We start from the raw sequence: 56944 nt of genomic DNA, 5'->3' as shown, positions 1-56944 counted from the left end.
GCGTTCAAGGAGCTACAGGCGGACAATGTGGTGTTCTCGAATGCCCAGCAACTCAAGAACATGCTGGGGCAGGCTGGCCTCGCGCTGGGCGTGGGCATGACCAATATCGGGCTGCAGGAGCGCACGGCGCTGCATGCGTCGCGCCTGGCCGAGAAATCATCAATGCTGGCCGACGGCGGCGCCGAACTGGCACGGCAAGCCGGCCTGCTGGCAGGCCAGGACCTGTTCTGGATTGTGATGTGGGTGGGACTGGGTGGCGCGGCGCTGCTGGTGTTGCAGCGCCGCTTCGACTAGGGACGCAGGACGTGCACTGCGCCCAGGGGGATCAGCGGCGACGCGAAGGACCGGTGAAACGATCGGCCAGGACGGCGGTGACAACCGCTTGCAGCACGTGGATCGCCCAGCGCTCGCCGGCCTTGCGCGGGCCGGCCGCGACTTCGCCTTCGGTGATGCCCAGGACCGGCGCGATGGCGCCGATATTCACGGCGTACAGCGCCGTGCCATACAGCGTGCCGATGGCGGCCGGCGACAGGCTTGGGGCCAGTTCGCGCAGCTTGGGGACGGCGGCGGCAAATGCGGCCGAGGCGCCCAGGTGATTGACGAATTCCACGGCGCTGGTGCCAGCGTCGCCGATGACGGCGCGCGAGCCCGTCACGTCGTCGATCCAGTCGACCGCATCGCGGTCGAGCGTTTTGGTGAGCACACCCGACTTGCGGCCTGCGACCATGACGGCCGTCGTGACCACGCCTGCGATCAAGCCACCCACGATGGCTGCTGTGTATTTTTGCATGAACGTCTCGCTTGAAAAGTGAATCCGCAGCCAGGCGCCCGTGCGCCCGCTGCAGATGGAGTCAATACGATACGTGGCGAGCTCCCCGTGCTCGGTGCGGTGCTGCACCGATAACTCAGTCGCCCTTGGCCATTTGCCCGAACACCTCGTCACGCCGGACCCACGCGTGGTACAGCGCTGCGCCCAGGTGCGCCAGGATGGTGAAGAACAGCACATACGCGAGCACGCCATGCAGCGGACGCAGGAAGCCGTACATCGCGGGGCTGTGCGGCAGGATCGCCGGCAGGTTCACGCCGTCGAACAGCACGATCGGATAGCCGCCGGCCGACAGCATGGCCCAGCCGATCAGCGGCATGGCCAGCATCAGCGCGTACAGCGCCCAGTGCGACGCGGTGGCCGCCCACACCTGGATGCGCGGCAGATCCGCCGGCAGCGGCGGTGGTGCGTTCAGCAGGCGATTCCCGAGGCGCACGATCGCCAGCAGCAGGATCGCCAGGCCCAGCGGGCGGTGCAGGTCGAGCAGGAATTCGCGGTGGCGCAGCGACACCACCATGGCGGCGCCGACGAACAGCATCGCCAGGATCGCGACGGCCATCGACCAGTGCAGTACTCGGGCGAGCAGATTGAAGTGGCGTGGGCGGTTCATCGCACGCTCCCGGTGTGGAGGTTGCCCGTACTGATTTCACGCTCGCGGCGGTTGAACGAGACCGAGTAGATGGACGAACGGGCGTGCAGCACGGGATCGTCGGTGCCTGCAATCCCCTTTGGCAGGATCAGCGGATCGAAGTTCAGATCGAGGCATGGACCGGCGACTTGCGGCTCGGCGCGCACCAGCGTCAGCGTGCCGGCGAGCGTCTCGGGCCGCGTATCGGGCCAGGCTTTGGATGGGTCTTCGATCGGGTCGCCCGGTTCGGCGAACTGCATGACCATGTCCCATTTCAGCGGGCCGGCCGCCAGACGGCGATCGAGATCGGCGGCCAGGAAATCGCGGTCGGCGGTTTTCAGCTGCTCGGGATCGGCCGCCACGAACGGCGTGTGCGGGCGCATCGACCAGCGCACGGCGCGCGTCGCGCCGGCAGCATTTGTCAGGCGAAACGCATTGACGCCGTTAAAGCGCGTGTTGGCCAGGCTGTCAGGCGTCGGCGCACTCTTGGACCACGCCATGAACTTCTTGATTTCCGGATGGGCGGCCAGCACGGCGTCCATTTTGGCCGGATCCGGCTTGCCGGTGGCCGGGTCGGGCAGGCGGGCAGCGTTCAGCGCCTGGAAGGCTTCGGGGGTGGATGCAGCGAAGAACGGGAAGCTGTTCATCGCCATGCGCCATTCCTGGCCGTCATCCGTTTTCAGCTGCAGCGCCATGCCGCGCACGGCCGCTTTGTTGTCGGGCGAATGCGGGTCGTTGCCAGGGCTGGAAAAGCGACCGAGGACGGGCGTCGACGGCTGCGAAAACACGCGCGCCGTGGACAGTTGCGCGGCGGCGGGCGTTGGTGCAAACGTGCCGATGATGCAGATGCCCTTGGCATGCGCACGGCGCACGCCCGGTTGCTGCGTGCCGGAGGCTTCGGCGGTATTGACCATCGTCTGCGGCGTGACGTTCTTGTTGCCGAACCAGCCGCCAATCCAGGCGAAGAGGACGGCCAGCGCGATGATGATCAGCGCGATCGGGAGCAATAACAGCGGGGAGCCGTGGCGGGGCTTGGGCGGTGACATGGGCGGCACTCTCTTGAAAGGGTCTTGGTACATACAGCCGGAAATTCGGTGGCGAATTGTCGCATGATTAACAATTTGATGCGTGCCGTCCCCTGGAGCGCCGTTGCGCGGGCGGTACTGCTGAGCGTGACGGCCCAACGCGAACCGCCAAATTGTGCAAAAATTCCGGAGGTCATTGATGTCGCCTCACACTACATATTTACATGCGCCAACGTAATTACATGCTCGTCAACCGTCGCCCGGTGCCCGTCACCCTGTCACTCGTCACTGAGGAAGGGGCGTGAGCGCGGCGCACGCCGACTTCGCAGCATTCGACTGGAGCGGGACCCCACTGGGTGCACGCGCAGCCTGGCCTGCGGCACTCGAAGCCGTCTTCGGCATGATGCTGGCAACGCCGGTGGCGATGTGCGCCACCTGGGGGCCAGAGCAGACATTGCTCTACAACGCGGCGTACGTGCCGTTTCTCGGCAAACGCCATCCAGGCGCGCTGGGGCGACCATTGCCCGAGGTCTGGTGGGACGTATGGGCCGATATCGGTCCGCTGGTGGTGCGCGTGATGGCTGGCGAAGCGGTGAGTTTCACCGATCTGCCGCTGGTCATGACGCGCAGTGGCTACGAAGAAGAAACCTGGTGGTCGTTTGCGTACAGCCCGCTGCGTGACAACGGCCACATTGCTGGCTTGCTCAATATCGCCACTGAGACAACGGCTGGTGTCATCGCCGCCAGAGAGCGCGATGCGGCGCAGACCCAGCTCATCAAGCGCAATATCGCGCTGGAGCAGGAGATTGTGGCGCGCCGGGAGGCGGCCAGCCGGCTCGCTGCCGTCATCGAGCACCTGCCAGTCGGTATCTGCCTGTTTGACATGGCTGGGCAAGCCATCCTGAACAACCCCGTATTCCGGACCTTTGTCCCCGATTTCTCGCCCGCGCATGGCCTGCAGCGCGCCTGGGAACACTGGCGCGGGTTCGATGCGCAGGGCCGCCTGCTGGCGCCCGACGACTACCCGAGTGCGCGCGCATTGCGGGGCGAGCTCGTCACGCCAGGCGACGAATTTCTGCGACGCGCGGCGGACGGCGCGGAAACCTGGGTCGCTGTCAGCGCCGTGCCGCTGATCGACAGTGCCGGCGCGCAGGCCGGCATCATCCTGGTGTTCGACGACATCGACCAGCGCAAGCGGATATTGCTCGATCTCGAGCGCCAGGTGGCCGAGCGGGCGCAGGATCGCAATGCGCTGTGGACGCTGTCGTCGGACATCATGCTGCGCTGTACGTTCGACGGCGTGATCACGGCGTCCAATCCGGCCTGGTCGTCCGTGCTGGGCTGGCGCGAGCACGAGTTGGTCGGATCGAATCTGTTCGACCTGATTCATCCGGACGATATCGCGCATACGATTGCCGGTGCGCGCGAGTTGGCGGAGGGGCTTGGCCATCAACGGTTCGACAACCGCTACCGCCATCGGGATGGCAGTTATCGCTGGATCTCGTGGTCCACGCGTGCGCACGACGCGATGATCAATGCGGTGGGCCGCGACATCACGCGCGACCAGGAGCAACTGGCCGAACTCGAGGCGATGCAGAATGCCCTGCGCCAGAGCCAGAAGATGGAAGCGGTGGGCCAACTGACCGGCGGCCTGGCGCACGATTTCAACAACCTGCTGGCTGGTATTTCCGGCGCCCTGCAGCTGATGCAGATGCGCATGCAGCAGGGGCGCTTCAATGAGTTCGACCGCTATATTGCGACGGCGCTGGGCGCGTCCAAGCGGGCCGCGGCCCTGACCCACCGCCTGCTCGCGTTCTCGCGCCAGCAAACCTTGATGCCCAAGCCGACGAACGTGAACCGGCTCGTCACCGACATGCAGGAGCTGGTCCAGCGCACGGTGGGGCCGGCTGTGCGGATCGAGGTGGTGTGCGTTGCCGATGCGTGGCCGGCGCTGGTCGATGCGTCTCAGCTCGAAAATGCGCTGCTGAACCTGTGCATCAATGCGCGCGACGCCATGCCCGACGGTGGCGCCATCACGGTCGAAACGGCCAACAAGTGGATCGACGAACGCGTCGCGCGCCAGCAGAATATGGCGCAGGGCCAGTACCTGGCCTTGTCCGTCAGCGATACCGGTGTGGGCATGGCGCCGGACGTCGTGGCGCGCGCGTTCGAGCCGTTCTTTACGACCAAGCCGATTGGCCAGGGGACGGGCCTCGGGCTGTCGATGATTTATGGGTTTGCCCAGCAATCGGGCGGCCAGGTGCGGATCTATTCCGAAGTGGGGCAGGGAACGACCGTGAGCATCTATCTGCCGCGGCATTACGGCGCTGGCGCTGCTGACCTGGAACCCGACGTCGCGGCGCCGACCGCGCTGACGCAGTCGGGGCAGGTGGCCACGGTGCTGGTCGTCGACGATGAGCCGACCGTGCGCATGCTGGTTATCGACATCTTGCAGGATCTCGGCTTCGGCTGGATCGAGGCCGCCGACAGCGCGACGGGTCTCAAGATGCTGCAATCGGATGCGCGGATCGACCTGCTGGTCACGGACGTGGGGCTGCCCGGCGGCATGAACGGACGCCAGATGGCCGACGCCGGGCGCGCAGTGCGGCCCGGGCTGCAGGTCTTGTTCATCACCGGCTACGCGGAGAATGCGGTGCTCAATAATGGCTACCTCGACCCGGGAATGGCGGTGCTCACCAAGCCGTTTTCGATGGACGCGATGGCCGCGCGCATCCGTTCGATGGCCGAAGCTGGCGCCGTCGAAGCGGTGGGGTCCGCTGCAGGGAGTCGCCATCCACGGTAAGATTGTCGTCCTTACCACAGGACCACTTACCATGACGACTTCCAGCTACCCCGATACCCGTCTCCTCATCGCCAACGAATGGCACGACGCCAGCGGCGGCAAGACCATCCCGGTAATCAATCCGGCCACCGGCCAGCCGATCGGCAAGGTTGCCCACGCCAGTATCGCCGACCTCGATCGCGCGCTGGCCGCTGCCCAGAAGGGCTTCGAGACCTGGCGCGCCGTGCCCGCCGCCGAACGCGCCGCGATCATGCGCCGCGCCGCGACGCTGCTGCGCGAGCGCGCCGGCGACATCGCGCGCCTGCTGACGCAGGAACAGGGCAAACCGCTGGCCGAAGCCAAGGGCGAGGCACTGGCCGGCGCCGAGATCATCGACTGGTTCGCGGCCGAGGGCATGCGCGTATATGGCCGCATCGTCCCGTCGCGCAATCCGGCCGCGCAGCAGCTCGTGCTGAAGGAGCCGGTCGGGCCGGTCGCCGCGTTCACGCCGTGGAACTTCCCGATCAACCAGATCGTGCGCAAACTCGCGGCAGCGCTCACCACCGGCTGCTCGTTCCTGTGCAAGGCACCGGAAGAAACGCCAGCTTCGCCAGCAGCGCTGCTGCAGTGCTTCGTCGATGCCGGCCTGCCGCCGGGCGTCGTCGGCCTGGTGTTTGGCGACCCGGCCGAGATTTCGGGCTACCTGATTCCGAGCCCGATCATCCGCAAGGTGACGTTCACCGGCTCGACGCCGGTGGGCAAGCAACTGGCCTCACTGGCCGGCGCGCACATGAAACGCGCGACGATGGAGCTGGGTGGCCATGCGCCGGTCATCATCGCCGAGGATGCCGACGTGGCGCTGGCCGTCAAGGCGGCCGGTGCGGCCAAGTTCCGCAATGCCGGCCAGGTGTGCATTTCGCCGACCCGCTTCCTCGTGCATAACGCCGTCAAGGCCGAGTTCACGCGCGCACTCGTGCAACACGCCGAAAGCCTCAAGCTGGGCGACGGCATGGCCGATGGCACGACGCTCGGGCCGCTGGCCAACGCGCGCCGTCTGGATGCGATGGCCAAGGTGGTCGACGATGCGCGCACTCGCGGCGCCACAGTGGCAACGGGCGGTGAACGCGTGGGCACCAGCGGCAACTTCTTCGCGCCGACCATCCTGGCCGACGTGCCACTGGACGCCAGCATGTTCAACGACGAGCCGTTCGGCCCGATCGCCGGCATCCGCGGCTTCGACAGCCTGGAAGACATGATCGCCGAAGCCAATCGCCTGCCGTATGGCCTGGCCGGCTATGCATTCACGCGCTCGATCAAGAACGCGCAGTTGCTGATGAATCGCGTCGAAGTGGGCATGTTGTGGATTAACCAGCCAGCTACGCCAAGCGCCGAGCTGCCATTTGGCGGCATCAAGGATTCGGGCTACGGCTCGGAAGGCGGCCCGGAGGCGCTGGAATCGTATCTCAATACGAAGGCCGTCTCGATGGTGGGCGTGTAATTGGCAGTGTCGCGTTGGCGCGAGATCGCGTGTAACAATTTGTAGGACAATGCGCCATGGTGGCGGGGTATAATTCGGCCCGCCACCGGCCTCTGCACTCTTCAGATGCCACTTATCTCTGTAGAGTGACACCATGATCTTTCCCCAGCGCGCATGACGCAGGCCATCCTGACGCTCAATGTCGATACCGAATTCGATGTGATCGCCGCGCGCCAGCGTGCGCGCCAGATTGCGGGCGCCTGCGGGTTCGGCTCGGTCGACCAGGCGCGTATCGGCACGACCGTGTCCGAACTGGCGCGCAATATCATCAACTATGCCGGCGCCGGTTCGGTCTCGTTCGTGGCGGAAGGCGCGGTGGCGCCACAGCATCTGTGCATCACGTTTGCCGACCGTGGACCCGGCATCGCCGATGTCGGGCACGTCCTGTCGGGCGCTTACCGGTCGACATCGGGCATGGGCGTTGGCATCCTGTCAGCGCGCCGGCTGATGGACCAGTTCGACATCGCCAGCGGGCCATCCGGTACCCGGATTACGGTCGGCAAACGCTTTCCTGCCAATACGGGTTTCATCAGCGCCGACGGCTTCAGCCCGCTCGTCGCGCAATTTGAAACGCTGCCCAATCACGCGGCCTTGTCGGAAGCGCGGCACCAGAACCGCGAACTGGCCGACGCGCTCGGCGCGCTACAGGCGCGGCAGGAAGAACTGCAACTCGTCTCGACCCGCCTGGAAGAGCGCAACCGCAATATCGAAGCCCTGAATGACCTGCTGGACGACAAGGCTGCCGCGCTGCAGAAAGCCGATCGCAGCAAGGACGAATTTCTCGCCACGCTGAGCCACGAACTGCGCGGGCCGCTGTCGGCGGCCGCCATGGCGGCAAGCATGCTGCTGCCCGAGGGTGTCACGTCGCAGCGCGCCAACCAGATGGGGGAACTGATCCGGCGCCAGGTCACGCACATGAGCCGGCTGGTCGAGGATCTGCTGGACGTCTCGCGCGTGAGCCGCGGCCTGGTACAACTGGAAAAAGCGCCGGTCGAACTAGCCGACGTCATCGCCGCCGCGCTCGAGCAGGTGCAGTCGGCCGCAAGCCAGAAGCGGCACCGCATCGAGCAGGCAACGGGCGTGCCCAGCCTGCTGGTGCTGGGCGACCGCACGCGCCTGATCCAGGTCGTGAGCAATCTCCTGACCAACGCGATTCGCTACACGGACAGCGGCGGCATCATCCACGTCTTTCTTGAAAAACGGGGCACGATGGCAGCGCTGCGGGTCACCGACAACGGCATGGGCATCGCGCCCGACCTGATGCCGCGTCTGTTCGACCTCTACGTTCAGGCCGAACGTTCAACCGACCGCACCGGCGGCGGCCTCGGCCTGGGCCTGGCCCTCGTCAAGAACCTGGTCGAAGCCCACGACGGCACCGTCACCGCCCACAGCCCCGGCAACGGCCACGGCAGCACCTTCACCGTCCTCCTCCCCCTGCATACCGAACGCCGCGAGTAACCGCCTGGCCCAGCCCGATCCGACCCTCCAATTAGGGTCAGAGTCGAATTATTGACCAATAAATCTCCATCCATGGCCTGTTTGCAATGCCCTCAGGCAGCATGCCGCGCGGCCATTGCTTTCCAATTGGGGTCGGAGTCAGATTGTTTGACAACATTGAGGAATTGCCCAATAAGTCGACTCTGACCCTAATTGTTCAGTATCTGGTGGCTGGCGTGGGGGCGCTTTCTCAGGCGTAAACGGCGACCGCCCGGGCCGGCTTGGGGCCGGCGCCGGGCGGCGCGGGTGGTGCGAGTTGACGCTGGCTTGGGCCTTAGTCTTCCTGGAAGGCTTCTTCGCGTTTCTTGCGCAGCGATGGCAGCAGCACGACGATCATCGCGGCAGCGGCCAGGCCCAGCATGACGCCCGAGATCGGGCGCTCGATGAATACCATTGGATCGGCGCGCGAGAGCAGCAGGGCGCGGCGCAGGTACTCTTCCATCATCGGACCGATGATAAAGCCGAGCAGCATCGGCGCGGGCTCCAGTTCGAGCTTGGCGCACAGGTAGCCCAGCAGACCGAACAGCGCCATCAGGTACACGTCGAAGGTGCTGTTGTTCAGGCTGAACACGCCGATCGCGCAGAACATCAGGATGGCCGGATACAGCATCTGGTACGGCACCATGATCATGCGCACCCAGATACCGATCATCGGCAGGTTCAGCACGACGAGGAACAGGTTACCCACCCACATCGAGACGATCAGGCCCCAGAACAGGCCAGGCTGTTCGGTCATCACGGCTGGACCAGGCTGGATGCCCTGGATGATCATTGCGCCGATCATCAGCGCCATCACCGGATTCGACGGAATGCCCAGCGTCAGCATCGGGATGAACGAGGTCTGCGCGCCGGCGTTGTTCGCCGCTTCCGGCGCCGCAACACCTTCGATGGCGCCCTTGCCGAAGTTGGCCGAGTTCTTCGACACTTTCTTCTCGAGCGAGTACGACGCGAACGAGGCCAGCATGGCGCCACCGCCCGGCAGGATGCCCAGCAGCGAGCCCAGGCCCGTGCCGCGGATGACCGGCCACATGATGCGCTTGAAGTCTTCCTTGTTGAGCATCAGCCCGGTGACTTTCTTCATCACCAGATTGCGGTCTTCGTTGTGCTCGAGATTGCGGATGATTTCGCCAATACCGAACATGCCCATCGCGACGATGACGAAGTTGATGCCGTCAGCCAGTTCCGGCATGTCGAAGGTGTAGCGCGCCGAACCCGAGTTGACGTCGGTACCGACCACGCCCAGCAACAGGCCGAGCAGCACCATGCCGATGGCCTTGAGCAGCGAACCACTGGCCAGCACGACCGAGGCCACCAGGCCCAGCACCATCAGCGAGAAGTATTCGGCCGGGCCGAATTCAAGCGCCAGGTCGGCCAGCGGTGGCGCGGCCACTGCCAGCAGGATCGTGGCGACGGTACCGGCGAAGAACGACGAGATTGCCGCGGTGGCCAGCGCCTTGCCGGCCTGGCCGTTGCGGGCCATCTGGTAGCCGTCCAGTGCCGTCACCACCGACGATGATTCGCCCGGCAGATTGACCAGGATGGCGGTGGTCGAGCCACCGTATTGCGCGCCGTAATAGATGCCGGCCAGCATGATCAGCGCCGACTCCGGCGGCAGGCCGAACGTGGCCGGCAGCAGCATCGCGATGGTGGCGATCGGGCCCAGGCCCGGCAGGACGCCCACTGCAGTGCCGACGAACACGCCGACCAGGCAGTAGAACAGGTTTTGCATGGACAGGGCCGTCTCGAGGCCCAGTGCGAGGTTACTGAAAAGTTCCATATGATTTAATTCCCACCGAGCCAAGGGCCAATGATCGGCATCGGCAAGCCAAGCAGCTTGACGAACAGTCCAACTGCGAACAACGTCATGCCCACGGCCAGCGCGAGTGACTTCTTCAATTCGAATTTATCGCTGGCGTACGAGCTGATCAGGATCAGCAGGAAGCCTGCAGGCACCAGGCCGGCATTGCGCACGAGGAAGCCGAACAGCAGCACGGCGACCAGTACGATGGTCAGCTCGCGATAATAGATGCGGCCGATTGCCTCACCCGGACGGAAGAACGAGCGCACGAACGACGCCAGGCCGACGAGCGACAGCAGGATGCCCAGCGCGATCGGGAAGTAGGCCGGACCCATGCGGCCGGCACTACCCAGCTCATACTCCTGGCCGATGATCACGGCGCTCAGACCGAAGATGAGAAAGACAATGCCGCTCCAAAAGTCTTTCGGATGGCGGATAAATGCTGGCACGGTGGTGGTCCCCTTTATTGTGGTGCAGATGCGGTGATGCAGATGCAGTGGTTCGAAAAGCGTGAATGCGGATCACTGATGCAGCCCCGCGCAACGACGATGACAACGACGATGACAACGACGGCGGCCGGGCTCCGGATGCGACAACGCCGCACCGCAGCCGGACAGGCCGGCGCGGCGCGAAGTCGTCAACAGGGAATCAGTCGGCGAAGGCGCCGGCTTTCTTGATGATCGGACCCCACAGGTCGATCTGCTGCTTCAGGTGCGTGCGCAGCGCTTCCGGCGTGGCTTGATTGGCCGGGACCGGCTCGGTGCCCAGGTCGGCGAAGCGCTTGACCACGTTCGGATCGCGCAGTGCAGTGCGCAGGGCGCCCGACAACGCGTCGACGGTTGGCTTCGGCGTGCCTTTTGGCGCGTACAGGCCGTGCCAGACACCGACTTCAAAGCCTGGCAGACCAGCCTTGTCCAGCGTCGGCAGGTTCGGCAGCGAGGCGACCGGGGTCTTGGTTGTCACGCCGTAGGCCTTGATCTTGCCGCCCTTGATCTGGCTGGTGGTGTTGGTGGTCTGGTCGCACATGAAGTCGACCTGACCGCCCAGCAAGTCATTCATCGCCGGACCGGTGCCCTTGTACGGCACGGTGGTCAGCTCGACGCCCATCGCGGTCTGCAGCAGCATGCCGCACAGGTGCGAAGCCGAACCCAGGCCGGCGTGTGCGTAGGTGACCTTGTCCTTGTTGGCTTTCACATACGTGATCAGCTCTTTCATGTCCTTTGCCGGGAAGTTCGCCTTGGCGACGACGGTCATCGGCACATCGGTGATCAGGCCGATCGGTTCGAAGCTGGTGATCGCGTCGTACGGCAGCTTGCGGTACAGGGCTGGCGCGGTCGACTGGCCGATGTGGTGCAGGAACAGCGTATAGCCGTCGGGTGCGGCCTTGGCAGCGCGCGCGGCGCCGATGGTGCCGCCGGCGCCGCCGACGTTTTCAACGATGATCTGCTGCTTGAGCGTGTTGCCCATCGACTGCGCGACAAGGCGCGCGACGGTGTCGGTCGGGCCGCCGGCCGCGAACGGCACGATCATGGTGATGGGCTTGGTCGGGTAGGCTTGGGCCTGGGCCAGGCCCGTGCCGAAAGCGGTCAGGCAGGCGGCTGCGCACAGCATCTTGAGCTTCATGGTGTCGTCCTCGTATCTCGTTCTTGGTTTGGTTTGGCAACCGGCACTATGACTGTGCCGTGCTCCCTTGTGGCGTTGTCTTACGCACCATATGTTTTACCAGCAAACATATTGTTGTGCAACTACGTGGAAATACGTATGTGGTTTGCATGACGCTATTTTCGGCAAGAACGAATGGGCCAAAAACACCCATCCGAAAACAAAAAACGCCATCCGAAGATGGCGTTTCTGGTCGCTGCAGCGCCGTACTATCAGACCGGCGGCTGCACCGGGAGTTCCCGATCCCCAAGCAGCAACTTCGCCGGCGTCATCGGTGTCGTGCGCAGGCGCGTACCGGTGGCATGGAAGATGGCGTTCGAAACCGCCGCCGCCACGCCCACGATGCCGATCTCGCCCACACCCTTGGCGCCCAGTTGCTTGCTGACGATGCGGTCGTCTTCTTCCACAAAGATCACGTCGATGTCGTGGATGTCGGCATTGGCCGCCACGTGGTACTCGGCGAAATTGTGGTTCATGAATCGCCCGTACTTGTGATCGGTATGGGTTTCTTCATGCAGTGCCTGGCTGATGCCCCAGACGACCGCGCCGCTGATCTGGCTGGCTGCCGTCTTGGCGCTGATGATGCGGCCGGCGGCAATCGCGCTAACCACGCGCGTGACGCGCACCATGCCCAGCTTTTCGTTCACGCGCACTTCGCAGAACACGGCCGAGTGCACGGCGCGCGCGTACTTGCGCTGCTTGAGCATCTGCGGCGTCATGAAGTATTTCTCTTCGACCTGATCGACGCCCGCATTGGCCAGCACCTGTGTGAGTTCCACGCGGCGCGACGGGTCCGTTTTCAGGAAGATCGCGCCGTCGCCAAATTCGACGTCGCGCAGGCGCGCCTTGGCCAGCGGTGAATCGGCCATTTTCGTTGCCATCTTGAGCACCGACTTCTTGAGCTTTTCGCAGGCGCCGAACACGCCCGAGCCCACGGTGGTCACGTGCGACGAGCCGCCCTCGATCGGCGCCATCGGCAGCGTCGAGTCACCCAGCTGGAACGTCACCAGTTCCATCGGCAAGCCCATGGCCTCGGCCGCAATCATCGACATCACGGTATAGGTACCGGTGCCGATATCCGTGGCCGCACTGCTTACGACCAGGCGGCCGTTGCTGTGCAAGACGGCGCTGACGCGCGCGACCATCACCATCGCATCCCAGATGCCGGTTGCCATGCCCCAGCCCACCAGCTCGTCGCCGTCCTGCATCGAGCGCGGCTCGATCGGGCGCTTTTCCCAGCCGAAGCGCTCGGCGCCCTGGCGGTAGCACTCGCGCAGTTCCTTGCTCGAGAACGGCTTGTCCTCGATCGGCGAGATCTCGGTGTAGTTTTTCAGGCGCAGCGCCAGCGGATCCATTTTCAATTCATAGGCCAGCTCGTCCATCGCCACTTCCATGGCGTGCACGCCGTGGGCAGCGCCCGGGGCGCGCATGTCCAGCGGCGTGAAGCGGTCGTTCGCAACCACCTGGTAGCCAAGCTTGATGTCAGTGCACGCATACAGCTGACCCGACCAGTTCACGATCACTTCGACGTAATCCTCAAGGCGCGAGGTTTCCTGGATCGCTTCGTGCCAGATCGCCTTGAGAGTGCCGTCCGGCGCGGCGCCCAGACGAATGCGGTGCCAGGTTTCCGGACGGTGGCCGAAGCTGAACATCTGCTGGCGCGTCAGCACGACACGCACCGAACGCTCCAGCTGCAGCGCGCCCATCACGGCCAGCGGCAGCTGGTATTGCGGGCGCAGGCCGGAACCGAAGGCGCCGCCCACGTACGGGTTGCGCACGGTGACTTCGTCGCTCGACAGGCCGAAGCCGTGCGAGACATACCAGCGGCTGTTCTGCGAGCTTTGCGTCTTGTCGTAGATGGTCAGGTGGCCGTTTTCAGCGCGAATCACGGTCGAGGCGAACATCTCCATCGGATTGTGGTGCTCGACGCCGTTGTAGTACTGCGAGTCGACCCGTACCTCGGCCGCCTCGAATGCCTTTTCACCGTCGCCGATCGAGCTTGGCGGCACGAAACCGGCCTTCATCTTGCGCGGTTCGTACGCCTGGTCGAGGCTTTCCAGCAGATTGGTTTCGTGCGCATCGACATCGTAATGCACGCGCACCAGCGATGCGGCGTAGCGCGCCGCTTCAAAGGTTTCGGCCAGCACCAGCGCCACCGGCTGGCCACTGTAGAAAATCTCGTCCGAGAACAGGGGACGGAACGGCGAGCCGGCCGGGGCCGTCATGTCTTTCCAGGCCAGGTCGAACGAGCGCATCTTGGGACGGTTCTCGTGCGTCATCACGGAAAGCACGCCCGCAACGGCCAGCGCCTCGGCCGTATCGATGCTGGTGATGCGGCCCTTGGCCACGGTGCCGCTCACGACCACGCCGTACGCCAGGTCGGGGGCAAAGTATTCGGCCGCGTACTGCGCTTCGCCGGTGACCTTGGCGCGGCCATCGATGCGCGAGACCGCCATGCCGCTTTTCACGCGGCCGGTGCCGGCCGGCGCGCTTGGCGCGCGCAGTTCAGGAATCAGGTCGGTCATGCTTGTTCTCCTTGTGCATCGAGTCCGCGCGCGTGGTCGGTGCCACGCGCGGCGGTGGTCAAGGCTTGCACGATGGCGTTGCGCGCCAGCGGCAGCTTGAAGTCGTTTTGGCCAAAGCCCTGGGCGCCTTGCAGGATGGTCTCGGCGGCCTGCAGGAAGGCCGCTTCGCCAACCGCCTGGCCGACGAGCGCTTCTTCAGCCGCTTCGACACGCCATGGCTTGTGGGCCACGCCGCCGAGCGCGATGCGCGCAGCGCGTATCGTGCCGTCGGCATCGAGGTCCAGCGCAGCAGCCACCGACACCAGCGCAAACGCGTACGACAGGCGGTCACGCACCTTGATGTAGGCGCTGTGGTCGATGAAGCGGTCAGCCTCGGGCACGGTGATGTGGGTGATCATCTCGCCTGGCTGCAGCGTGTTGTCGATCTGGGGCGTATCGCCCGGCAGGCGGTGGAAGTCGGCGAACGGGATCTCGCGCGCGCCGCTCATCGAGCGCACGTGCACCGTCGCGTCGAGTGCGCGCAAGGCGACGCACATGTCCGACGGGTGGGTAGCGATGCAGCTTTCACTGGTGCCCAGGATTGCCAGCTGGCGGTTCAGGCCTTCGCGCGCAGGACAGCCGGTGCCGGGTTCGCGCTTGTTGCAGGCGGTGCCGACGTCATAGAAGTAGACGCAGCGGGTGCGCTGCATCAGGTTGCCGCCGTTGGACGCCATATTGCGCAGTTGCGGCGAGGCGCCGGCCAGGATTGCCGTGGACAGCAGCGGGTAGCGCTCGCGCACGACCGGGTGGTAGGCGGTATCAGCGTTGCGGGCGAGGGCGCCAAGCAGCAGGCCGCCGTCTTTTTCTTCGACCTGGTCCAGGCCGAGGTTGTTGATATCGACCAGGCGTGACGGCTTCATCACGCTTTCCTTCATCAGGTCGAGCAGATTGGTGCCGCCGGCGATCGGGCGGGTGTCAGGGTCGAGCAGGGCGGCCAGCGCCGCATCGACGTCCGTGGCTTGGGTAAAGGCGAACGGGTTCATGACAGCACCGCCCCGGTCGTGAAGCCTTCGGTGGTTTTTTTGGTGTCGCGCATGTCGAGAACTTTAATGACCGCATCGGCGATCTGCGGGTACGCCCCGCAGCGGCACAGGTTGCCGCTCATGAGTTCACGCACGTCGTCGCGCGAGGTGGCCTGGCCTTCGTTGATCAGGCCCACGGCCGAACACAGCTGGCCCGGCGTACAGTAGCCGCACTGGAACGCGTCGCAGTCGATGAATGCCTGCTGCAGCGGGTGCAGGTCTTCGCCGGTGGCCAGGCCTTCGACGGTAGTGATCTCGCGGCCGTCCTGCATGACGGCCAGCGTCAGGCACGAGTTGATCCGTTTGCCGTCCACGAGCACGGTGCAGGCGCCGCACTGGCCCTGGTCGCAACCCTTCTTGGTGCCGGTCATGCCTGCGCGCTCGCGCAGCAGGTCAAGCAGCGTTACCCACGATTCGACGTTGAATTCCCGGTCCTGGCCGTTGATGCGCAGGCGCACCGGATGCTGCTGTTGATGTTCCATGTTCTTCCCCTCTGTGAGAAGGTATGAACATAACGTCCTGTTACATTTGCGACGGTTAGATAGCGCACCTACATTAAGTATAAGTCAACATTGTTATCACTGTCATTACGGTCCGCGGAACACGACGGTCTTGTTGCCGTCCACGAACACACGGCGCTCGATGTGGAACTTGACCGCCGTGGCCAGCGCCAGGCATTCATTGTCGCGCCCTACGCGGGTGAGCTGATCGACCCGGTAGTTGTGGTCCACGCGCGTGAGCACCTGTTCGATGATCGGGCCTTCGTCCAGATCCGGCGTGGCATAGTGGGCCGTTGCGCCGATCAGCTTGACGCCCCGGTCGAACGCCTGCTGATAGGGCTTGGCGCCCTTGAACCCAGGCAAAAACGAGTGGTGGATATTGATGCACTTGCCGGCCAGGCGGCGCGCCAGCCCATCCGACAGGATCTGCATATAGCGCGCCAGGACCACGAGTTCGGAGTCGGTCTCGTCGACGATTTCCAGCAGGCGCGCCTCTTGCTGCGCCTTGTTGTCCTTGGTGACCGGCAGGAAGATGAAGCGGATGCCTTCGCGCTCGACCATCGGACGCAGGTCGAGGTGGTTCGAGACCACGGCCGTGATCGACAGATTGAGTTCGCCCGTGCGGCGACGGTACAGCAGGTCGTCCAGGCAGTGATCGGTCTTCGAGACCATGATCACGGTGCGCACCGGGTCGAGCGGGTCGTAGATTTTCCAGCCCATGTCCAGGCGCGTGGCGACCATGCTGTCGAATTCGGTGCGGATGGCGTCGATGGCCGGCGACTTGTCCTGCTGGCGGAATACGGCGCGCATGAAGAAGCGTGCAGTTGAATCGTCGTCGAACTGTTCCAGCGCGCAGATATAGCAATCGCGTTCGGCCAGGAAGGTCGCAACGGCCGCGACAATGCCGATGCCGGCCGGGCAGCTGGCGTGGAGAATGTATTCGGGGCGGGTTGACGGCGTGGCTTCGCTGGTGCTGCGCATGCTGGTTCCTGTCGGTGATGAGTCGATGTTGTCAAGACAGCTAGAATGCGCGATGCCAGGACGGGCGTCAAGCGCATGCTACGATGCGCGTTTTTTCGCCCGACCATCTCTCATGTCGATCTCCCTGCGCCCGATGCTGTCCACCGATCTCGATGCCGTGTTGCGCATCCAGGCCGCCTGCTATCCGGTCGCGATGCAGGAGCCGGCAGCGGTCGTGGCAAGCCGGATAGCGGCGGCGCACGGCACCTGTCTGGTTGGCATCCATGAGGGCGTTGTGCGCGGCTACCTGTTTACTTATCCCTCGCGTCTGGGGCTGGTGACGAACCTGAACGCCCCGTTTGCCGTATCGGAGCAGCCGGACACGCTGTACCTGCACGACCTGGCAATCGAGGCGTGCGCACTGGGATGTGGGATGGGGCGCGCGCTGGTGGACGACGCATTGCGCCGCGCGCGCACGCTTGGACTGGCACATGCGGCCCTGGTGTCGGTGCAGGACAGCGAGCGCTTCTGGCATGCGCTGGGCTGGCGCGCCGCCTCGACGCAGTGCGCCGGCCTGCACACCTATCCGCCCGGCGCGCTGTACATGGTGCGTACGCCCGCCTAGCGTTTATTGCACCCGGCGCACCTTGGCCGAGCTGTTGCCGCCATCGACTTTCAGGAACAGCGTGCCGAACACATTGCGCTCGATGGTCACCGCCGCGTCCTTCGTGCGCGGCAGGACGGCGTCGCTGCCGTCGATGACGCGCCAGACCTGGCCATTGGCCAGGCGGATCTGCGAGCCGGGGCCCCAGCCATCGAAATCACCCACGACGGTGCTGCGGATCGACGCCGGCTGCGCTTCGCGCTGCTTGACCGCTTCCAGGCCAAAGTACTGTTCCGGCGTACGGGCCGGCGCAGCAGCAGCAGCAGCGGCAACGGCCGGGCCGGCGACGCCGACGGGAATCGCGTCGTAGCAGGCCACGCGCGTGGCGGTGTCGCTCAGGGTGCGGCATTTGAGCAGCGCGGCATCGTCGGCCAGTGCAGTGCTGCTGGCAGTCAGCAGGGTGAACATGAGGACGGGCAGGGGCAGGGCTTTCATCGGGGTCCTTCGTATCAGTGGAATCGCGCCCCGGTATGAGGGCGCTCACGATTATAGGTGAAGTGCTGGCTCCGGGGCTGGCATGCCGGCGCCCACATCGCCAGCATCACTCGTTGTGAATGTGACATGTCTTGTCGGAGAACTTGACACATCGTCTGTAAAAACTACGCATCCTACATAAATCTTATTTGGAATCAATGGGATGCAGCTCCCAGATTCACAGGCGCGAATCTTGCTGAAGTATTGTTGAAACTTTCCGAGGAGATCATTAATGACGCACATTGCCCCCGTCGCCTTATTGCTGGCCGCCACCCTGGCGCTGCCGGCGCAGGCCGCAGTGACCTACAGCTGGCAGCAAGTGAGCGCATCCAGTTCGATGCCGACCGGCCTCAACCTGGAACTGGCGTTCTCCGAGGAAGCCGTTGCCAACGGCGCGCTGTACTTGAATATCCGCAACGAATGCGATATCGGTCCGCCATGCATCGATCCGCAGTCGAGCCTGCTGTCCCTGCGCTACTGGTTCGACGACCCGTATGTCGGTGGCCAGCACAACCTGATCGACTATGGCTACCGCACGCCGCCGCGCAATTACTACGACCGCATCGTGATGGACCTGACATTTCTGGCGGGTGGCCTCGTTGGCGGCAGTATTTTCGCCTCGGACGGCAACTCGGATTTCCGGATGGTGAGCCAGGGCGCGCTGTTCAGCGTGACCGATGCCAACAGCGATGAGCCGTTCGGCTGCGGTGTCGAGTATCCCGACTGCAGCGGCGCGAGCGGCATGCTGGTGGCTGCCGCGCGGGAAGTGACCGAGGTGCCGGAACCGGCTACCGGCGCCATCGTCGGCCTCGGCCTGGTGGCAGCCTGGTTCGTGCGTCGCCGTCAGTTCGCCGGCGCCAGCAAGGCTGCAGTGTCGGCGGCGCCCATCTTGATCGCCGCATCGTAGGCGGTCGTGCCGGCCCCATCGCGCGCTGCCGGGTCGGCGCCGCGTTCCATCAACAGCTTGGCGATGGCGACCCGGTTGAACATCGCGGCGAACATCAGCGCCGTGCGGCCAGACGGGCCGGCAAAGTCCGGCAAAGCGCCCTTGTCGAGCAACAGTGTCGTGACCGCCAGGTCGCCCTTGAACGCGGCGCCGTGCAATGGCGTTTGCCCCGCATCGTTGATCAGGTGCGGATCGGCGCCGTGCTCGAGCAAGACCCGCGTCGCATCCAGGTGGCAGTGGTAGCTGGCCAGCATCAAGAGGCTGTCGCCTTTTTCGTTGCGCAGGTTCGGCGGCAGGCCGCGCGACAGGAAGGCGGCGAGATGGTCGGCGTCGCCTGAGCGCGCATACTGGAACATATTGCGCGCCATGTTCAGCGCGGCTTCGTCCAGTTCGGCTTTGGTCGGCGTCGCGCCTTGGTCGTTCGTGTGCATTGCGTGCTCCGGATCAGGATAAAGGTTGATTAAAACACATCTTAATCCGGCGCGTGGTCTATGCGCTCTGGCGTGCGGCCGGATGCCTGATGGCTTCGTGGACCCAGACCGGCAGCGCCAGCGCTGGCAGCAGCATGCCGACCAGCAGCGCCGCATGCCAGCCATGCGCCGCATATACCCAGCCGCCCAGCGCGGAGCCGACCGCGCCGCCCGCAAAGAACAGCGCAAAGTACAGGCCGTTCAGCCGGCTGCGCATGTCGGCGCCCAGCGCGAACAGCGCGCGCTGGCCCAGAACCAGGTTGGCGGCCACCGCAGCATCCAGCGCGATGGCGGCCACGGCCAGCAAGCCAAGCGCGACCGGTTTTGACGCCGGTGCAAACAACGGCAGCAGGAAGCTCAGCGCGCCGACGACCAGGGCGACGGCAGTGGCTTTCAGCGTGTGACCGGCATCGGCCAGGCGCCCGGCGACAGGCGAGGCCACGGCGCCGGCCATGCCGACCAGGGCAAACAGCGCGATCCCATTCTGTGTGAGGCCGAAGGCCGGGCCGGCCAGCGCTTGCGGGGCCACGGTCCAGAACAGGCTGAAGGCGCCGAACAGGCCAGCGTGATACAGCGCGCGCTGGCGCAGCACCACGGTTGTCGCCAGCAACGGCCACAGCGAGCCGATCAGGCGCCGGTACGGTTGTGTCGCCGTTGGCTGGCGCAGCGGCAGCTTCAGTTGCAGGACCACGGCCAGCACGGCAACCAGCGCAGCGGCGATCCCGAACACGGTGTGCCAGCCCCCCAGGCCAGCCAGCACGCTCGCGACAGGCCGCGCCACCATGATCCCCAGCAGCAGGCCACTGACCACCTTGCCGACGATCTGGCCGCGCGTGGCTTCTGGCGCCAGGTGCGCGGCAAACGGCACCAGCACCTGAGCCACCACGGCACCCAGGCCGATGGTCAGCGCGGCCAGCAGGAACGCCCACGCGGTGGTGGCGGTGGCTGCGACCAGCAAGGCAGCGCTCGTGACAAGCAGGCCGGTGACGATCAGACGCCGGTTTTCCACCAGGTCGCCGAGCGGCACGATGAACAGCAGGCCCAGCGTGTAGCCGATCTGGGTCAGCGTGACAATCAGGCCCGCCGCTGCCGGCGGCAAGCCCAGCGCGGCGCCGATCGGGCCGACAAGCGGCTGCGCATAATAAAGATTGGCGACGATGATGCCGGCCGCAGCGGCCAGCAGCATGACCATGCCGGACGAGATGGATGATGACCTGGGGGTGTGCATGGCGAACTCCATGGGATTGAATGAGGGAATGACGCCATGTTAGCCAGTTCGCCGGCGAAGATAATCAGGGCATAATGCGCTTATACCATTCACTTTATATGAACAATCATGGACAAGGTGAAAGCGATGCAGACGTTCGTGCGCATCGTCGAGGCGAACAGTTTTACACGCGCAGCCGAGTCGCTGGACTTGCCACGCGCCTCGCTGACGGCGACGCTTCAGAATCTTGAACGTTATCTGGGTGCGCAACTGCTGCAGCGCACGACGCGCCGGTTGTCACTGACGCCCGAAGGTGAGCGCTATTACGCCCACTGCAACGCCATCCTGGCCGCCATCGACGACGCCGAAGCCGACTTTCTGGGCGAGCACGCCGGGCGCATGCAGGGCCGGCTGCGCATCGACCTGCCGGGTGCGCTTGGACGCGCCATCGTGGTGCCGCGCATCGGTGAGTTCCGTCAGGCATTTCCGGCGCTTGACCTGACGATCATTCTCGGCGACCGCCTGGTCGACCTGACCGCCGAAGGCATCGATTGCGCGTTGCGCGTGGGCGACTTGCCCGATTCCAGCCTGGTTGCGCGCCGGATCGGCCTGATGCGCTTTGTGATCGCCGCCACGCCCGGCTATCTGGCGAGGCGGGGCACGCCTGCAACCGTCGATGCATTGGCCGAGCACAATGCGATCGTGCATTTCTCGGGGCGCACCGGCCGCGCGTTCGAGTGGACGCTCGCGGGTGAAGAGAAGGGGGAGGGCGCGGGGAGCGTGGTCCGGGTGGCCATCGATGGCGGCATTGCCGTGAACGACGCCGAGGCCAATCTGCTGTGCGCGCTGCAGGGGCTGGGACTGGCGCAACTGGCGCGCTACCAGGTGCGCACGCACGTGGCGCAGGGCGCGCTGGCTGTCGTGCTGCCCGCCATGTGCCCGACGCCGATGCCGGTGTCCCTGCTGTACCCGCGCGGGCGCATCGCCAATCCCCGCCTGCAGGCATTTGCCAGCTGGCTGGCCGGGGTGTTCGAGGCCGACCCCGACCTGCGCCTCGCGGACGCCTGAGCTCACCGTCGCGTTGGCATGCCAATGGGGTTTCCCGCTATGATGTCAGGTGGTGCCCGCCAGGGCGCCTGCGCCGTACGATCAACCCAGCCACTGGAGCATCATGAAGAAATACCTGACCCTGACCCTGGCAGCGACCTTTGCCGTCGCCGCCGTCCCTGACGCCCAGGCGAACGCCGACCTGGCCAAGGCCCGGGCCTGCATGGCCTGCCACGCCGTCGGCACCAAACTGGTCGGCCCGGCCTACAAGGACGTCGCGGCCAAGTATGCGAAGGATGCCGGCGCCGAAGCGCGCCTCGTCCAGAAGATCCAGAAAGGCAGCAGCGGCACCTGGGGCCCGATTCCGATGCCGGCCAATCCGCAGGTGACAGAAGCTGAAGCCAAGGTGCTGGCGAAATGGATCCTGGCGCAGAAATGATTGACCGGCGGCCCCGGCGCGGGCCGCCATGACCGTGCCTGGCGCGTTCTTTGCATATAAGCAATGAACTCAAAGCCAGGAGCGGCCGATGTTCTTGCATAACGATGTCCTCGAATACCGCGATCCCCCGGGCCATCTGGTGCGGATCCTGTGGATCGACGTCACGCATTCCGTGGCCTATACCTTTGCACTGCGGCGCCCAAGCGCGACACCGCGCAGCACGCCGCTGCACGTGCTGGTGGCGGACGTGTCGACGCGGCGCGCCCGGTTGCTGCTCGCCGATCCTTGCCGCGCACCGCGCATCGACGCCCCATCCGGCAAACACCACCTGCTGCAGATGAAGGCGTGGGATGCCGTGACAGCCCTGCATCACGACCTGCCGCAGCTCTATTTTCCGCGTCCGCGCGCAGCCCTGCTCAGCGCCTACAGTCGCGCCCACGGGATCTCCGTCGCCAGTCTCATGCGCTACCTGCGCCGCTACTGGGAGCGCGGCCAGACGGTCGACGCGTTGCTGCCCGATTACGCCAACTCCGGTGCGCGTGGCAAGACGCGGGCGGCCAGTGCCGGCGTCAAGCGCGGCCGCCCGCGCAACGGTGCGACGAGCAGCGCCAATGCGGGCACCAATACCGACGCCGCGCTGCGGGCGCTGTTCCTGGCCGCCGCTGCACAGTTTGCCGCCAACCATCCCCGCTTCTCGCGGCCGGCTGCGTACCGCCAGATGCTGCGCGAGCACTTCGCCGATTACCCCCCCGGCGCGATTCCCAGCTATGGCCAGTTCAACTACTGGCTGGAACACGACGACATCGATCGCACCCAATGAAGTGCGTCTTTACGCCACAACGGTGCAGTGACGATTTTGCATGCTCCCGGCACGTGCGCGGTGTCGATATGCTGGCTAAGCACGATCCCTGACGGGTCAGGATGAATAAAGTATGGACGCGGCATGCGATGTGCATCCGGGCTGGCGCGTCACGATTGTCAATACGAATGGAGAACCTCCTTTACTGAATCTTGTTCGTAAGATTGTGCTTACGCCGGGCTTACGTTCGGCAAATTTGGCGCTGCACTTTATTTTAATGTCTTTCGTATTGACGATTTCATCAGTCGCTTGGCACAGGGATTGCTGATAGGCCATTAGTTGCAAGGTCTTTCAGTAACGCCAAGTGGAGGTAGGAATGAAACGTTTGACACCGTCGTTGACCCGACGTGAGTTTTTGTACCGCGCCGCTGCCGTTGGCGGTTCGGCGCTGTTGATGGGCTCGATGAATGCCTGGGGCATGGGGATTGCCTCCCGGACTACGACGCCGCCTTTGCTCGCTGGCTCTGGCAAGGGGAAGAAAGTCGTCGTGCTGGGCGCCGGACTGGCCGGCCTGACGGCGGCCTACGAGTTGGGCAAGCTGGGCTACGAAGTCCAGGTGCTCGAGGCGCGGCCCTATGCGGGTGGGCGCTGCCAGACCGCGCGCAAGGACTTCAAGCTGCACGAACTGGGCGGCGAGGCCCAGCAGTGCCGCTTCGACGCCGGCCAGTACATCAACCACGGCCCGTGGCGCATCCCGCTGGATCACCAGTCCACGCTCTACTATGCGCGCCAGTTCAAGGTGCCGCTCGAAGTGATGGTCAACGAGAATGACCATGCGTACGTGTACCTCGAGGATGGCGGGCCGCTGTCGAAGCAGCGCCTGCGCGGCGCCCAGATCAAGGCCGATATGCGCGGCCACGTCGCCGAACTGCTGGCCAAATCGGTCACCGGCCACGCGCTCGACACGCAACTGACGGGCGACGACCAGCGCCTGCTGCTCGACTACCTCAAGCGCGAAGGGGCGCTGGACGCCGGCGACCTGGCCTACAAAGGCCGCAGCGGCCGTGGCTTTGCCACCAACCCCGGCGCGGGGCTGGTGCCGGGCGCCGGCACGCCGTCCGATCCGCTGGCGTTTCACGATCTGCTGGCCGCACGGGTCGGCAAGGTCTACAGCGCGGTGCAGGAGTTCCCGATGCACGCCACGATGTTCCAGCCGGTCGGCGGCATGGACGCGATCCCGCGCGCCTTCGCCAGTCGGCTGGGCGGCCGCATCCGCTACCACGCCGAAGTCCAGCGCATCCGCCAGGGCGACGACAAGGTCACGATCGACGTGCGCGACACGGCCAGCGGCGCGCTCTCGCGCGTCACGGCCGACTATTGCCTGTGCACGGTGCCGCTGTCGGTGCTGCGCATGATCGACACCGATTTCTCCGACGGATTCAAGGCCGCGATCAAGGCCGTCCCGTACGCGCCAGTCGGCAAGATCGGCCTGCAGATGGGGCGCCGCTTCTGGGAAGAAGACGACCACATCTACGGCGGCCACGTCCTGACCGACCTGAAAGGCATCAACACGATCTCGCTGCCGTCCGGCGGCTGGCAGCAGAAAAAGGGTGTCGTGCTGGGCTACTACCACTACGCGCTCGACGCCATTGAAGTGAGCGGAATGACCACGGCCGAGCGGACCGAGTTTGCCCTCGCGGCCGGCGAAAAGATCTTTCCTGCCTATCGGGCGAATTACGAGAGCAGCTTCTCGGTTGCCTGGCACCGTGTGCAGTACAGCCTGGGCGGCTGGGCCGAATGGACCGACGCCGCGCGCAAGAGCGCCTACCCGATCCTGCTCGATGGTGAGCGCCGGGTGCTGCTGGCGGGCGAACACCTGAGCTACCTGACGGGCTGGCAAGCCGGCGCCATCGAATCGGCATGGCAGCAGGTCGAGACGCTGCACCGGAGGGCCAGCGCATGAAGAGTCCAATCCTTGCACTCGTCATTGTCTGTTCATTGGCTGGCACGGTCCAGGCCCAGGCACCCGCGCCGGCAGACGGCAAGGCCCTGTTCGCCAAAAACTGCGCGGCCTGCCACCAGGCCAATGGCCGCGGCATTCCCGGCGCGTTCCCGGCGCTCGTGGCCAGTCCGGTCGCCATCGGGCCGGCCGACGCCGTGGCCGAAGTGCTGCTCAAGGGGCGCGGGGGCATGCCCGATTTCAGCACCAGCCTGGATGACGCCGATATCGCCGCCGTGCTGACCTATGCGCGCAGCAGCTGGGGCAACCGCGCGCCGCCGATCACCGGCGCCGAGGTCACCATGCGGCGCGCGGCGCTGCAGGTCGCACCGGCGGGCGACAGCCGCTTCGGCAACAAGCACTGATGTTTCTCCTTTCCTTCCCATGCCCATGAAAGACGATCCAATGAACTTTGCCGCTCTCCGCTTTACCTCGTGCCTGGCCGCTGCACTGCTGCTGGCGCCGGCCATCGCCAGCGCCGCAGCCACGGACATCGTGCGCCACAAGATCCCGAACTCGGACTTTCCCATCGCCCTGGCCGTGTCAGTGCCGCCCGGCGCGACGATCCACTTCATCAGTGGCCAGGTGCCGCCCATCGTCGACAAGGCGGCCGGCCCCGACACCATCGCGGCTTTTGGCGACACCAAAACGCAGACGGTCGGCGTGCTCCAGAAGATCAAGGAGATCCTCGCCGGCATGGGGCTGGGCATGGGCGACGTCGTCAAGATGCAGGTGTTTCTGGTAGGGGACCCGGCCCAGAAAGGGCGCGCCGACGTCACCGGCTTCATGGCCGGTTATACCCAGTTCTTCGGCGGCGCCCAGCCCAACCTGCCGGCGCGCGCGGTGATGCAGGTGGCGGGCCTGAGCAATCCCGGCTGGCTCGTGGAAATCGAAGTCGTGGCAGCGAAGAAGTAAGCGGCGCGGCCCGTATAGGGCCACACCAACCATACCTATAACAGATCACGCCAACCAGGGAACCACCATGTACAAGACCATCATTCATACCAGTGTCGCCGCCGCTTTGCTGTCATGGGGCGTGGCGGCCTACGCCGCCGACAAGGCGGTCGATCCCGCTGTCGACTCAGTTGTCGACACCGCTGCGGTGGCCGCCGTCGCGCCCGATGTCCCTGCGATTGCCAGTACCGGCGTCGTGATCGTCACGGGCACGCGCGCCGCCGGCCTGACGGTCGAGGACAGCGCCTCGCCGATCCAGGTTCTGGACGCATCGTCGCTGGCCCGCACCGGCCAGCCCGACCTGATCCAGGCCCTGGCCCAGAACCTGCCGTCGCTCAATGCCCAGTCCTTCGGCAGCGACATGGCAGCGATGACGCTGTCGGCGCGCCTGCGCGGCCTGTCGCCGAACAACACGCTCGTGCTGGTGAACGGCAAGCGCCGGCACGGCACCGCCAACCTGGCCGTGCTGGCCGGCGCATTCCAGGGCGGCGCCGCGGCCGACCTGAACTTCATTCCGGTAGCGGCAATCGAGCGCGTCGAAGTGCTGCAGGACGGCGCGGCCGCGCAGTACGGCACCGACGCCATTGCCGGCGTCATCAACATCATCCTCAAGTCCAATTACCGTGGCGGCAGCGCCAACGTGAATGGCGGTGGCTACATGGACGGCGGCGGGCACACGGGCGACGGCATGGCCAATATCGGCCTGACCCCGTTCACCGATGCTTATCTCTCGCTGACAGCGGAAACCAAGTACCACGGCTTCTCGGAGCGTGGCGGGATCGATCCGCGTGTGGTCGATCCGGCGACGATGGCGGCGATGCCGTCGCTCGTCAATGCGCCGGGCTACCCGTACCTGAACAAGATCCAGGGCGACGCCCAGTACCGCCAGCACATCTTCGCCGCCAATTTCGGTGTGGACCTGGGCGGCGACACCGAGCTGTACAGCTTTGCCACCTACGGCAAGAAGGAAGCGCGCGCGTTCGAGAACTACCGCATGCCCAACCGCCTGCCCGCGATCTACCCGCTGGGTTTCAGCCCGCAGGAGACGTTCGACGAAGAAGACTATGCGTTCACGTTCGGCCTCAAGGGCAAGGTGTTCGGCAACTGGAACTGGGATGTATCCAGCACCTACGGCAAGGACGTGGCCAAGCTGGGCGTGGCCAATTCGGCCAATATCTCGCTGTTTGCCGATACGGGCGCGACACCGCTGTCCTTCAAGGCCGGTGAATTCCAGGCGAGCCAGTGGACCAACAACCTCGACCTGCGGCGCGAGTTCGACGCCGGCATGGCCACGCCGCTGACGCTGGCGCTGGGCCTTGAGCACCGCCGCGACACCTACGCAATCGTTGCAGGCGACGCCGCATCGCGCTACAAGGAAGGGGCGCAATCGTTCCCGGGCTTCTCGCTGACCGACGCCGGCAAACACAGCCGCAACAACAAGGCGGTCTACGCGAATATCGCCGTGCAGCCCGTGACCGGCTGGACGGTCGACATCGCCGGACGTTTCGAGGATTTCAGCGACTTCGGCAACGCCAAGGTCGGCAAGCTCACGAGCCGCTACGACTTCACGCCGGACGTGGCCGTGCGGGCTACCTACAGCAATGGCTTTCGCGCGCCGACACTGGCCGAATCGTTCTATTCGGCGACCAACGTGTCGCCACGCAGCGCGTTCGTGCAACTGGCGCCGAATTCGCCGGGCGCGCGCCTGGTAGGCATCGATGGCCTGAAGCCCGAAGCGTCGACCAATATCAGCGCTGGCCTGGTGCTCAATCCGGTGGCCGGCATGTCCGTCACGCTCGACGCTTACCAGATCACGATCCGCGACCGCATCGTCGGCAGCGGCTCGCTGTATGGTTCGGGTGGCGCGATCAATTCGCCGGCCGTCACGGCGGCGATCCTGGCCAATGGCAATGTGCTGGATCCGACCGTCGTGCAGACCGGTATCAACATCTTCACCAATGCGGTCAATACCCGCAGCCGCGGCGCCGAAATCGTCGCCACCCTGAGCAGCAACTACGGCGCTTACGGCCGCGTGGACTGGTCGGCCGCGGCCAACTACAACAAGGTCGAGGTCATCAAGATCAACCAGGCGCCAACGCAGCTGGGCGCGCAGACGCTGCTCGACGCCACCGCGATCTCGCATCTGGAAACGGCCTCGCCCAAGGTGCGGTTGAATCTGGGCGGCTTGTGGCGCATGGGTGACTGGACCGTGAACCTGCGTGAGAACTACTTCGGCAAATCGTCCGAACAGTTCTCGACCGACGGCGCGGTGTATCGCGAGAACCGGATCAAGGCCAGCCTGCTGACCGACCTGGAAGTGAGCTACCAGATCAGCAAGGCCTGGAGCCTGTCGCTGGGCGCGAACAACCTGTTCAACGAGTACCCGGACAAGGTCAACCCACTGACGCTGGCCGAACAGCGCGCCAATCTGGACAACGGTGCGGTGACGATATACCCGGGCTTCTCGCCGTATGGCATCAACGGTGGTTATTACTACGCGCGCGCGGCCGTGAAGTTCTGATCCGCGGTATCACGCGTCAAACTATCACGCGTCAAACGTCGAGCGGGTGGCCGCGACGTGCGAGCCGCTCGAGCACGACGTCGCGTTCGATGTAGTTGCTGCTCTTGGTCAGCAAGGCCCGCTTGAGGAACGGGAAGCCGGCATCGAGCAGTTCCATCGGCTTGACGAGGGTCGGGTTGTGGACCCGGGTGGCGTCGCTGAACCACAGCGCGCCGACCGTCATCGAGCGCGCGGCCACGCGCGCCATGCGCGTCTCCTGCAGCGCGATCACGTCCTGCGGCGCGCTCAGGGCGCCGAACGGAAAGAACACTGTGGCCAGGCGCGCCATGCGTGCCGGCGTCACGTCGCGCAGGCAAAAGGCATACGATTGCACGTGGTTGGTCAGTTCGCTCGACGCCGTGAACCCCGTGAGGTCCCAGCGGCTGCTGTCCAGCACGGGCCGCAGCGGCGTGAACGGCCCGAACACCGAGTCGTTCATGACGATGACGTCGGCGCCCGGCGAGCGGCGGCTGAGATGGCGTAGCGCCAGCGTGTAGGCCGAAAAGTCGTAGCCCGGCGTCGCTTTCCACAACAGCGCATCGCACAGGGCAGGCAAATCGGCGGGCATGCGGGATTTGTCCGCACAGCTGCACACCACGAGAATCGGCAAGCCTTCTTCGCGCAGCCGCGCCAGCGTAAAGCGGTGCGCCGACTGCAGGACGCCGTCCGGCGCAAACAGGAAGTACACGATCCACGCCTTCTGCGCGCTGGCCGGTACGACGACGTGCGAGGCCGGGCGCCGGTGGACGGCGCGCGCAAAGCGCTCTGCCATCTGACGCCGCTCCCAGCGCATGACGGGCGACGGCGTGAAATCCCAGTCTGTGGTGACGCCATCGATGGTGAGTGCGTCCGGGAGCTTGGACGCGGTGGAATAGGTGATGTGCATAGTTGTAAATATGCTACCTGAGTACGCCACGGCAAGCCGTTGCGATTCAATCGTGCGCAGCTACCCGCACGGTATGTATCATCGAAAATATCGACGATAGCCTTGCAGATAACTCGTTTTTCAAGTGGGGAGGGGCGGTGCATAATGGCTCCATCGCATCGAGATCAAGGCAATAGCCGGTCGCTGTCAATAGGGACAACCAGATTCGAGCAGCTCGATGATCACCTCACAAAAGGAGCACATGATGTTGAACGTCCGTAAAAGCAATGAACGTGGTGGCGCCAGTTTTGGCTGGTTGAACTCGCAGCACTCGTTTTCGTTCGGTCATTATCACGATCCGAAACACATGGGGTTCGGCCCGCTGCGCGTCATCAACGATGACCATGTAGAAGCCGGTCGCGGGTTCGATTCGCACGGTCACCGCAATATGGAAATCATTTCGTACGTGCTCGAAGGCGCCCTGGCGCACAAGGACAGCATGGGCAACGGCTCGGTGCTGCGCTACGGCGACGTGCAGGTCATGAGCGCCGGTACGGGTGTCGTGCACAGTGAATTCAATGGTTCGAAAACCGAAGGCGTGCACTTCCTGCAGATCTGGATCGAGCCGAACGAGATCGGCGCCGAGCCGCGCTACGAAGAAAAGCACTTCGACACGGCCTCGAAGACCGGCAAGCTGCGCGTGGTGGCGTCGAACGATGGCCGCGATGGCTCAGTCTCGATCCGCCAGGATGCATCGATCCATGCGGGCATTTTCAACGGCGCCGATGGGGCGACCCATGCGCTGGCCGATGGCCGCCAGGCGTATGTCCACGTGATTCGTGGCCAGATCACGGTCAACGGCGTGGCGCTCGGTGGTGGCGACGCACTCAGGATCACCGGTGAACCGGCGGTCACGCTGGGCCAGGCCGAGGCAGCGGAAGTGCTGGTGTTCGATCTGCCGCAGTAAATATTTTCAGGCAGTAACGCCGCCCCGGGCCCGGGGCGGCTCGTCGTTTACGCGCTCGCACACGGATCGACGGCCATGCGGGCGAACGGTGAACTCGTGCGCATCCGGTCGATCCACCAGGTGAGCGCCGCGCCGTCCTCGGTGCTGCGCCAGGCCAGATAAAAGGTTTCGTCGGGCTTGGGTTCCACCACCTGTTTTTCGATGAGCTGGCCACGCGCGATCGCCGGCCTGGCCCAGGCCTCGGGCAGAAAGCCAAATCCCAGCCCCTGCACCTGGAATTCGTACTTGGTGCGCATGTCGGGCACGGCCAGCGTGGCCTGTCCGAACAGGATGCCCACGGTGCGCGCGCCCAGCACGCGCGCCGAATCCGATACCGTGATCGCGCGGTATGGCAGCAGATCGGCCTTGTCGAGCGCGTGGTCCAGCGCTGCCAGCGGATGGTGCGGCGCGACCGCGAACACGAAGCTGCTCGTGCCGATCGGTTCGGCCGTGTAGCCGCCGCCCGACGGCCCGTCGCCGGCAGCGCCCACGAGCAGGTCGACGCGGCGGTCGAGCAGGGCGTCCCAGGTACCACCCAGCGACTCGCGCACGATGCGCAGGCGCGTGTGGTCGGCGACCTGGTAAAAGTCTTCGATGTCCTTCTGCAGGCCACCCGCGCCCAGCACCGAATCCATCCCGATCGCAAAGTCCGTTTCCCAGCCCGAGGCCACACGCCGCACGCGCGACTCCAGGTCGCCAGCGGCGCGCAGCAGGTAGCGGCCTTCCTTGAGCAATGCCTGGCCGGCCGGCGTCAGCGTGACTTTCGGCCCGAAGCGGTCGAACAGGCGCACGCCCAGGTCGTCCTCGAGCTTGGACACCGTGTACGAGATGGTGGACGGCACGCGAAACAATTCCTTGGCCGCGCCCGCGAACGAGCCGCGGCGGGCGATGGTGTCGATGATCTGAAGGGCGTCGAGGCTGAGCTTGAGCAAGTAGGCATCCTGGAATCGGTATCGAGCCATGGTAGCGGCAAGCGCCGGCGCCACCAAGCCCCGGGCGCGAAAAATAGCAGTCTGATTCTAGCGGCACGGCTGGCGGGCACGCGCGCCGTGCGTGCGCAGCAGAACAGATGCCTTGTTTGAAAATTGGTATCGTACGGACTGCCCAATCATATGGAGTACGTCCCGTGTTCGAGTTCATCACCGAGTTCATGCAAAAGAGCGGCTATCTCGGCGTCTTCGCGCTGATGGCGCTGGAAAACATCTTTCCCCCGATTCCATCCGAGCTGATCATGCCGTTTGCCGGATTCGTCGCTGCGCGCGGTGACTTGAACGTGGTCGGCGTGCTGTTGGCCGGTACCGCCGGATCGGTGGCGGGCGCCTTGCCCTGGTACTACGCCGGCAAGGTGTATGGCAAGGAGCGCCTCGAAGCGTTCGCCGACAAGCACGCGCGCTGGATGACCGTCACTCACGGCGACATCGAGCATGCGATGGACGCCTTCGAAAAGCATGGCAGGAAAGTGGTGCTGCTGGGTAGGCTGATCCCGGCGATCCGCACGCTGATTTCGGTGCCGGCCGGCTTGGCCAAGATGTCGATGGGCCAGTTCCTGCTGTTCTCGACGATCGGTTCGCTGATCTGGACCGGCATCCTCACCGGCGCCGGCTATGCGCTCGAGAGCCAGTACGAGCGTGTGGCCGAGTATGTGGATCCGGTGTCGAAGGCAGTCCTGATCGGCCTGCTCGGCTGGTATCTGTACCGCGTGGCGACATTCAAGTCGCGTAGCAAGACCTGAACGGTTGATGGCTGCCGGCGAGGCCAGGCCGAGCCTGGCCGACCCCGGCTTGCCGCCGCTTTCAGGTCAAACCACGCCAGCCAGCTGGCTAAGCCGACGCCGCCACCAGCGCCAGCGCGCGCCACCACACCTGATCGCGCCCGGCTTGCTTGGCGCGATAGAGCTGGGCGTCGGCCGCTTCGAACAGCTCGAACAGTTGCTCGTTGCCGGCAGGGTCGAACGTGGCGCCGCCGATGCTGACGGTCAGTACCGGCGCAACGCTCGACGCTTCGTGCGGGATCGCCAGGCCGGCGATGGCCGCGCGTAGCTCTTCGGCGATCGCATGTGCTGACTGGGCATCGGTCTCGGGCATCAGGAGCAGCAGTTCTTCGCCGCCATAGCGCGCCGCCAGGTCGCCCGGCCGGTGCATGGCTGCGCCGGTGGTGCGCGCCACCGAGCGCAGTGCGCGGTCGCCCGCCGGGTGGCCGTAGCGGTCGTTGAACTGCTTGAAGGCGTCGATGTCGAGCAGGGCCAGCGACAGCGGCCGCCCGCTCTGGCAGGCGCGTTGCCACTCCTGCTCATAGACTTCGTCGAAGCGGCGCCGGTTGGCCAGTTCGGTCAGGCCGTCGATATTCGCGAGGCGCTCGAGCATCCGGCGCTGGCGCACCACCTGCAGGTGCAGCGCCACGCGCGCCATCACGACCGTCTGGTTGAACGGCTTGACGATGTAGTCCGACGCGCCCATCTTGAGACCATTGGCTTCGTCTTCGGGCCGGTCCAGCCCCGAGATGAAGATGATGGCGATGTGCGCCGTCTGCGGATCGCCACGCAGCCGGCGCAGCACTTCGTAGCCGTCCATGTCGGGCATGATCACGTCGAGCAAAATCAGGTCGGGCAGATGGCGTCCGGCGCGTTCCAGCGTCTGCGCGCCGTTACGGGCCAGCACCACCGTGTAGTCGGGCTTGAGCAGTTCGCCCAGCACTTCGCGGTTGATCGCGTCGTCGTCCGCGACCAGCACTTTCTGCTGCTGATCGATATTCATCGGCTCTCCTCCAGACTCGGATCGAGTTGCGCGCCCAGGGCCGCCAGTGGCCCCAGTGCGGCAGCATATTCGATCTCGGCCACAGCGCGCCGCACGGCGCCCAGTGCCTGTTCGACGGGATCGGCGTGCGTCCCCGCCCCCAGCAGCGACTCGAGCTGCGCCAGGGCGTCTTCGGCGCGCGCGTCGTCGCTGCGCAGGTAGCCGTCCAGGCGCGCGATCACCAGCGACAGTGCTTCCGGGTCGCCCGCTTGCGGCAATGCCAGCGCCGCCATCTGGGCCAGGCCGGACAGCACCGTGTCGGCTGCGTTCACGAGGGCCGGCACCTGGACGCCGACGCGGTCGAACTGGCCGGCGCGCAGGTCCTGCTCGAGGCGTGCGGCCGTGCTGCTGAGTTCAAACGCGCCCACATAGGCGGCGCTCGACTTCAGGTTGTGCGCCAGCGCCTGCAGGCGCGGATGGTCGCCGGCCTGCAGCGCGTCGCGCAGGATGCGCGGGGCGCTGGCGTATTCGCGGATGAAACTGCCGGCGCGCTTTTCCAGGCGGCTGCGCTGGCCATCGACGTTCTCGAGCGCCATGCGCCAGTCAATGCCCGGCACCGCCGGCAGCGGCCGGCCGGACACCTGCTGCATGGCGGACGGGGCGGACCTGGCGGGCCGGATGGCCTGCGGCACCGGACGGCCCTTCAGGCGCACCGGATCGATCCATTTGAGCAGCGTGCAAAACAGCAGGTCGGGGTCGATCGGCTTGACGACATGGTCGTTCATGCCGGCCTGGCGGCTCTGGGCGCGGTCGCTGGCCAGCGCATGCGCCGTCATGGCCACGATCGGCAACGTGCGCAGACGCGGGTCGAGCCGGATTTCGCGCGTGGCCGTCAAGCCGTCCATCCTGGGCATCTGGATGTCCATCAGGATCAGGTCATAATCGCCGGCCCGCGCCATGCGCACCGCGTCGACGCCATTGAGCGCGATATCGACCTGCATGCGCGCGGCGGCCATGAAGTCGAGGGCGACTTCGCGGTTGTTGTCGTTGTCCTCGGCCAGCAGGATGCGCGCGCCATCCAGGCGCGGCAGGTCGGCCAGCGCCGGCAGGTAGTTGTCGACCGTTTCTGCCGCGCCCAGCTGCGGGTGCAGCACCTGCAACAGGCTGTGGTACAGCAGCGCCGGGCCGACCGGCTTGTGCAGGAATGCATTGACCGGCAGGTCGCTCTGGCCTTGCTCCTGCATTACGGTCTCGCGCGTGCAGGCCGAGATCATCAGGATCGCCGGCGGTGGCGTCATGTCGCCCTGTTCGTGGGCATGCCGGTGAATGCGGTGGATGGTCTGGATGCCGTCCAGGCCCGGCATGACGTAATCCATCAGCACGATCTGGTACGGCGCCCCGTCGCGCGCGGCGCGCGCCAGCAGCGCCAGGCATTCTTCGCCTGAGGCGGCCGTATCGGCGTGCACGCCCAGGCCGGCGAGCATTTCGGCCAGCGCGCCGCGCGCGGTGGCGCTGTCGTCGACGACCAGCGCGCGCACGTCCAGCAACAGCGCCTTGCGTACCGCACTGGCCGCCGCATGCCCTTCGGCGATCTCCAGCTGCACGGTAAAGGTAAAGCTGCTGCCGACGTGCGGCGTGCTGCGCGCCGCGATCTCGCCACCCATCAGTTCGACCAGCTGGCGCGAGATCGACAGGCCCAGGCCCGTGCCGCCGTACTTGCGCGTGGTCGAGCTGTCGGCCTGGCTGAACGAGACGAACAGGCGCGCCAGCTGCTCGGGCGTCATGCCGATGCCGGTGTCGCTGACCGTGAAGGCCAGTACGATCCTGCTGTCGTCGACCTGCTGCACCTCGACGGCCACCACGATTTCACCGCGCTCGGTGAACTTGACGGCATTGCCAGTGAGGTTGATCAGGATCTGGCCGAGGCGCAGCGGGTCGCCGATCAGGCGCTGCGGCACGCCGGGGCCGACCCGGAAGATCAGTTCGATGCCCTTGGCGTCGGTCTTCACGCCGGTCAGGCTCGCCAGATGATCGAGCATCTCGTCGAGGTCGAACGGCACCGCTTCCACCTGCAGCTTGCCCGCTTCGATGCGGGAAAAGTCGAGGATGTCGTTGATGATCCCCATCAGGTGCTCGCTCGCGCCCAGGATCTTGCTCAGGTAATTGCGCAGCAGCGGCGCCGGCTCGCTCATCAGGGCCAGCCGGCTCATGCCGATGATGGCGTTCATCGGCGTGCGGATTTCATGGCTCATATTGGCCAGAAATTCCGATTTCATGCGGGTGCTGGCTTCGGCGCGCAGCATTGCCTGTTGCATCCCCTCGGTGCGCAGCGCCAGGATGCGCATGAACACCAGCATGTCGAACGTGCTGCCAAAGACCAGCGCGTGCATGGTCCAGAAGTTCGCCGGGAGCTTGCCGTTGATGAGCTGCGCGGTGACGAACGCGGCCGCGAATGCCACCGCCCAGCCGACCAGGAAGTAAATGCCGACGGCGTCGCCGGCCCGCGCGCGCCGGTAGGCACCGGGCAGGCCGAGCAGCATGGGCATGATGCCCAGCGTGCCGACGATCAGGACCAGGAATTTGTGGTTGATGACGCCGGCGGCGAAGCCGATCGCGGTGACCAGGCACAGCGCGGCCAGCGTTTTCATCATGCGGCTGAAGATGCGGTCCTGGCCGGGGCGCGCGAGCGACTGCTCGACGAACAGGTAGGCGCCGCACGAGGCCATGATCGAGGCCAGGCCCGCGCCGTGTTCGAGCAGCCAGGCATTGCCCGGATACAGATACTGGCCGGCGATGCCGAACCAGGCGGCCGAATACAGCGTGACGCCGGTGGCCAGCAGCGCGTATTTGCCGAACAGCGGTTCGCGCAGCGCATACCACTGGCCCAGCGCGTACAGGATCAGCGTCAGGCGCAGGCCCAGCAGGATGCCCTGCATCAGCTGCTCGCCCAGTTCGGCCGACAGGACAGCGTCGGGCTGCCTGAAGCTGATCGGCAGGATCTTGGGGCCGACCGTTTTCACGCGCAACAGCACGGTGTAATTTGTGCCCGGCGTCAGGCGCAGCACGGCGCCGGGCACGCGGCCCTTGAGCGCGTCGCCCGACTGCTGCTGCATGCGTCCGACGCTGGCGATCTTGCGCAGGCCGTCGGGGAAGCGCACCCAGACGTCGACCTCGTCGAGCAGCGCGAAATCGATCTGCATCACCCAGCCGTTGGTGGCGTCGCGCGCCACCGCAACGGGGATCCGGACCCAGGTCGTCCCCGGCTGCATGCCCAGGCTGGCGTCGGCGGTCGCTGGCCGCGCAAAGCGCGCCCCGGCGGCCAGTGCGGCAGGGGCGTCGAGTGCGTTGGCGGGATCGGCCAGGGTCGTCACGGCCGGCCAGGCATCGACAACGTCGGCGTCGCGCGTGAGGTGCAAGGTCTGGGCCACGGCTGGCGTCGCGGCCATCATGCCCAGCACGAGCAGCGCCACCAGGCAGGCAAAGGAAGCCATCCGCGCGCACATGGCGCGCCGCATCCAGCGCGTCATGCCGCACCTCTGGCTGCGACAGCAGGCATCGGCTGCCAGCGAAACAGCAGGCGGAACACGAACACGATGCTGCAGGTCACCAGTATCCAGGCGCGCAGCAGCAGCGCCAGCAGCACGGCGCCGCCGGGAGCTGCAGCAAGACGGGGCAGGACAGTTGGCGTGAGCATCATCTTCGGATTCATCGGTGCGAGGCGCAAACTGTCTGGTTGAGATGACGTCAGCGCCCCTGTGTTGACGGGGGATGTTGCGGTATTGACAGTTTAGCAGGTCATCCCTGCCAGCAACAGTATTGTGATTCCTTGGTGTAACTTTTAGTTGGCACCGAATTGCGCCCATGGCGCCTGCTACCAGGCTACGTAGGCTGATCAGGCCTTGCAGCCCGTCCGGCCAGGCGCGTGAGCAGCGTTGGCGCGCAGCGTTGGAGAGAGCAATTCGGGCGGCATGCGGTCCATCGGCGTTCCTTGCGACGTCCGGGGCTTGATCTGCGGATCAGAAGCGCAGATCGAGGCGCACGTCGGCGGTGCGGGGCGCCGTCGGTGTGGTCATGCCGAAGCTGTCGATCAGCGACGGGCGCACCGAATTTTCCAGGTTGCGCACGCGCGCCAGCAGACTCCAGGCGCCGCCGGCCGGGGCGTAGCGCAGCGTGGCGTCGGTGGTCGTGTGCGCCGGGATCCGGTATTCGAGCAGCTGGCTCGGGATCGTGATTACATACTCGGCGCTGCGGCGCGAGAACACGCCTGCATGCAGCTGCCCGCCAAACACGCCGAAGCGGTGCTCGTAGCCGAGCGTATAGACATGGCTCGGCGCGCGATCGAGCTTGCGCCCGGCCCATGACGCGGTGGGGGTCGGGTTGTACGTCACGTAATGCGCGTCGAGTGCGGTCGCGCCGTAGCTGAGGCGCCCGTTGCTGCCGACGCGGATGTCGCCATCGAGTTCCAGGCCGCGCGAGCGGGCAACGCCGGCATTGCCGGTCAGGATGCGCGGGGCGCCCGAGACGATGGCGGTGCCACTCAGTTGCAGATTCGTGTAGTCGTACACGAAGGCGGCGGCGTTGACGGTAACGCGGCCACCCCACAGGCGCGACTTGACGCCCGCTTCCCAGGCGCGCAGTTCTTCCGGCTGGTAGTACAGCGCGCTTTCCGGCACGGCCACTGCCGCCGGGCAGGCGATGCCCAGCGCGGTCGTGCCGGCGATGCAGCCATCGTTGAAGCCGCCCGCCTTGTAGCCGGTGGCCAGGCTGCCATACAGCAGCGTGGTGGGGAGCAGGTCGTAGTCGAGACCCAGGCGCCAGGTCGTGCGCGCGGTATTCAGTTCGGCCGCGTTGAGCAGGCGCCGGTCGGTGGCGGCGTTGAACACGGGCCCTTGCCGGAAATCGGTGGAGCCGACGCGGTCCTTGTCGTCTTCGGTACGGCGCGCGCCGGCGGTCAGGCGCAGGCCGTCGATCACGCGCCAGGTCAGCTGGCCGAACACGGCGCGACTGCGCGCTTCGGTCACGAGCGGAAACGCGTAGTACGGCGGCAGGCCGACCGCTTGCAGGCCCTGGAACGCATACGACGTGTCGGACGTTTCGCTGAAGTAGTAGAAGCCGCCCTGGGCGCTGAGCGGGCCGGCGCCATTGGTGGCCAGGCGCAGCTCGTGCGAATCCTGCTCGTTGTGGCTGTCGTAGTTGTTGATCACGCCAAGGGCGAGTCGCGGGGCCACGCGGTAATAGTAGTTCTGGCGCAGTTCCTGGTCCAGCTTGCGCCGCGCGCCCAGGTAATACAGGGTGGCGGGCCCCAGATCCCAGCGCAGGTCGGCGGACCAGCCCTGTGCCACGCGGTCTTGCCAGCCCTGCACGGGCGTCATGTTCGGCGGGCGGAAGCTGTTGGTCAGGCGTTCGTCGGTCGTGCTGTCGCGGTACACGGGCGTGCCGCTGGCCACGCCGGTGTAAAAGTTCGTGTCCGGCACGAAGCGGTCGTTATTGCCTTTGGCCTGGCCGTGATCGTAGCGCAGCACCAGCGTGGCGTCGCGGCCCAGTGCGAGCTTCGCGCTCAGGCGCGCGTCACGGTCGTCCTGGTCCATGCCGGGACGCAGCAGCGTGCCCTGGCCGTTGTTCAGGTAGGCGTCATGCGTCAGCTTGCTCAAGGCAGCGCGCAGCGCCAGCATGTCGTTCACCGGCACATTGATGACGCCGTCGATCTTGCGCCTGTCGTAGGTGCCCGCCTCGAACCCGATGGCGCCCTCGAAGCGATCGGTCGGCAGGTTCGAGATCACGTTGACCAGGCCGGCGGTCGTGTTGCGGCCATACAGCGTGCCCTGCGGGCCACGCAGTACTTCGACGCGGTCGATGTCCAGAAAGTTGCCGCTCTGGGCGGCAGGCCGTGCGATATACACGCCGTCGAGCATGAAGGCGGCCGACGGATCGCCCTTGTCGGTGGTGTCGCTGTTGCTGATGCCGCGGATCGTCAGACGCAGGCCCGAGAACGCCTGGTCGATATACACATTCGGCAGGCGCGGGCCGATGGTGCCGGGGCTGTCGGCGCCGAGATCGCGCAGCTGTTCGCCGGACAGGACACTGATCGCGAGCGGCGTACGCGACGCCAGCGATTCGGTGCGCTGCGCGGTGACGACGACTTCCGGCATTTCCAGGCCGGTGTCATCTCCGCCGTGTTGGACAGGGACGGTTTGCGCCGTGGCGATACTGCAGACGATACTGGATACGGCCGCAGCCAGCAGCGTGTGCGCTGGGCGGACTGGTGTTGCTGTCATTGCGAAGACTCCCGGTGGGACGGATGCGTGCCCGTCGTGGCCAACGCATGTCCGATGTTGTTCTTTGTGGTAAATTAAATTGCGCTGGGCAATTCCACGCCCGAGAGTCTAGCAGTACATCCTGAGGCGAAATAGTCCCGGAAAGTTAATTGAACAAAAATGACACCTGTACGCAACGGTCGGCGCGTTGACTGAATAATCTGTCAATGAAGCTCGGCATCAGGACTGATGATTTTGTCATTCCCGACGGCGCCGTGCAGTCTGACCGACCAGGCCACGCCGGCGATCAGCAGCGCGATTGCCGCCAGTTCCAGTGGCCGTGGCCCGGCGCCGCGATAGATGCAGCCGTACAGCAGCGCGAACAATGTTTCGAACAGGATCAGCTGGCCCGTCAGCGTGACGGGCACGCGGCGGCTCGCCACGTTCCAGAAATGATTGCCAATGACCGACGCCCCCAGCGCCAGCAGGGCGTTGCAGACCCAGAACACGGTCCAGTCGCGCTCGCCCGCCACGGGCCCGCCGGCATCCCAGAACGCGAACGGTGCCAGCACCAGGGACAACACGCCGGTGGCCAGGCCGTACAGCGCCGACCATTCGCCGCTGCTAAAGCGCGGGTTGTTCTTCAGGTAGCGCGCATTGTCGAGCGCGTACCAGCTCCAGCACAGCAAGGCGCCAGTGGCGCACAGCACGCCGCCCGCGATGGCGATGCCGGAGGCATCGACCGGTGCATGCATGAACGTGTCGATGTTGATGCAGGCGATGCCGACCGCGACCAGCAGCAACGGGGCCAGCATGCGCCGCAGCGGCACGGCGCCATGGTCATGACGACCGAGCAGCGTGACCACCAGCGGCACCATGCCGACGATCAGCGAGGTCGGCCCGACCCCCGCATACTGCACGCCATACGCCAGCAGCACGTAATACACGAGGTTACCGGCCAGCGCGTGGCGCGCGAGCGCGTACAGGTCGGCCCGGCACAGGCTGGCGAGGAGGTCGCGCAGGCGCGGGCCCAGGAGCACGAGGGCGATGGCGCCGTAGGCCAGATAGCGCCCGACGGTCAGTTGCAGCGGTGTGAACGCGGCCAGAAAGGCCGGCGCAATGAACACGATGCCCCACATGGCGCCAGCCAGCAAGCCGCACAACACACCGATCCCCATGCCTGTTCCTTCCCGTGATCCCGTCAGCCGGGCATTCTAGCAGCGGCTCAGGCTGCCAAAGCGAGAGTTGACGCGCACTCAGTGGCGGCCCGCCACTGAGTGCCCCAAGTCCTACAGCAAACGGGCGCACACGCCTATGGCGGCGGCGTACGATCGGCATAAGATAGCTGCATCCATCACACATCAGGAGCACCGCATGCCAATCGATAACGACAACAAGGATCAGGACGTCAAGGGCCGTAACTGGGACCAGCTCACCACCGGCACGACCAGTGTTGCCACCATGGGCGCTGGTTCGACCGGCGACGTCGCCGGTAGCGGCAGCAAGCAGGCAGCGCCGGGAACGAATAGCGAAAGCGAGGCCGAAACGGCTGGCGGCGGATTGCAACAGCTCGGTCGCACCGATGATTTGCTGGCAGGCGGCTCGACCGAAGAACAGGCCGATGAAGGTTTCCAGGGCAAGGCCGACGAGAATGGCACGCAAGGCAGCCAGGTCGCCGCTGCCGGTAACAGCGACCGCGCTGGGAAAGGTGCGGACAACAAATAAGCAATGACCTGCTGCGGGGCTGGCGGATCGCGTTGCAGCGTCCGCCCCCGCCCCGCGAGAGTTCCGTTAAGGCTCGCTGGAGTGACAAGGGTGGACTAGAATGAACCTGGTCACCTTGTCTGCCAGATAACGGTGTTCGGCCAAAGTCGAGAGCATACTATCAACGGTTGATGCCTTCGATCGGATAGGGTTCCGGTGCGCCCATGGGATTGGGTGCAAATACCCAGTTTGCATAGGGAAATTGAACAGCAGTCGTGTCAATTGACTCCTGTCCGCTGGCGAAAATCAGAGGCCCGTGGGAGTGTCACGCCCTTGACCCCGTTGCAATGACTGACATGGCAGATTGTCATCATTATTAGTGATAATGTGTCAGAATGTTGCAATGACTCAAGAGATATCAAACACTCGCTCCTATCGCGGACAGACGCCTGAGCAGCGTCGCGCCGACCGGCGTAACCGCCTCATTGCCGGCGCCATCAGCGTATATGGCGAGCGGGGCTATCACAACGCGACCGTCAAGGCTGTTTGCGACGCCGCGGGTCTCACCGAGCGCTACTTCTACGAATCATTCGCGAATAGCGAAATGCTCCTGATCGACAGCTACAATTTCATCACCGATCTGGTGCGTGAACGAGTGCTGCTGGCCGGAGAATCTGCGCGCGGTGGCAGGATTGCGCGCTCGCGAGCCATGCTCTACGCTTATTTCTCTTCGATTCAGCGCGACCCCCGCTCAGCACGTGTTTTCCTCGTCGAGATCCGTGGTGTGAGTGCTGCCGTGGACCGTACCTTCGACGAATCGCTGCGCGAATTTGGTCTGGCTGTCACGCGCCTGGTGGCGCCGGATCTGCTGGACGACGAATTGCTGCAGGCAGGCGTTATCGGTGGTGTGATCCATATTGCGATGCGCTGGATCGCATGCAACTACGAGCCGCCGATCGACGAGGCCGTCGCTGCGGCGTTGCGCCTTGGCACCGCGCTGTCCAAGCGGCCCCGCGTCGCGCCGGCCACCAGCGCGTAACCAGTCACCGGCAATAAGAGGAAAAAAGGGCTGAAGCGCCGTCCCTGGACGGGACGGCGCCTGCATCAGATATGCAGTGCGTGGCCCAGCGCGCGCAGCGCTGCTTCCTGCACCGCTTCACCGAGAGTAGGATGGGCGTGGATCGTGCGCGCGACGTCTTCCAGTTGCGCGCCCAGTTCGATCGACTGCGTGAAGCCTGCCGCCAGTTCGGCCACGCCGACGCCCACCGCCTGCCAGCCCAGGATCAGGTGATTGTCCTTGCGCGCGACGACGCGGACAAAACCGTCCGTGCTCTCGATAGTCATCGCCCGCCCGTTGGCGCTGAACGGGAAGCTCGCGCTGATGGCGTCGATGTTGGCCGCTGCCGCCTCGCCAGGGGACATGCCGGCCACCACGATCTCGGGATCGGTGTAGCAGACAGCCGGAATGGCCGCCGGATGGAACCAGCGCCGCTTGCCGGCGATGATCTCGGCCACCATCTCTCCCTGCGCCATCGCGCGGTGCGCCAGCATCGGCTCCCCGGTCAGGTCGCCAATCGCCCAGACATTACGCATCGACGTGCGGCATTGCTCGTCAACCTTGACGGCGCGCCCGTTCATATCGAGCATCAGATGTTCCAGGCCCCAGCCGGTGGTTGCCGGCTTGCGGCCCACGGCCACCAGTACGCGGTCAGCCTCGAGATAGGCTTCGACGCCGGACGCGTCGCGCACCTTGACCCGCTCGCCTTCCATACCCAGCACCGAGGTGGCCAGGCGCACCTCGACACCAAGCCGCTCGAGCGAACTGGCAACCGGTTTGACCAAATCGGCATCATAGGCTGGCAGAATGCGCTCGGCCGCCTCGACAACCGTGACCTGGCTGCCCAGCTTGCGAAACGCCGTACCCAGTTCCAGACCGATATAACCAGCGCCGACCACGGCCATGCGGCGCGGCACTTCGCTCAGTGACAGCGCCTCGGTCGACGAAATCACCGGCCCGCCGAACGGCATGAACGGCAGTTCGACCGCATGCGAGCCGCTGGCCAGCAGCAAATGTTCGCAGCGGATGCGCACCGGTTCCTGGCCGCTGCCTTCGTGAGGCTGCACCTCGACTGTCTTGCCGTCGAGGACGCGTGCCCAGCCGCGTACCACACGCACGCCCTGTTTCTTCAGCAACGCGCCCACGCCGCCGGTCAGGCGCTTGACGATGCCGTCCTTCCAGGCCACCGTTTTTTCGAGATCGATGCTGGGCGAATCTACCTTGATCCCCAGTGGCGACGTCTGCGCCGCGTAGTGCACGGTCTTGGCGTACTCGTCGGCCGCATGGATCAGCGCCTTGGACGGAATGCAGCCGATGTTCAGGCAGGTGCCGCCCGGCTGCGCGCCTTCGACGAGGACGGTCGGAATGCCCAACTGGCCGGCGCGGATGCCCGCCACGTAGCCGGCCGGGCCGCCACCGATGATCAGCAATGTCGTATTGATCGTCTCCATCGCTTACTCCACGAACAGGGTGGCAGGAAATTCGAGGTAGCCCCGGATCGACTGCACGAACTGGGCGGCCACCATGCCGTCGATGACGCGGTGGTCGAACGAGGATGACAGGTTCATCATCTTGCGCGCCACCATCGCGCCGTCACGGATGACGGGACGGTCGACGATGCGGTTCACACCGACGATGGCGACCTCGGGCCGGTTGATGACAGGCGTCGTGACGATGCCGCCCAGCGCGCCCAAGCTCGTGATCGTGATCGTCGAGCCGGTCAGCTCGTCACGCGTGGCCTTGCCGCTGCGGGCGGCTTCAGCCAGGCGTGCGATTTCGGCGGCGCTCGACCATGGGTCGCGCGATTCGGCGTGGCGCACGACCGGCACCATCAGGCCCGACTCGGTCTGCGCCGCGATACCGATATGGGCCGCGTCGTAGGTTGTCAGCGTATTGGCCTCGTCGTCGTAGCGCGCGCTCATCATCGGATAGCTGCGCAGCGCCAGCACCACGGCGCGCATCAACAGCGGCAGCAGCGTGAGCTTGCCGCGCTCTTGCCCGTAACGGGCGTTGAGTTGCAGGCGCAGCGCTTCCAGTTCAGTCACATCGACTTCTTCGACGTAAGTGAAGTGCGGGATATTGCGCTTGGCTTCCTGCATCTTCTCGGCGATCTTGCGGCGCAGACCGATGATCTGCGTGGCGTGTTCGCCGTGCTGCTCGGCATAGCGCTCGTCCATCGCGCCATTGGCCGCGGCGCCGCGGCGGCCAGCCACGTGCGCATCGAGGTCGGCGTGCGTGATACGGCCCGCAGGCCCGCTGCCAGGCACGAACTGCAGCTCGACGCCCAGGTCCCAGGCGCGCTGGCGCACGGCCGGCGGGGCCAGCGGTTTTTCGCCGTCGGCGCGCAGTGGCGCGCCGGAGGTAGCCCTGGCTGGCGCTGGCTTGGCTGCCGGAGCGGGCGCCGGCTTGGCTGGTGCAACGGCCGGCGCTGATGTTTCTGCGGCATGCGCCGCCACAGCCTCGAGCTGCGGTTCAGCGACTTCTTCGGCCGGCGCGGTGGCCGCGCCCGATTGCACGGGCTCCTTGCGCGCCTTGTCGGCGCTGACGTTGCCGGCGCCGGCCACTTCGAGGCGGATCAGTTCTGCGCCCACGGCCAGCGATTGGCCGATCGCGCCGCCCAGGCTCGTGATCGTCCCGGCGACCGGCGACGGAATCTCCACCGTCGCCTTGTCGGTCATGACGTCGGCCAGCACCTGGTCTTCGCGCACCGTGTCGCCCGGCTGCACGTGCCAGGCCACGACTTCCACTTCAGCGATGCCTTCGCCCAGGTCCGGCATCTTGATGACATGAATCCCCATGATCAACCCTCCATCACGCGTTTCAGGGCCGCGCCGACACGGTCGGGCCCTGGAAAGTAAGCCCATTCCTGCGCATGCGGATACGGGGTATCCCAGCCGGCCACGCGCCCGATTGGGGCTTCCAGCTGGTAGAAACAGTGTTCTTGAATCAGCGCGGCCAGTTCGGCGCCGAAGCCGCTTGTCTGCGTGGCCTCGTGCACGATCACGCAGCGCCCGGTCTTTTGCACCGACTTGACGAGCGTGTCCAGGTCGAGCGGCCAGATGCTGCGCAGGTCGATCACTTCCGCATCGACGCCCGATTCACGGGCGGCGGCTTCAGCGACCCAGACCATGGTGCCGTAGGCGATGACGGTCACGTCGTTGCCGGGACGGACGATGGCCGCCTTGTCCAGCTCGACCGTGTAGTAGCCGGTCGGGACGTCGCCTTTCGGGTGGCCCGACCATGGCACGACAGGCCGGTCGTGGTGGCCGTCGAACGGGCCGTTGTACAGGCGCTTGGGTTCCAGGAAGATGACCGGATCGTCGTTCTCGATCGATGCGATCAGCAGGCCCTTGGCGTCGTACGGGTTCGACGGCATTACGGTGCGCAGGCCGCAGACGTGGGTGAAGAATGCTTCCGGGCTCTGGCTATGCGTCTGGCCGCCATAGATGCCGCCGCCGCAAGGCATGCGGATCACCATCGAGGCCGTGAATTCGCCGGCCGAGCGGTAGCGCAGGCGCGCCGCTTCGGACACGATCTGGTCGGTCGCCGGATAAAAATAATCGGCGAACTGGATCTCGACCACGGGGCGCAGGCCGTACGCAGCCATGCCGACCGCGGTGCCGACGATGCCGCCCTCGGAAATCGGCGCGTCGAACGCGCGCGATTTGCCGTACTTCGCCTGCAAGCCGTCAGTCACCCGGAACACGCCGCCGAAGTAGCCGACGTCCTGGCCGTAGACGACGACGTTATCGTCGCGTTCCATCATCACGTCCATGGCCGAGCGTAGCGCCTGGATCATGGTCATCGGCACGGTGGCCGCATCTTTTGGTAAATCGTCGCGTGCCATGCTCATACCCCCAGCTGTTGACGCTGACGGCGCAGATGCTCCGGCATGTCTTTATAAACGTCCTCGAACATCGTCGCGGCGCTCGGTGCGCGCTCGTCGCCCAGGATGCCGAAACTTTCCGCTTCTTTTTGCGCGGCCAGGATCTCGGCTTCGAGCGCCGTGTGCGTCGCGTCGTGCTCTTCGTCCGACCACCAGCCCAGGTTGGTCAGGTACTGGCGCAGGCGGGCGATTGGGTCGCCCAGCGGGAAGCGGGCGTAATCGTCGGCCGGGCGGTAGCGTGCGGGATCGTCCGACGTCGAGTGCGGGCCGGCGCGGTAGGTGACCCATTCGATCAGCGTCGGGCCCAGGTTGCTGCGCGCCCGTTCGGCGGCCCAGCGCGAGGCGGCCAGTACGGCCAGAAAATCATTGCCATCGACGCGCAGGGACGCAATGCCGCTGCCGACGCCGCGGGTGGCGAAGGTCACGCTCTCGCCGCCGGCAATCGCCTGGAAGCTCGAGATCGCCCACTGGTTGTTGACTACGTTGAGGATGACCGGCGCGCGGTACACGTGGGCAAAGGTGAGGGCGGTGGAGAAGTCGGATTCGGCGGTGGCGCCGTCGCCGATCCAGGCCGACGCGATCTTGGTGTCGCCCTTGATGGCCGAGGCCATGGCCCAGCCAACCGCTTGCGGGTACTGCGTGGCGAGGTTGCCCGAGATCGTGAAGAACCCGGCGCTGCGCACCGAGTACATCACCGGCAACTGGCGGCCCTTGAGGGGATCGCGCTCGTTCGACAGCAGCTGGCAGATCATGTCGACCAGCGGCACTTCACGCGCCATCAGCAGGCTTTGCTGGCGGTAGGTCGGGAAATTCATGTCGCCGTCCTGCAGCGCGAGCGCGTGGGCGGTGCCGATCGCTTCTTCGCCGAGGCTGATCATGTAGAACGACATTTTCTTCTGGCGCTGGGCGATGACCATGCGCGCATCGAAAATACGGGTCTTCATCATCGTGCGCAGGCCAAAGCGCAGCAGCTCGCGGTCGGGCGCTTCGGCCCATGGGCCGACGGCGTTGCCATGCTCGTCGAGCACGCGGATGAGTTGCTGGGCCATGTCGCTCGTCTCGAGCGGGGCCACATCGATGGGCGGGCGCCGGACAGCGCCGGCAGGGGTCAACTGAAGGTACGTAAAATCGGTCTTGCAGCCCGGACGGCCGGTAGGCTCCGGTACGTGCAGCGACAGAGGATTGCTCTGGCTCATATATGTGCTTTCCCTTGTGAGGTGGTGTGCAGCATGAAGATCATAGCGTGCTGATTGACGTTTACGTCAACTGCGGCGAACTATTTTCATATTGCTATGCACCATACGGGAGTGGCGTGCGCAGACGAATCGGCGGGCTTGTGCAGCGTCATGCTGTGTTTGCGGCCAGGCAGTGCGGGCAACGCGATGCAGCAATTTAATTTTCGGAGGAAAGACGCGCGGGTGAGAGAATTGAGTTTCCCCATGACCGGAGGCAGCATGCCGACCTGCGACGACATCCTTCTGCTGGCACGCTACAACGCGACAATGAACCGCCAGTTGTACGACGCGGCCGCGAACTTGCCGCATGAGGCAGTGGTTGCCGACCGTGGTGCCTTTTTTGGATCATTGCTGGGAACGCTGAACCACCTGGTCGCAGCCGACAGCATCTGGCTGTCACGCTTTGCTGGCCATGCGACGATTTTTCGCGCGCTCGAGACGCTGCGCGGCGCGGCGATTCCGGTCGACTTGCGCCAGTCGTACGGGGACAGCCTGCCGCTGCTGCGCGAGCAGCGCGAGCGGATCGACGGGATCATCATGGCGCTGGCGGCCGAGGTAACGGCAGCCGATCTGGACTACGTGCTGGCTTACCGCAACACGCGTGGCGCCACGTTCTGCAAGCCGTTCGGCAGCTTGCTGCTGCACTTCTTCAATCACCAGACCCATCACCGTGGCCAGGCCAGCACCTTGCTGACGCAGGCCGGCGCCGATATCGGCGTGACCGACCTGCTGGTGCTGATCGGGGACCGGCCTCCGGCGTAATGCTGGCGCGCCGTTCGCGCAGCCAGAACCCCAGGCCCGGCAGCGCCAACCTGCTCAAGCGGGAAGATGGTGCTTAAATGCGATGCAGCAAAATCATCGAGCGAAGCAGGCTGCTGGAAGGCAGTTGGACGTGCCTCGGGCCGCTTAGAACAGATAGGTGATGCCGACATTGAGCGAAGCAGGTCGATATTTCGGCTTGCCGATCAACACATTGCCGGCATCAGAGGCCTTGAACGTGCCGCTCTCGACACTCGTCCAGCGCGCATCGCCGCTCAGGCGCCAGCGGGGCGAGAGGATGTACTCGGCGCCCACGATGGCTTGTACCGCCACGCCGCCTTTGCGTGAATACTCCTGCTCAGACCCGTTTCGGTCAACGTCGATATCCACGGCGACCACGTAGCCCAGACCAGCGCCGATGAATGGGCGCAGCGCGCCCCGGGCCGGAAACCGGTAATAGCCGTTCAACAGGACCAGTTCGGAAAAGATATTGCCATCGACTGAGACGCCACCAACGCGCCTGAGATAATTGCCACGCTCGTCCCACGCCAGCTCGACGGCCCACCCGTTGCCGAACCGACGGCCCGCGGCAGCACCGAAGCCGAGACCGCCACCAAACTTGGCCGTGCCCCCGACACCGGAACCGGTAGGACGGAATTCCGAAAAGCTCGTGGACGGCGCGGCGGGGACGCCCCCGTAAGCACTCGCGTAGAAGCCTGCCTCGTCCTGGGCGGCGGCCGCCAACGGCGCGAGCAGCAAAACTGCGGTGAGACACGTGACGTAGCGCGTCTTGAAAGGCTGGTTCATGGCAGTCCTTTGGCAATGGAACTACAGAGCAGAACAGCCAATCACTGTACAGTTTTTCTGCACGCTGTAAATACCGCTTTCGCCACACACCCGGACATTCGAAACGCATACTGCGCCTGCACAACCGGTGTTGCTGCGCCCCTGAGAGCGCAGCGCACCTGGGTTTATCCCTTCAGAGCGGCGCTTCGCTCGCGCAGCCAGAACCCCAGGCCCAGCAGCGCCAGCCAGATCGGGATCAGGATCACCGAGATGCGCAGCCCCGGCGTGATCGCCATGATCACGAGCAGGATGGCGACGAATGCCAGGCACACGTAATTCGACAGCGGAAACCACGGGCTGCGAAACAGCGTCGCCTCGCCTGCCTGGTCCTTGCTGCGCCGGAAGCGCAGGTGGCTCCACGAGATCATCGCCCAGTTGATCACGAGCGCGGCGACGGCCAGGCTCATCACCATGCCGAGCGCTTCTTCTGGCAGGAAGTAGTTGATCAGGATGGCAGAACCGGTGGCCACGGCCGAGACGGCCAGTGCATTGAGCGGCACGCCGCGTGCATTGGTGCGCATCAGCGCGCGCGGCGCATTGCCTTGCGCAGCCAGGCCGAACAGCATGCGGCTGTTGGCATACACGCAGCCGTTGTAGACCGACAGTGCGGCGGTCAGCACGACCAGGTTCAGGACGTTGGCGACCCAGCCGTTGTCGAGCGCGGCGAAGATCAGCACGAACGGGCTGCCACCGGTGACGACTTTTTGCCACGGGAACAGCATCAACAGCACGGCCAGCGCGCCGATGTAGAAGATCAGGATGCGGTACAGCGCGTTATTGGTCGCGCGCGGAATCGTGCGCGACGGGTCGTCCGCTTCGGCGGCGGTGATGCCGATCAGTTCCAGCCCGCCGAACGAAAACATGATCACCGCCATGGCCATGGCCAGACCGCCCACACCGTTGGGGAAGAAGCCGCCATGGCGCCACAGATTGGACACGCCCGCCTCGGGGCCGGCGCCGCCGCCGATCAAGAGGTACAGGCCGAACACGATCATGCCGACCACGGCCGCCACCTTGATGACAGCAAACCAGAATTCCAGCTCGCCGAAGGCCTTCACGTTCAACAGGCTGAGCAGGTTGACGAGCACGAAGAAGCCCAGTGCCGAGACCCACGTCGGCAGTTCCGGGAACCAGTACTGCATATAGATGCCAAGCGCCGTCAGTTCGGCGAGACTGACGAGGATGTACATGACCCAGTAATTCCAGCCCGAGACAAAGCCGGCCCGGCGCCCGCAATACTTGTCGGCGAAGTGGCTGAACGAGCCGGCTACTGGTTCGGCGACGATCATCTCGCCCAGCTGGCGCATGATCAGGAACGCGACCGCGCCGGCAATGGCGTACCCGAGCAGCACCGAGGGGCCGGCCATCTGGATGGTCGAGGCGATGCCGAGGAACAGGCCGGTGCCGATGGCGCCGCCGAGGGCGATCAGCTGGATGTGGCGGTTCTTCAGCCCGCGCTTGAGTTGGTGGTGCCCGTCGTCCATCATCGGTTTCTTGATCTTGCTATAAAGACAGGGATTCTACTGCATCGGCGGGGCGCGGCAAACTCGCGCCACGGTTTTGGCGGGCGCGCTATGCTGGTGGTGATGGCAATTCGCCGACACTCACTGGAGACAAGCATGCGCAAAATGATCATGATGGCCCTGGCGGGCCTGCTGTGGAAACAGTTTCAGACCAAGGTCATGAAGCGTCCGGTCGCTCAAAAGAAGACCTGGCGTTACTAAGTACTGAAGCAACAACTGTCACTCCTCGGGTGACGGTTAGAGCAGCGCGGCCTCGGCCGCGCTTTTTTTTGCCTGTAAAAATTACACGCTGTGCGCCAGTCCCAGATTGCGGTTGGCTGGCACCGCAACATCCATCAGGCCCGGGCGTGGCAAGTCGAGCGCCGCCATCAGTGCGATGAAGTCAGCGCGCCCGCGCCCGGCCAGGCGGGCATTGTGCGCGCGTTCCCAACCGATGGTCGAGACCGACTGCCCCTTGTAATCATGGCCGGGCCAGACCCGCGTGGCGGCGTCGAGCGTGAACAATTTGCGCGTCACGCTGTCGTACAGATCGCCCGCGCTGCCGCCCTGGAAGTCGGTGCGGCCGCATCCGCCGATCAGCAGTGTGTCGCCGCTGAACAGGTTGCCGCGCCACAGGTAGCACATGCTGCCGGCCGTGTGGCCTGGCGTGTGGATCACCGCAAGCTCTTCGCCGTCGGCAAAGCCGATCCGGTCGCCGTCCTGCAGCTGGATTTCTGCCGGCGCGATGCCGCAGCCGCTTGGCGCGCAGGCTTTCGCGCCCGTGTGCGCCCGAAGGCGGCCGGCCGACGTGACGTGATCGGCGTGCGCGTGCGTTTCGAACACATGCGTCAGGCGCAGGCCAAGCCGTTCGAGGTGGGCCAGGTCGCGTTCGAAATGGCGGTCGACCGGATCGATGATGGCCGCGTCGCCAGCGCCGGGCGCGGCCAGGATGTAGGTGAAGGTGGACGACTCGGCGTCGAACAGCTGGATCGGGTTCAGTTGCATGATGGGTTCCTCGGTAGCGCCATGTTGTACCACAAACGCGGTTCAGGGCCGGATCGCGGTCAGCTTGTCGGCCAGTGTCGCTGGCGAGAGTTCGCCCACATGGCGCGTGCGCAGGTGGCCCGCCGCATCGTAGAACAGCGTCGTCGGCATGCCGGCCGCGCCAAGGCGCGCGGCGACCTGGCTGCCCGGGTCCAGCACGATCGTGGCCGACTGGGCCGGCAAGCGCAGGCGCTCGCGCTCGACGTAGGTGGTCACGACGGCGGCGGACTCGCCCTGGTTGACCAGCACGAACGCAACGTCGGGATGCTGCGCCTGCGCCGCCAACAAGGCCGGCATTTCGCGCCGGCACGGTGGACACCAGGTGGCCCACAGGTTCAGCACGACGGGGCGGTCGGCAAAGCTGCGCAGCGCGACTTCGCGGCCGTCGAGCTGGCGCACCATCACGTCCGGCAGTGGCGTATGGGGCGGCGTGAATGCCTGGTTCAGCAGCGTGCCGCCGAACCAGACGGCGCAGCCGGCCAGCATGCAGGCCAGCACGGGCCGCCGCAGCGCCGCCTGGCGGCGCGTCAGCTCGGCCCCGACCACGCACGCTGCGATCAGTCCAGCGACCGACGAGAAGCCGCCATCACGGATGTCGAACACGCTCAATGGCGCCGCCAGATAGATCGCATGGTGCTTCAGGACGAACACGAGACGGGCCGAGACGAAGCCGGCCACGATCATGTTCCAGAGCGCGCCGCCCGGGTCGATGCCGCGCCGGCGCCGGAACCACTCGGCGACCAGCGTGGCCGCCAGCACCGCGGCCAGCGACAGGGCGACGGCAATCGGGAGGTACAGCGGGCCCAGCCGGATGGCATCCATTGGCTTCAGCGCGCCTGGATCATTCTTCGGTCGGCGCCGGTTCGGCGGGCGCGGTCTGCTCGATCAGGAGCTTGTCGATCCGGTTGCCGTCCATGTCGACCACTTCGACGCGATAGCCATTCCACTCGAACGACTCGGACGCTTTCGGGATATACCCGAACTGGTACAGCACGAAGCCGGCCAGCGTGTGGTACGCGCCCAGTTCTTCGTCCGGGAATCGTTCGGTGGTGTTGAAGACGTCGCGGAAGCGGTCCAGATCCACGCCGCCATCGAGCAGCCAGCTGCCATCCTGGCGCTGGACGGCGTCGGGATCGGTTTCTTCGCCATTCACGGTGACGTCGCCCACCAGCGCGCTCATGACGTCCGACAGCGTGACCATGCCCTGGATGTCGCCGTACTCGTCGACGATCAGCGCCAGCTCGGCCCGGTTTTTCTTGAACAGCTCGAGCAGCACCATCGCGCCCACGGTCTCGGGAACGAACAGCACGTCCTGCACGGCATGCTCGATATTGACCGCCTCGAGCGAGCCGTGGCGTACCGACTGGGCCAGCAGGTCGCGCACCTTCACGAAGCCCAGGATCTGGGCGCGGTCGCCACGGTAGACCAAGAAGCGGCTGTAGGTGTGGCAGGCGATCAGTTCGAGCGTGTCGCGGCGTTCGGCGTCCAGGTCGATCATGATCAGGTCGACGCGTGGCGTCATCAGCGCTTTCAGGTGCCGGTCATCCAGGCGCAAAGCGCGCGAGACGATGTCATATTCGGTCTTTTCGAACAGGCCGGCGTCGGTGCCTTCCTTGAACATGCCGGCGATGTCTTCTTCGGTCGGTGCTTCTTCTTTGGCGTCATGGATGCCAAAGAGGCGCACGATCGCTTCGGTCGTCAGCGACAGCACCTTGACGAACGGCGACATGATCAGCGACAGGGCTGACAGCGGCGGGGCAATCATCGTCGCCATCGTCTCGGGATGGCGCATCGCGATGCGTTTCGGGACCAGTTCGCCCAGCACGATCGAGACAAAGGTAATGGCCAGCACGACGATGAAGAGCGAGATTTCGTAGGCGTACGGCGCCAGGAAGCCCACCATTTCAATCTGCGGCTGCAGGCGCGTGACGAGCGAGGCTTCACCGAAAGCACCGGTAAAGATGCCGATTAGTGTGATGCCCACCTGGACGGTGGAAAGAAAATGACTCGGGTTGTCGGCCAGTGCGATGGCGCTGCGCGCGCCGCGGCTGCCTTCCTGCGCGCGCCGTTCGAGGCGCATGCGTTTTGCGGAGACGAGCGCCAGTTCGCTCATCGCGAACACCCCGTTCAGCAGGATCAGAACGAGGATGATCAATATATCGGACATGACAAGCAAAAGGCCTATGGCCGGGCATTCCGGGCCGTGGCCGGGTCCGCCACGATGGCGTACGGCGGAATCATGGCATAAATGACAAAAACGTGGGGGACAGCATGGACGATGGCGGGGTCCCCATATGATCGACGGCGCCATCGGTCCCGACTGGGACATTTTGTCCGGGTATGAACAGCGCGGTTAAGGAGTATCCTCACAGACTGCCCTGGCGCGCACTGGCAGTCACCGGCTTCACTCACAGCTTGGAAATACCCAAAAAATGGAATGGTTCCCGATCGTCTTCTTTACGTTCAAAGCGCTCGTGCTTGGCACGGGCATGTTTTTCGCCATCAAATGGCACTATGACCAGGGCAAGAAAGAGAACGGCATGGACCGGCGCAGGCTGGTGATCGGCGTGGCCAAGGTCGTCATCATCTTCGTGGTCCTGCTCGCGGTGCTGGGCTACCTGACACTTCTGCTGGTCAGGAAGCTCGGCCTGGACTGGAACTTTTCGGGATAACGAGCGAGCGGCTCGCGCGCCATGATCATGGTGTTGTACGAAAGCGCTTGGTAATACCGGCCCAGCACTGTTGATAATCCCCCTGCAATTGCGGTGATGCCAGCGCCTGCTCGGTGGGCACCAGCACATTGCGCGTCTCGAACATGAACGCCATCGTGTCGCCCACCTTGTGCGGCTGGCGCGTGTCTGCGCTGCTCGCCTTATCGAAGGTTGCGGCATCCGGCCCATGCCCGCTCATGCAGTTGTGCACGCTGGAGCCGCCCGGCACGAAGCCGTCTGCCTTGGCGTCGTAGGCGCCGTGAATCAAGCCCATGAACTCGCTCGCCACGTTGCGGTGGAACCATGGCGGCCGGAACGTATCCTCCGCCACCAGCCAGCGCGGCGGGAAGATCACGAAGTCGAGCGTATCGACGCCCGGCGTATCCGATGGCGCTTGCAGCACGAGGAAGATCGACGGATCGGGATGGTCGTAGCTGATCGAGCCGATGGCGTTGAAGTGGCGCAGGTCATATTTATAGGGCGCGTAGTTGCCGTGCCACGCCACCACGTCCAGCGGCGAGTGGCCGATCGGCGCGCGCCACAGCCGCCCGCCGAACTTGGTGACCAGCTCGAAATCGCCTTCAATATCTTCATACTGCGCGGTCGGCGTCAGAAAGTCGCGCGGGTTGGCCAGGCCATTCGAGCCGATCGGGCCCATATCGGGCAATTGCAGCAGCGCGCCGAAGTTCTCGCACAGGTAGCCGCGCGCTTCGCCGTCAGGCAGCGTCACCTGGAAGCGCACGCCGCGTGGAATCACGGCGATTTCCTGTGGCTCGACGTCCAGCATGCCCAGCTCGGTAGCGATGCGCAAGCGCCCCAGCTGGGGGACGATCAGCAGTTCGGCGTCCGCATTGTAGAAGTAGCGGCCGTCCATCGACTGGTTGGCGGCGTACAGGTGCACGGCGCAGCCCGTCATCGCCTCGGCCGAGCCGTTGCCCGCCATCGTCACCCAGCCATCGATGAAATCGGTCGGGGTGGTCGGCATCGGCAGCGGGCTCCAGCGCAGCTGATTCGGCGGCGCAGCATTGTCGAAACGGCTGACCAGGCGCGGCGCTTCCAGCGGCACGAAGCTGCCATGCACGGCCGCCGGGCGAATCCGGTACAGCCACGAGCGCCGGTTATGGCTGCGCGGCGCGGTGAAGGCGGTGCCGGACAACTGCTCCGCATACAGACCATACGCCACTTGCTGCGGCGAATTGCGATGCTGCGGCAGCGCACCTGGCAGGGCTTCGGTGGCAAATTCGTTGCCGAAGCCGGACAGATAACCTGACGGGTGGGCCATGCGGTGTCTCCTGGGACTGGTGATGTGGTGCGATTGGTCGATGGCGTCACTCTAGAATAATCTGCCGAGTTTTACGAGATGAATAGAAAAATGTAGACTATTGATTCCATCAATACTGCTGGCCTCCACCACCACCGCGCATGGACAATGCGCCGGCAACCTTGAAAACCCATGATCGAACCGCGCACCATCGACCTGAACCTGCTGTCCGTGTTCCAGGAAGTCTATCGGGAGCGCCAGATTTCCAGCGCCGCCCGCCGCCTCGGCCTGAGCCAGTCGGCGGTGAGCAATGCGCTGGCACGATTGCGGCGCGCCTTTGGCGACGAGCTGTTCGTGCGCACGGCCAGTGGCATGCAGCCCACGCCGCTGGCGACGCAGATGGCCGAACCGATCGGGGCGGCGATGGCGCAGGTGGCGCTCGCGCTGAACCAGCGCAGCCGGTTCGAACCGGGCACGAGCAGCCGCCGCTTCGTGCTGGCCATGACCGACGTCGGCGAGGTGTACTTCATGCCGACGCTGATCGAGCGCTGCCGGCAGGTGGCGCCGCACGTGGAACTCAGTTCAGTGCGCGTGGGCGCGGCGACGCTGAAAGAAGAGATGGAGGGCGGGCGGGTCGACCTGGCGGTGGGCCCGTTCGAGGATGTGTCGGATGCGCTGTACCAGCGGCATTTGTTTCGCCAGCCGTTCGTGACGATGTTCCGCAAGGGCCATCCACTGGGCAAGGGCGCACTGACGCTGGCGCGCTTCGCGGCGGCCGAGCACTTGCTGGTGGACGCGGCCGACAGCCCGTACGACCGGGTCAACGCGGTGCTGGCCAGGGCCGGGATTGCGCCGGCGACGCGCTTTCGGGTGCCGCATTTCACGGCGGTGCCGTACATCGTCAGTTCCAGCGACCTGGTGGTGACGGTGCCGCAAAAACTGGCCGAACGGGCCGGCCTGCCGTTCGCACTCGAATGGGCGACGCCGCCGCTGGATCTGCCGCCGCTGCAAACGAATATTTTTTGGCACCGCCGCTTCAACCAGGATCCGGGCAATGTGTGGTTGCGTGGTTTGCTGGCCGACGTGTTCGCGGAATGACCGTCAACGTAGGACGAATAAAAGGAAGAGACAATGGCAGACCTGTTTGACAATCCCATGGGCCTGATGGGCTTCGAGTTCGTCGAGTTCGCTTCGCCAACCCCGGGCGTGCTCGAACCCGTGTTCGAGGCGCTGGGCTTTACCAAGGTGGCCGTGCACCGCTCGAAGGATGTCGCGCTGTATCGCCAGGGTGGCATCAACTTCATCATCAACAACGAGCCGAAAAGCTACGCCGCCTACTTCGCGGCCGAGCACGGCCCGTCGGCCTGCGGCATGGCGTTTCGCGTGCGCGATGCGCACAAGGCCTACGCCAGGGCGCTGGAACTGGGCGCGCAGGCGGTTGAGATCCCGACCGGTCCGATGGAGCTGCGCCTGCCGGCGATCCGCGGCATTGGCGGTGCGCCGCTGTACCTGATCGACCGTTTCGACGAAGGCGACACGATCGGCAAGTCGATCTATGATATCGACTTCAAGTTCATCGACGGCGCTCCGCGCAACCCTGAAGGCCACGGCCTGAAGATCATCGATCACCTGACGCACAATGTGTACCGCGGCCGTATGTCGTACTGGGCCGGCTTCTACGAGAAGCTGTTCAACTTCCGCGAAATCCGCTACTTCGACATC

51 protein-coding genes (2 of these 51 only partly in view) are annotated in these 56944 nt (G+C 65.2%); 21 read left to right on the top strand and 30 right to left on the bottom strand.

Annotation, left to right across the window (positions count from 1 at the left end):
* Positions 1–294, top strand: partial view of an MFS transporter gene (locus NX775_RS00990; RefSeq protein ID WP_258834286.1) — the end only. Its footprint begins 1173 nt before the window's first position; 294 of the gene's 1467 nt are visible here — the last part of the coding sequence; its start codon lies beyond the left edge, outside the window; it ends in the stop codon at positions 292–294.
* A 31-nt stretch (positions 295–325) separates the two neighbouring features.
* Here the strand turns inward: NX775_RS00990 and NX775_RS00985 are convergent, their stop codons facing one another.
* The 3 genes from NX775_RS00985 to NX775_RS00975 all read right to left on the bottom strand — a co-directional run bounded on the left by NX775_RS00985 (position 326) and on the right by NX775_RS00975 (position 2500).
* The gene (locus NX775_RS00985; protein ID WP_258834285.1) at positions 326–790 is read right to left on the bottom strand and encodes a hypothetical protein; all 465 of its coding nucleotides are present in this window, start codon (positions 788–790) and stop codon (positions 326–328) included.
* A gap of 115 nt (positions 791–905) precedes the next feature.
* Positions 906–1436, bottom strand: coding sequence for a cytochrome b (locus tag NX775_RS00980; protein WP_258834284.1), 531 nt, complete (start codon positions 1434–1436; stop codon positions 906–908).
* The gene (locus NX775_RS00975; protein ID WP_258834283.1) at positions 1433–2500 is read right to left on the bottom strand and encodes a catalase family peroxidase; all 1068 of its coding nucleotides are present in this window, start codon (positions 2498–2500) and stop codon (positions 1433–1435) included. The genes NX775_RS00980 and NX775_RS00975 overlap by 4 nt, the downstream gene beginning before the upstream one ends.
* A 280-nt stretch (positions 2501–2780) precedes the next feature.
* Here NX775_RS00975 and NX775_RS00970 point away from each other — a divergent pair, with 280 nt between their 5' ends.
* From NX775_RS00970 to NX775_RS00960, 3 genes are all read left to right on the top strand, one after another.
* Entirely contained in the window at positions 2781–5282 is a 2502-nt protein-coding gene (locus tag NX775_RS00970; RefSeq protein ID WP_258834282.1) for a PAS domain-containing hybrid sensor histidine kinase/response regulator family protein, read from the top strand.
* A 31-nt stretch (positions 5283–5313) separates the two neighbouring features.
* Positions 5314–6759 (top strand): NAD-dependent succinate-semialdehyde dehydrogenase, encoded by a 1446-nt coding sequence (locus NX775_RS00965; protein WP_258834281.1) that lies wholly within the window; start codon positions 5314–5316, stop codon positions 6757–6759.
* 153 nt (positions 6760–6912) lie between these two features.
* Positions 6913–8256 carry an ATP-binding protein gene (locus tag NX775_RS00960; protein WP_258834280.1) on the top strand — a complete coding sequence of 448 codons (1344 nt, stop codon included), beginning with the start codon at positions 6913–6915 and terminating at the stop codon, positions 8254–8256.
* Between the two features lie 313 nt (positions 8257–8569).
* On the opposite strand, the gene NX775_RS00955 is transcribed toward NX775_RS00960, so the two are convergent.
* The 7 genes from NX775_RS00955 to purU form a co-directional block, all read right to left on the bottom strand.
* The gene (locus NX775_RS00955) at positions 8570–10072 is read right to left on the bottom strand and encodes a tripartite tricarboxylate transporter permease (protein WP_183552632.1); all 1503 of its coding nucleotides are present in this window, start codon (positions 10070–10072) and stop codon (positions 8570–8572) included.
* 5 nt (positions 10073–10077) lie between these two features.
* Positions 10078–10542 carry a tripartite tricarboxylate transporter TctB family protein gene (locus NX775_RS00950; protein WP_183552630.1) on the bottom strand — a complete coding sequence of 155 codons (465 nt, stop codon included), beginning with the start codon at positions 10540–10542 and terminating at the stop codon, positions 10078–10080.
* A 199-nt stretch (positions 10543–10741) separates the two neighbouring features.
* Positions 10742–11716 (bottom strand): tripartite tricarboxylate transporter substrate binding protein BugD, encoded by a 975-nt coding sequence (locus NX775_RS00945; RefSeq protein ID WP_258834279.1) that lies wholly within the window; start codon positions 11714–11716, stop codon positions 10742–10744.
* Between the two features lie 251 nt (positions 11717–11967).
* Complete coding sequence (locus tag NX775_RS00940) at positions 11968–14280, bottom strand: xanthine dehydrogenase family protein molybdopterin-binding subunit (RefSeq protein ID WP_258834278.1); 2313 nt, start codon at positions 14278–14280, stop codon at positions 11968–11970.
* Positions 14277–15302 carry an FAD binding domain-containing protein gene (locus NX775_RS00935; protein ID WP_258834277.1) on the bottom strand — a complete coding sequence of 342 codons (1026 nt, stop codon included), beginning with the start codon at positions 15300–15302 and terminating at the stop codon, positions 14277–14279. The genes NX775_RS00940 and NX775_RS00935 overlap by 4 nt, the downstream gene beginning before the upstream one ends.
* Positions 15299–15823: a (2Fe-2S)-binding protein gene (locus tag NX775_RS00930; RefSeq protein WP_258834276.1), complete on the bottom strand. Its 525-nt coding sequence runs from the start codon at positions 15821–15823 to the stop codon at positions 15299–15301. Before NX775_RS00930 ends, NX775_RS00935 begins: the two co-directional genes overlap by 4 nt.
* Positions 15824–15928: 105 nt before the next feature.
* Positions 15929–16822, bottom strand: coding sequence for a formyltetrahydrofolate deformylase (purU, locus tag NX775_RS00925; RefSeq protein WP_258834275.1), 894 nt, complete (start codon positions 16820–16822; stop codon positions 15929–15931).
* A 112-nt stretch (positions 16823–16934) separates the two neighbouring features.
* Here purU and NX775_RS00920 point away from each other — a divergent pair, with 112 nt between their 5' ends.
* Positions 16935–17426 (top strand): GNAT family N-acetyltransferase, encoded by a 492-nt coding sequence (locus NX775_RS00920; protein WP_258834274.1) that lies wholly within the window; start codon positions 16935–16937, stop codon positions 17424–17426.
* 3 nt (positions 17427–17429) lie between these two features.
* On the opposite strand, the gene NX775_RS00915 is transcribed toward NX775_RS00920, so the two are convergent.
* Positions 17430–17900 carry a hypothetical protein gene (locus NX775_RS00915; protein WP_258834273.1) on the bottom strand — a complete coding sequence of 157 codons (471 nt, stop codon included), beginning with the start codon at positions 17898–17900 and terminating at the stop codon, positions 17430–17432.
* Between the two features lie 271 nt (positions 17901–18171).
* Between NX775_RS00915 and NX775_RS00910 the strand changes: the two genes are divergently transcribed.
* A complete protein-coding gene (locus tag NX775_RS00910; RefSeq protein WP_258834272.1) occupies positions 18172–18846 on the top strand; it encodes a PEP-CTERM sorting domain-containing protein in 675 nt (224 codons plus the stop codon).
* Here the strand turns inward: NX775_RS00910 and NX775_RS00905 are convergent.
* Both NX775_RS00905 and NX775_RS00900 read right to left on the bottom strand, forming a co-directional pair.
* On the bottom strand, positions 18783–19316 hold the full coding sequence (locus tag NX775_RS00905) for an ankyrin repeat domain-containing protein (protein ID WP_258834271.1): 534 nt from the start codon (positions 19314–19316) through the stop codon (positions 18783–18785). The two genes, NX775_RS00910 and NX775_RS00905, sit on opposite strands and share 64 nt — an antisense overlap.
* A 58-nt stretch (positions 19317–19374) precedes the next feature.
* The gene (locus NX775_RS00900) at positions 19375–20583 is read right to left on the bottom strand and encodes an MFS transporter (RefSeq protein WP_258834270.1); all 1209 of its coding nucleotides are present in this window, start codon (positions 20581–20583) and stop codon (positions 19375–19377) included.
* A gap of 108 nt (positions 20584–20691) precedes the next feature.
* Between NX775_RS00900 and NX775_RS00895 the strand changes: the two genes are divergently transcribed.
* From NX775_RS00895 to NX775_RS00865, 7 genes are all read left to right on the top strand, one after another.
* The gene (locus NX775_RS00895; protein WP_258834269.1) at positions 20692–21630 is read left to right on the top strand and encodes a LysR family transcriptional regulator; all 939 of its coding nucleotides are present in this window, start codon (positions 20692–20694) and stop codon (positions 21628–21630) included.
* Between the two features lie 103 nt (positions 21631–21733).
* Positions 21734–22048, top strand: a complete 315-nt coding sequence (locus NX775_RS00890) for a c-type cytochrome (RefSeq protein ID WP_258834268.1) — start codon at positions 21734–21736, stop codon at positions 22046–22048.
* A gap of 88 nt (positions 22049–22136) precedes the next feature.
* Positions 22137–22868, top strand: coding sequence for a hypothetical protein (locus tag NX775_RS00885; RefSeq protein WP_258834267.1), 732 nt, complete (start codon positions 22137–22139; stop codon positions 22866–22868).
* A 355-nt stretch (positions 22869–23223) separates the two neighbouring features.
* Positions 23224–24810: a flavin monoamine oxidase family protein gene (locus NX775_RS00880; protein ID WP_258834266.1), complete on the top strand. Its 1587-nt coding sequence runs from the start codon at positions 23224–23226 to the stop codon at positions 24808–24810.
* Positions 24807–25211 carry a c-type cytochrome gene (locus tag NX775_RS00875; RefSeq protein ID WP_258834265.1) on the top strand — a complete coding sequence of 135 codons (405 nt, stop codon included), beginning with the start codon at positions 24807–24809 and terminating at the stop codon, positions 25209–25211. Before NX775_RS00880 ends, NX775_RS00875 begins: the two co-directional genes overlap by 4 nt.
* Before the next feature lie 25 nt (positions 25212–25236).
* The gene (locus NX775_RS00870) at positions 25237–25761 is read left to right on the top strand and encodes a RidA family protein (protein WP_258834264.1); all 525 of its coding nucleotides are present in this window, start codon (positions 25237–25239) and stop codon (positions 25759–25761) included.
* Between the two features lie 67 nt (positions 25762–25828).
* Positions 25829–28321, top strand: a complete 2493-nt coding sequence (locus NX775_RS00865; protein WP_258834263.1) for a TonB-dependent receptor plug domain-containing protein — start codon at positions 25829–25831, stop codon at positions 28319–28321.
* A 31-nt stretch (positions 28322–28352) separates the two neighbouring features.
* On the opposite strand, the gene NX775_RS00860 is transcribed toward NX775_RS00865, so the two are convergent.
* Positions 28353–29246, bottom strand: coding sequence for a rhamnan synthesis F family protein (locus NX775_RS00860; protein ID WP_258834262.1), 894 nt, complete (start codon positions 29244–29246; stop codon positions 28353–28355).
* 244 nt (positions 29247–29490) lie between these two features.
* Here NX775_RS00860 and NX775_RS00855 point away from each other — a divergent pair, with 244 nt between their 5' ends.
* Complete coding sequence (locus tag NX775_RS00855) at positions 29491–30192, top strand: pirin family protein (RefSeq protein WP_258835087.1); 702 nt, start codon at positions 29491–29493, stop codon at positions 30190–30192.
* A gap of 47 nt (positions 30193–30239) precedes the next feature.
* Here NX775_RS00855 and NX775_RS00850 read toward each other — a convergent pair whose 3' ends face one another.
* Complete coding sequence (locus tag NX775_RS00850; RefSeq protein WP_258835086.1) at positions 30240–31163, bottom strand: LysR substrate-binding domain-containing protein; 924 nt, start codon at positions 31161–31163, stop codon at positions 30240–30242.
* A 194-nt stretch (positions 31164–31357) separates the two neighbouring features.
* Here NX775_RS00850 and NX775_RS00845 point away from each other — a divergent pair, with 194 nt between their 5' ends.
* On the top strand, positions 31358–31963 hold the full coding sequence (locus tag NX775_RS00845; RefSeq protein WP_258834261.1) for a DedA family protein: 606 nt from the start codon (positions 31358–31360) through the stop codon (positions 31961–31963).
* An 88-nt stretch (positions 31964–32051) separates the two neighbouring features.
* Here the strand turns inward: NX775_RS00845 and NX775_RS00840 are convergent, their stop codons facing one another.
* From NX775_RS00840 to NX775_RS00820, 5 genes are all read right to left on the bottom strand, one after another.
* Positions 32052–32984, bottom strand: a complete 933-nt coding sequence (locus tag NX775_RS00840) for a diguanylate cyclase domain-containing protein (protein ID WP_258834260.1) — start codon at positions 32982–32984, stop codon at positions 32052–32054.
* Positions 32981–36490, bottom strand: a complete 3510-nt coding sequence (locus NX775_RS00835) for a hybrid sensor histidine kinase/response regulator (protein ID WP_258834259.1) — start codon at positions 36488–36490, stop codon at positions 32981–32983. The genes NX775_RS00840 and NX775_RS00835 overlap by 4 nt, the downstream gene beginning before the upstream one ends.
* Positions 36487–36660, bottom strand: a complete 174-nt coding sequence (locus NX775_RS00830) for a hypothetical protein (RefSeq protein WP_258834258.1) — start codon at positions 36658–36660, stop codon at positions 36487–36489. Before NX775_RS00830 ends, NX775_RS00835 begins: the two co-directional genes overlap by 4 nt.
* Positions 36661–36979: 319 nt before the next feature.
* Positions 36980–39238, bottom strand: coding sequence for a TonB-dependent receptor (locus NX775_RS00825; RefSeq protein WP_258834257.1), 2259 nt, complete (start codon positions 39236–39238; stop codon positions 36980–36982).
* A 203-nt stretch (positions 39239–39441) separates the two neighbouring features.
* Entirely contained in the window at positions 39442–40395 is a 954-nt protein-coding gene (locus tag NX775_RS00820) for a DMT family transporter (RefSeq protein WP_258834256.1), read from the bottom strand.
* A 196-nt stretch (positions 40396–40591) separates the two neighbouring features.
* Here NX775_RS00820 and NX775_RS00815 point away from each other — a divergent pair, with 196 nt between their 5' ends.
* Complete coding sequence (locus NX775_RS00815) at positions 40592–40942, top strand: hypothetical protein (protein ID WP_258834255.1); 351 nt, start codon at positions 40592–40594, stop codon at positions 40940–40942.
* Between the two features lie 382 nt (positions 40943–41324).
* The gene (locus NX775_RS00810) at positions 41325–41960 is read left to right on the top strand and encodes a TetR/AcrR family transcriptional regulator (RefSeq protein ID WP_258834254.1); all 636 of its coding nucleotides are present in this window, start codon (positions 41325–41327) and stop codon (positions 41958–41960) included.
* 65 nt (positions 41961–42025) lie between these two features.
* Here NX775_RS00810 and lpdA read toward each other — a convergent pair whose 3' ends face one another.
* From lpdA to NX775_RS00790, 4 genes are read right to left on the bottom strand one after another with little or no spacing between them, the layout of a single operon-like run.
* Positions 42026–43429 (bottom strand): dihydrolipoyl dehydrogenase, encoded by a 1404-nt coding sequence (lpdA, locus tag NX775_RS00805; RefSeq protein WP_258834253.1) that lies wholly within the window; start codon positions 43427–43429, stop codon positions 42026–42028.
* Between the two features lie 3 nt (positions 43430–43432).
* Positions 43433–44776 carry a dihydrolipoamide acetyltransferase family protein gene (locus NX775_RS00800; RefSeq protein ID WP_258834252.1) on the bottom strand — a complete coding sequence of 448 codons (1344 nt, stop codon included), beginning with the start codon at positions 44774–44776 and terminating at the stop codon, positions 43433–43435.
* Positions 44777–44778: 2 nt separating this feature from the next.
* Entirely contained in the window at positions 44779–45825 is a 1047-nt protein-coding gene (locus NX775_RS00795; protein WP_229424618.1) for an alpha-ketoacid dehydrogenase subunit beta, read from the bottom strand.
* A 2-nt stretch (positions 45826–45827) separates the two neighbouring features.
* On the bottom strand, positions 45828–47060 hold the full coding sequence (locus NX775_RS00790) for a 3-methyl-2-oxobutanoate dehydrogenase (2-methylpropanoyl-transferring) subunit alpha (RefSeq protein WP_183552559.1): 1233 nt from the start codon (positions 47058–47060) through the stop codon (positions 45828–45830).
* Between the two features lie 243 nt (positions 47061–47303).
* Here NX775_RS00790 and NX775_RS00785 point away from each other — a divergent pair, with 243 nt between their 5' ends.
* A complete protein-coding gene (locus NX775_RS00785) occupies positions 47304–47861 on the top strand; it encodes a DinB family protein (protein WP_258834251.1) in 558 nt (185 codons plus the stop codon).
* Between the two features lie 144 nt (positions 47862–48005).
* On the opposite strand, the gene NX775_RS00780 is transcribed toward NX775_RS00785, so the two are convergent.
* From NX775_RS00780 to NX775_RS00760, 5 genes are all read right to left on the bottom strand, one after another.
* Positions 48006–48665, bottom strand: a complete 660-nt coding sequence (locus NX775_RS00780) for an outer membrane beta-barrel protein (RefSeq protein WP_258834250.1) — start codon at positions 48663–48665, stop codon at positions 48006–48008.
* 164 nt (positions 48666–48829) lie between these two features.
* Positions 48830–50188 (bottom strand): amino acid permease, encoded by a 1359-nt coding sequence (locus NX775_RS00775; protein ID WP_258835085.1) that lies wholly within the window; start codon positions 50186–50188, stop codon positions 48830–48832.
* 321 nt (positions 50189–50509) lie between these two features.
* A complete protein-coding gene (locus tag NX775_RS00770) occupies positions 50510–51211 on the bottom strand; it encodes an MBL fold metallo-hydrolase (protein ID WP_258834249.1) in 702 nt (233 codons plus the stop codon).
* A gap of 42 nt (positions 51212–51253) precedes the next feature.
* Entirely contained in the window at positions 51254–52072 is an 819-nt protein-coding gene (locus NX775_RS00765) for a TlpA family protein disulfide reductase (protein WP_258834248.1), read from the bottom strand.
* Between the two features lie 19 nt (positions 52073–52091).
* Positions 52092–53417: a hemolysin family protein gene (locus NX775_RS00760; protein WP_258834247.1), complete on the bottom strand. Its 1326-nt coding sequence runs from the start codon at positions 53415–53417 to the stop codon at positions 52092–52094.
* A gap of 265 nt (positions 53418–53682) precedes the next feature.
* Between NX775_RS00760 and NX775_RS00755 the strand changes: the two genes are divergently transcribed.
* Complete coding sequence (locus NX775_RS00755) at positions 53683–53922, top strand: hypothetical protein (RefSeq protein WP_258834246.1); 240 nt, start codon at positions 53683–53685, stop codon at positions 53920–53922.
* Between the two features lie 25 nt (positions 53923–53947).
* Here NX775_RS00755 and hmgA read toward each other — a convergent pair whose 3' ends face one another.
* Positions 53948–55243: a homogentisate 1,2-dioxygenase gene (gene hmgA, locus NX775_RS00750; RefSeq protein WP_258834245.1), complete on the bottom strand. Its 1296-nt coding sequence runs from the start codon at positions 55241–55243 to the stop codon at positions 53948–53950.
* A 171-nt stretch (positions 55244–55414) separates the two neighbouring features.
* On the opposite strand from hmgA, the gene NX775_RS00745 reads away from it, so the two are divergent.
* The gene (locus tag NX775_RS00745; protein ID WP_258834244.1) at positions 55415–56320 is read left to right on the top strand and encodes a LysR family transcriptional regulator; all 906 of its coding nucleotides are present in this window, start codon (positions 55415–55417) and stop codon (positions 56318–56320) included.
* Between the two features lie 33 nt (positions 56321–56353).
* A protein-coding gene (hppD, locus tag NX775_RS00740) for a 4-hydroxyphenylpyruvate dioxygenase (RefSeq protein WP_258834243.1) crosses the window boundary here: on the top strand, positions 56354–56944 show its 5' portion. It continues 519 nt past the right edge of the window; only the first 591 of its 1110 coding nucleotides appear in the window; its start codon is at positions 56354–56356; the stop codon falls past the right edge of the window.

Source organism: Massilia aurea, from assembly GCF_024753205.1.
Taxonomy (GTDB): Bacteria; Pseudomonadota; Gammaproteobacteria; order Burkholderiales; family Burkholderiaceae_D; genus Telluria; species Telluria aurea.
Note: the sequence above shows the minus strand (reverse complement) of the source record. Positions and strands in the feature narration are given on the sequence as shown.

Excerpts from the sequence above, each read along its gene's own strand:
- NX775_RS00985 (WP_258834285.1), bottom strand. The coding sequence starts at position 790 with ATGCAAAAATACACAGCAGCCATCGTGGGTGGCTTGATCGCAGGCGTG.
- NX775_RS00980 (WP_258834284.1), bottom strand. The coding sequence starts at position 1,436 with ATGAACCGCCCACGCCACTTCAATCTGCTCGCCCGAGTACTGCACTGG.
- NX775_RS00975 (WP_258834283.1), bottom strand. The coding sequence starts at position 2,500 with ATGTCACCGCCCAAGCCCCGCCACGGCTCCCCGCTGTTATTGCTCCCG.
- NX775_RS00965 (WP_258834281.1), top strand. The coding sequence starts at position 5,314 with ATGACGACTTCCAGCTACCCCGATACCCGTCTCCTCATCGCCAACGAA.
- NX775_RS00960 (WP_258834280.1), top strand. The coding sequence starts at position 6,913 with ATGACGCAGGCCATCCTGACGCTCAATGTCGATACCGAATTCGATGTG.
- NX775_RS00955 (WP_183552632.1), bottom strand. The coding sequence starts at position 10,072 with ATGGAACTTTTCAGTAACCTCGCACTGGGCCTCGAGACGGCCCTGTCC.
- NX775_RS00945 (WP_258834279.1), bottom strand. The coding sequence starts at position 11,716 with ATGAAGCTCAAGATGCTGTGCGCAGCCGCCTGCCTGACCGCTTTCGGC.
- NX775_RS00940 (WP_258834278.1), bottom strand. The coding sequence starts at position 14,280 with ATGACCGACCTGATTCCTGAACTGCGCGCGCCAAGCGCGCCGGCCGGC.
- NX775_RS00935 (WP_258834277.1), bottom strand. The coding sequence starts at position 15,302 with ATGAACCCGTTCGCCTTTACCCAAGCCACGGACGTCGATGCGGCGCTG.
- NX775_RS00930 (WP_258834276.1), bottom strand. The coding sequence starts at position 15,823 with ATGGAACATCAACAGCAGCATCCGGTGCGCCTGCGCATCAACGGCCAG.
- purU (WP_258834275.1), bottom strand. The coding sequence starts at position 16,822 with ATGCGCAGCACCAGCGAAGCCACGCCGTCAACCCGCCCCGAATACATT.
- NX775_RS00920 (WP_258834274.1), top strand. The coding sequence starts at position 16,935 with ATGTCGATCTCCCTGCGCCCGATGCTGTCCACCGATCTCGATGCCGTG.
- NX775_RS00915 (WP_258834273.1), bottom strand. The coding sequence starts at position 17,900 with ATGAAAGCCCTGCCCCTGCCCGTCCTCATGTTCACCCTGCTGACTGCC.
- NX775_RS00910 (WP_258834272.1), top strand. The coding sequence starts at position 18,172 with ATGACGCACATTGCCCCCGTCGCCTTATTGCTGGCCGCCACCCTGGCG.
- NX775_RS00905 (WP_258834271.1), bottom strand. The coding sequence starts at position 19,316 with ATGCACACGAACGACCAAGGCGCGACGCCGACCAAAGCCGAACTGGAC.
- NX775_RS00900 (WP_258834270.1), bottom strand. The coding sequence starts at position 20,583 with ATGCACACCCCCAGGTCATCATCCATCTCGTCCGGCATGGTCATGCTG.
- NX775_RS00895 (WP_258834269.1), top strand. The coding sequence starts at position 20,692 with ATGGACAAGGTGAAAGCGATGCAGACGTTCGTGCGCATCGTCGAGGCG.
- NX775_RS00890 (WP_258834268.1), top strand. The coding sequence starts at position 21,734 with ATGAAGAAATACCTGACCCTGACCCTGGCAGCGACCTTTGCCGTCGCC.
- NX775_RS00885 (WP_258834267.1), top strand. The coding sequence starts at position 22,137 with ATGTTCTTGCATAACGATGTCCTCGAATACCGCGATCCCCCGGGCCAT.
- NX775_RS00880 (WP_258834266.1), top strand. The coding sequence starts at position 23,224 with ATGAAACGTTTGACACCGTCGTTGACCCGACGTGAGTTTTTGTACCGC.
- NX775_RS00875 (WP_258834265.1), top strand. The coding sequence starts at position 24,807 with ATGAAGAGTCCAATCCTTGCACTCGTCATTGTCTGTTCATTGGCTGGC.
- NX775_RS00870 (WP_258834264.1), top strand. The coding sequence starts at position 25,237 with ATGAAAGACGATCCAATGAACTTTGCCGCTCTCCGCTTTACCTCGTGC.
- NX775_RS00865 (WP_258834263.1), top strand. The coding sequence starts at position 25,829 with ATGTACAAGACCATCATTCATACCAGTGTCGCCGCCGCTTTGCTGTCA.
- NX775_RS00860 (WP_258834262.1), bottom strand. The coding sequence starts at position 29,246 with ATGCACATCACCTATTCCACCGCGTCCAAGCTCCCGGACGCACTCACC.
- NX775_RS00855 (WP_258835087.1), top strand. The coding sequence starts at position 29,491 with ATGTTGAACGTCCGTAAAAGCAATGAACGTGGTGGCGCCAGTTTTGGC.
- NX775_RS00840 (WP_258834260.1), bottom strand. The coding sequence starts at position 32,984 with ATGAATATCGATCAGCAGCAGAAAGTGCTGGTCGCGGACGACGACGCG.
- NX775_RS00835 (WP_258834259.1), bottom strand. The coding sequence starts at position 36,490 with ATGACGCGCTGGATGCGGCGCGCCATGTGCGCGCGGATGGCTTCCTTT.
- NX775_RS00830 (WP_258834258.1), bottom strand. The coding sequence starts at position 36,660 with ATGATGCTCACGCCAACTGTCCTGCCCCGTCTTGCTGCAGCTCCCGGC.
- NX775_RS00825 (WP_258834257.1), bottom strand. The coding sequence starts at position 39,238 with ATGACAGCAACACCAGTCCGCCCAGCGCACACGCTGCTGGCTGCGGCC.
- NX775_RS00820 (WP_258834256.1), bottom strand. The coding sequence starts at position 40,395 with ATGGGGATCGGTGTGTTGTGCGGCTTGCTGGCTGGCGCCATGTGGGGC.
- NX775_RS00815 (WP_258834255.1), top strand. The coding sequence starts at position 40,592 with ATGCCAATCGATAACGACAACAAGGATCAGGACGTCAAGGGCCGTAAC.
- NX775_RS00810 (WP_258834254.1), top strand. The coding sequence starts at position 41,325 with ATGACTCAAGAGATATCAAACACTCGCTCCTATCGCGGACAGACGCCT.
- lpdA (WP_258834253.1), bottom strand. The coding sequence starts at position 43,429 with ATGGAGACGATCAATACGACATTGCTGATCATCGGTGGCGGCCCGGCC.
- NX775_RS00800 (WP_258834252.1), bottom strand. The coding sequence starts at position 44,776 with ATGGGGATTCATGTCATCAAGATGCCGGACCTGGGCGAAGGCATCGCT.
- NX775_RS00795 (WP_229424618.1), bottom strand. The coding sequence starts at position 45,825 with ATGGCACGCGACGATTTACCAAAAGATGCGGCCACCGTGCCGATGACC.
- NX775_RS00790 (WP_183552559.1), bottom strand. The coding sequence starts at position 47,060 with ATGAGCCAGAGCAATCCTCTGTCGCTGCACGTACCGGAGCCTACCGGC.
- NX775_RS00785 (WP_258834251.1), top strand. The coding sequence starts at position 47,304 with ATGACCGGAGGCAGCATGCCGACCTGCGACGACATCCTTCTGCTGGCA.
- NX775_RS00780 (WP_258834250.1), bottom strand. The coding sequence starts at position 48,665 with ATGAACCAGCCTTTCAAGACGCGCTACGTCACGTGTCTCACCGCAGTT.
- NX775_RS00775 (WP_258835085.1), bottom strand. The coding sequence starts at position 50,188 with ATGGACGACGGGCACCACCAACTCAAGCGCGGGCTGAAGAACCGCCAC.
- NX775_RS00770 (WP_258834249.1), bottom strand. The coding sequence starts at position 51,211 with ATGCAACTGAACCCGATCCAGCTGTTCGACGCCGAGTCGTCCACCTTC.
- NX775_RS00765 (WP_258834248.1), bottom strand. The coding sequence starts at position 52,072 with ATGGATGCCATCCGGCTGGGCCCGCTGTACCTCCCGATTGCCGTCGCC.
- NX775_RS00760 (WP_258834247.1), bottom strand. The coding sequence starts at position 53,417 with ATGTCCGATATATTGATCATCCTCGTTCTGATCCTGCTGAACGGGGTG.
- NX775_RS00755 (WP_258834246.1), top strand. The coding sequence starts at position 53,683 with ATGGAATGGTTCCCGATCGTCTTCTTTACGTTCAAAGCGCTCGTGCTT.
- hmgA (WP_258834245.1), bottom strand. The coding sequence starts at position 55,243 with ATGGCCCACCCGTCAGGTTATCTGTCCGGCTTCGGCAACGAATTTGCC.
- NX775_RS00745 (WP_258834244.1), top strand. The coding sequence starts at position 55,415 with ATGATCGAACCGCGCACCATCGACCTGAACCTGCTGTCCGTGTTCCAG.